Source organism: Pseudomonas sp. JL2 (assembly GCF_031570495.1).
Taxonomy (GTDB): Bacteria; Pseudomonadota; Gammaproteobacteria; order Pseudomonadales; family Pseudomonadaceae; genus Aquipseudomonas; species Aquipseudomonas rhizophila.
This window is the reverse complement of the sequence record NZ_JAKUDH010000011.1, coordinates 56,518-113,226: the sequence shown is the minus strand read 5'-3', so window position 1 is coordinate 113,226 and position 56,709 is coordinate 56,518. Positions and strand designations below refer to the sequence as shown.

55 protein-coding genes and 1 pseudogene (2 of these 56 cut by a window edge) are annotated in these 56,709 nt (G+C 60.2%); 35 read left to right on the top strand and 21 right to left on the bottom strand.

Annotated elements, in window-relative coordinates:
- The 4 genes from MKS85_RS15980 to colR all read right to left on the bottom strand — a co-directional run.
- Nucleotides 1–678, bottom strand: the 5' portion of a protein-coding gene (locus tag MKS85_RS15980; RefSeq protein WP_188251993.1) for a lipopolysaccharide kinase InaA family protein. The gene continues 27 nt to the left of window position 1, outside the view; 678 of the gene's 705 nt are visible here — the first part of the coding sequence; its start codon is at nt 676–678; the stop codon falls past the left edge of the window.
- Between the two features lie 4 nt (nt 679–682).
- Nucleotides 683–1,351, bottom strand: coding sequence for a class I SAM-dependent methyltransferase (locus MKS85_RS15975; protein WP_139049326.1), 669 nt, complete (start codon nt 1,349–1,351; stop codon nt 683–685).
- Nucleotides 1,352–1,492: 141 nt separating this feature from the next.
- Nucleotides 1,493–2,770, bottom strand: coding sequence for a HAMP domain-containing sensor histidine kinase (locus MKS85_RS15970; RefSeq protein ID WP_139049325.1), 1,278 nt, complete (start codon nt 2,768–2,770; stop codon nt 1,493–1,495).
- A complete protein-coding gene (gene colR / locus MKS85_RS15965) occupies nt 2,760–3,443 on the bottom strand; it encodes a two-component system response regulator ColR (RefSeq protein WP_047226998.1) in 684 nt (227 codons plus the stop codon). The genes MKS85_RS15970 and colR overlap by 11 nt, the downstream gene beginning before the upstream one ends.
- 238 nt (nt 3,444–3,681) lie before the next feature.
- Between colR and MKS85_RS15960 the strand changes: the two genes are divergently transcribed.
- Nucleotides 3,682–4,422: a phosphatase PAP2 family protein gene (locus MKS85_RS15960; protein ID WP_139049324.1), complete on the top strand. Its 741-nt coding sequence runs from the start codon at nt 3,682–3,684 to the stop codon at nt 4,420–4,422.
- A 201-nt stretch (nt 4,423–4,623) separates the two neighbouring features.
- On the opposite strand, the gene groL is transcribed toward MKS85_RS15960, so the two are convergent.
- The 4 genes from groL to MKS85_RS15940 form a co-directional block, all read right to left on the bottom strand.
- Nucleotides 4,624–6,267, bottom strand: coding sequence for a chaperonin GroEL (groL, locus tag MKS85_RS15955; protein ID WP_047227000.1), 1,644 nt, complete (start codon nt 6,265–6,267; stop codon nt 4,624–4,626).
- A 50-nt stretch (nt 6,268–6,317) separates the two neighbouring features.
- A complete protein-coding gene (locus MKS85_RS15950; RefSeq protein WP_047227001.1) occupies nt 6,318–6,611 on the bottom strand; it encodes a co-chaperone GroES in 294 nt (97 codons plus the stop codon).
- Between the two features lie 244 nt (nt 6,612–6,855).
- Nucleotides 6,856–7,332: an FxsA family protein gene (locus MKS85_RS15945; RefSeq protein WP_092393136.1), complete on the bottom strand. Its 477-nt coding sequence runs from the start codon at nt 7,330–7,332 to the stop codon at nt 6,856–6,858.
- Between the two features lie 66 nt (nt 7,333–7,398).
- Complete coding sequence (locus tag MKS85_RS15940; RefSeq protein ID WP_076383714.1) at nt 7,399–8,130, bottom strand: HugZ family protein; 732 nt, start codon at nt 8,128–8,130, stop codon at nt 7,399–7,401.
- A 163-nt stretch (nt 8,131–8,293) separates the two neighbouring features.
- Between MKS85_RS15940 and MKS85_RS15935 the strand changes: the two genes are divergently transcribed.
- Nucleotides 8,294–9,052: an SDR family oxidoreductase gene (locus MKS85_RS15935; RefSeq protein WP_047227004.1), complete on the top strand. Its 759-nt coding sequence runs from the start codon at nt 8,294–8,296 to the stop codon at nt 9,050–9,052.
- A 128-nt stretch (nt 9,053–9,180) separates the two neighbouring features.
- Here the strand turns inward: MKS85_RS15935 and apbC are convergent, their stop codons facing one another.
- Entirely contained in the window at nt 9,181–10,275 is a 1,095-nt protein-coding gene (gene apbC / locus MKS85_RS15930; protein WP_139049323.1) for an iron-sulfur cluster carrier protein ApbC, read from the bottom strand.
- A 329-nt stretch (nt 10,276–10,604) separates the two neighbouring features.
- Here apbC and metG point away from each other — a divergent pair, with 329 nt between their 5' ends.
- The 8 genes from metG (at nt 10,605) to MKS85_RS15890 (ending at nt 17,388) form a co-directional block, all read left to right on the top strand.
- Nucleotides 10,605–12,650 carry a methionine--tRNA ligase gene (gene metG / locus MKS85_RS15925; RefSeq protein WP_047227006.1) on the top strand — a complete coding sequence of 682 codons (2,046 nt, stop codon included), beginning with the start codon at nt 10,605–10,607 and terminating at the stop codon, nt 12,648–12,650.
- Between the two features lie 129 nt (nt 12,651–12,779).
- Nucleotides 12,780–13,352, top strand: a complete 573-nt coding sequence (locus MKS85_RS15920; RefSeq protein ID WP_188251994.1) for an electron transport complex protein RnfA — start codon at nt 12,780–12,782, stop codon at nt 13,350–13,352.
- Nucleotides 13,349–14,356: an electron transport complex subunit RsxB gene (gene rsxB / locus MKS85_RS15915; RefSeq protein WP_310663017.1), complete on the top strand. Its 1,008-nt coding sequence runs from the start codon at nt 13,349–13,351 to the stop codon at nt 14,354–14,356. Before MKS85_RS15920 ends, rsxB begins: the two co-directional genes overlap by 4 nt.
- Nucleotides 14,343–15,329, top strand: coding sequence for an RnfABCDGE type electron transport complex subunit D (locus MKS85_RS15910; RefSeq protein ID WP_188251996.1), 987 nt, complete (start codon nt 14,343–14,345; stop codon nt 15,327–15,329). The genes rsxB and MKS85_RS15910 overlap by 14 nt, the downstream gene beginning before the upstream one ends.
- Nucleotides 15,326–15,937: an RnfABCDGE type electron transport complex subunit G gene (locus MKS85_RS15905; RefSeq protein ID WP_188251997.1), complete on the top strand. Its 612-nt coding sequence runs from the start codon at nt 15,326–15,328 to the stop codon at nt 15,935–15,937. The genes MKS85_RS15910 and MKS85_RS15905 overlap by 4 nt, the downstream gene beginning before the upstream one ends.
- Nucleotides 15,930–16,463 (top strand): Rnf-Nqr domain containing protein, encoded by a 534-nt coding sequence (locus MKS85_RS15900; protein ID WP_188251998.1) that lies wholly within the window; start codon nt 15,930–15,932, stop codon nt 16,461–16,463. The genes MKS85_RS15905 and MKS85_RS15900 overlap by 8 nt, the downstream gene beginning before the upstream one ends.
- The gene (gene nth, locus MKS85_RS15895; protein WP_139049309.1) at nt 16,460–17,098 is read left to right on the top strand and encodes an endonuclease III; all 639 of its coding nucleotides are present in this window, start codon (nt 16,460–16,462) and stop codon (nt 17,096–17,098) included. Before MKS85_RS15900 ends, nth begins: the two co-directional genes overlap by 4 nt.
- 107 nt (nt 17,099–17,205) lie before the next feature.
- Nucleotides 17,206–17,388, top strand: coding sequence for a PA3496 family putative envelope integrity protein (locus tag MKS85_RS15890; RefSeq protein ID WP_047227013.1), 183 nt, complete (start codon nt 17,206–17,208; stop codon nt 17,386–17,388).
- A gap of 56 nt (nt 17,389–17,444) precedes the next feature.
- Here MKS85_RS15890 and MKS85_RS15885 read toward each other — a convergent pair whose 3' ends face one another.
- Nucleotides 17,445–18,071 carry a response regulator transcription factor gene (locus tag MKS85_RS15885; RefSeq protein ID WP_047227014.1) on the bottom strand — a complete coding sequence of 209 codons (627 nt, stop codon included), beginning with the start codon at nt 18,069–18,071 and terminating at the stop codon, nt 17,445–17,447.
- A gap of 468 nt (nt 18,072–18,539) precedes the next feature.
- Between MKS85_RS15885 and MKS85_RS15880 the strand changes: the two are divergent.
- A pseudogene (locus tag MKS85_RS15880) lies at nt 18,540–18,797 on the top strand (hypothetical protein); the annotation flags it as partial.
- 244 nt (nt 18,798–19,041) lie between these two features.
- Here the strand turns inward: MKS85_RS15880 and MKS85_RS15875 are convergent.
- Nucleotides 19,042–20,259, bottom strand: coding sequence for an argininosuccinate synthase (locus tag MKS85_RS15875; RefSeq protein ID WP_024779511.1), 1,218 nt, complete (start codon nt 20,257–20,259; stop codon nt 19,042–19,044).
- A gap of 127 nt (nt 20,260–20,386) precedes the next feature.
- Nucleotides 20,387–21,349 carry an OmpA family protein gene (locus MKS85_RS15870; RefSeq protein ID WP_047227015.1) on the bottom strand — a complete coding sequence of 321 codons (963 nt, stop codon included), beginning with the start codon at nt 21,347–21,349 and terminating at the stop codon, nt 20,387–20,389.
- A gap of 191 nt (nt 21,350–21,540) precedes the next feature.
- On the opposite strand from MKS85_RS15870, the gene pyrC reads away from it, so the two are divergent.
- Nucleotides 21,541–22,587, top strand: coding sequence for a dihydroorotase (gene pyrC / locus MKS85_RS15865; protein ID WP_047227016.1), 1,047 nt, complete (start codon nt 21,541–21,543; stop codon nt 22,585–22,587).
- Nucleotides 22,584–23,261, top strand: coding sequence for a ribonuclease T (gene rnt / locus MKS85_RS15860; RefSeq protein ID WP_310663016.1), 678 nt, complete (start codon nt 22,584–22,586; stop codon nt 23,259–23,261). The genes pyrC and rnt overlap by 4 nt, the downstream gene beginning before the upstream one ends.
- A gap of 207 nt (nt 23,262–23,468) precedes the next feature.
- On the opposite strand, the gene MKS85_RS15855 is transcribed toward rnt, so the two are convergent.
- Nucleotides 23,469–24,071, bottom strand: a complete 603-nt coding sequence (locus tag MKS85_RS15855; RefSeq protein ID WP_047227018.1) for a peroxiredoxin — start codon at nt 24,069–24,071, stop codon at nt 23,469–23,471.
- 303 nt (nt 24,072–24,374) lie between these two features.
- Between MKS85_RS15855 and MKS85_RS15850 the strand changes: the two genes are divergently transcribed.
- Both MKS85_RS15850 and bfr read left to right on the top strand, forming a co-directional pair.
- Entirely contained in the window at nt 24,375–24,593 is a 219-nt protein-coding gene (locus MKS85_RS15850; RefSeq protein WP_047227019.1) for a bacterioferritin-associated ferredoxin, read from the top strand.
- Between the two features lie 199 nt (nt 24,594–24,792).
- Complete coding sequence (gene bfr, locus MKS85_RS15845) at nt 24,793–25,266, top strand: bacterioferritin (RefSeq protein ID WP_047227020.1); 474 nt, start codon at nt 24,793–24,795, stop codon at nt 25,264–25,266.
- Nucleotides 25,267–25,463: 197 nt separating this feature from the next.
- Here the strand turns inward: bfr and grxD are convergent, their stop codons facing one another.
- From grxD to MKS85_RS15825, 4 genes are all read right to left on the bottom strand, one after another.
- Complete coding sequence (grxD, locus tag MKS85_RS15840; RefSeq protein ID WP_047227021.1) at nt 25,464–25,805, bottom strand: Grx4 family monothiol glutaredoxin; 342 nt, start codon at nt 25,803–25,805, stop codon at nt 25,464–25,466.
- 99 nt (nt 25,806–25,904) lie between these two features.
- Nucleotides 25,905–28,013, bottom strand: a complete 2,109-nt coding sequence (locus MKS85_RS15835) for a molybdopterin oxidoreductase family protein (RefSeq protein ID WP_188251999.1) — start codon at nt 28,011–28,013, stop codon at nt 25,905–25,907.
- 131 nt (nt 28,014–28,144) lie between these two features.
- On the bottom strand, nt 28,145–28,432 hold the full coding sequence (locus MKS85_RS15830; protein ID WP_047227023.1) for a hypothetical protein: 288 nt from the start codon (nt 28,430–28,432) through the stop codon (nt 28,145–28,147).
- A gap of 47 nt (nt 28,433–28,479) precedes the next feature.
- Complete coding sequence (locus MKS85_RS15825; protein WP_257220644.1) at nt 28,480–28,605, bottom strand: hypothetical protein; 126 nt, start codon at nt 28,603–28,605, stop codon at nt 28,480–28,482.
- Nucleotides 28,606–28,799: 194 nt separating this feature from the next.
- On the opposite strand from MKS85_RS15825, the gene argF reads away from it, so the two are divergent.
- Entirely contained in the window at nt 28,800–29,720 is a 921-nt protein-coding gene (argF, locus tag MKS85_RS15820) for an ornithine carbamoyltransferase (protein ID WP_188252000.1), read from the top strand.
- Complete coding sequence (locus MKS85_RS15815) at nt 29,717–30,826, top strand: ABC transporter ATP-binding protein (protein WP_047227025.1); 1,110 nt, start codon at nt 29,717–29,719, stop codon at nt 30,824–30,826. The genes argF and MKS85_RS15815 overlap by 4 nt, the downstream gene beginning before the upstream one ends.
- 105 nt (nt 30,827–30,931) lie before the next feature.
- Here MKS85_RS15815 and MKS85_RS15810 read toward each other — a convergent pair whose 3' ends face one another.
- Nucleotides 30,932–31,741 (bottom strand): PhzF family phenazine biosynthesis protein, encoded by an 810-nt coding sequence (locus MKS85_RS15810; protein WP_047227026.1) that lies wholly within the window; start codon nt 31,739–31,741, stop codon nt 30,932–30,934.
- Between the two features lie 171 nt (nt 31,742–31,912).
- Complete coding sequence (gene ybaK / locus MKS85_RS15805) at nt 31,913–32,383, bottom strand: Cys-tRNA(Pro) deacylase (protein ID WP_076383708.1); 471 nt, start codon at nt 32,381–32,383, stop codon at nt 31,913–31,915.
- Nucleotides 32,384–32,703: 320 nt separating this feature from the next.
- Here ybaK and MKS85_RS15800 point away from each other — a divergent pair, with 320 nt between their 5' ends.
- From MKS85_RS15800 to MKS85_RS15750, 11 genes are all read left to right on the top strand, one after another.
- Nucleotides 32,704–33,555 carry an MIP/aquaporin family protein gene (locus tag MKS85_RS15800; protein WP_139049303.1) on the top strand — a complete coding sequence of 284 codons (852 nt, stop codon included), beginning with the start codon at nt 32,704–32,706 and terminating at the stop codon, nt 33,553–33,555.
- A 76-nt stretch (nt 33,556–33,631) separates the two neighbouring features.
- Nucleotides 33,632–35,137 (top strand): glycerol kinase GlpK, encoded by a 1,506-nt coding sequence (gene glpK, locus MKS85_RS15795; RefSeq protein WP_139049301.1) that lies wholly within the window; start codon nt 33,632–33,634, stop codon nt 35,135–35,137.
- 96 nt (nt 35,138–35,233) lie between these two features.
- On the top strand, nt 35,234–35,989 hold the full coding sequence (locus MKS85_RS15790) for a DeoR/GlpR family transcriptional regulator (protein WP_047227030.1): 756 nt from the start codon (nt 35,234–35,236) through the stop codon (nt 35,987–35,989).
- A 329-nt stretch (nt 35,990–36,318) separates the two neighbouring features.
- Nucleotides 36,319–37,857 (top strand): glycerol-3-phosphate dehydrogenase, encoded by a 1,539-nt coding sequence (gene glpD, locus MKS85_RS15785; RefSeq protein WP_173406630.1) that lies wholly within the window; start codon nt 36,319–36,321, stop codon nt 37,855–37,857.
- A 448-nt stretch (nt 37,858–38,305) separates the two neighbouring features.
- Nucleotides 38,306–39,220, top strand: a complete 915-nt coding sequence (locus tag MKS85_RS15780) for a glutamate/aspartate ABC transporter substrate-binding protein (protein ID WP_047227033.1) — start codon at nt 38,306–38,308, stop codon at nt 39,218–39,220.
- A 193-nt stretch (nt 39,221–39,413) separates the two neighbouring features.
- Nucleotides 39,414–40,160: an amino acid ABC transporter permease gene (locus MKS85_RS15775; protein ID WP_047227034.1), complete on the top strand. Its 747-nt coding sequence runs from the start codon at nt 39,414–39,416 to the stop codon at nt 40,158–40,160.
- Nucleotides 40,160–40,831, top strand: coding sequence for an amino acid ABC transporter permease (locus MKS85_RS15770; RefSeq protein WP_047227035.1), 672 nt, complete (start codon nt 40,160–40,162; stop codon nt 40,829–40,831). The genes MKS85_RS15775 and MKS85_RS15770 overlap by 1 nt, the downstream gene beginning before the upstream one ends.
- Entirely contained in the window at nt 40,828–41,562 is a 735-nt protein-coding gene (locus MKS85_RS15765) for an amino acid ABC transporter ATP-binding protein (protein WP_047227036.1), read from the top strand. The genes MKS85_RS15770 and MKS85_RS15765 overlap by 4 nt, the downstream gene beginning before the upstream one ends.
- 160 nt (nt 41,563–41,722) lie before the next feature.
- Complete coding sequence (locus MKS85_RS15760) at nt 41,723–43,624, top strand: sensor histidine kinase (protein ID WP_188252001.1); 1,902 nt, start codon at nt 41,723–41,725, stop codon at nt 43,622–43,624.
- Nucleotides 43,621–44,949 carry a sigma-54 dependent transcriptional regulator gene (locus MKS85_RS15755; protein WP_047227038.1) on the top strand — a complete coding sequence of 443 codons (1,329 nt, stop codon included), beginning with the start codon at nt 43,621–43,623 and terminating at the stop codon, nt 44,947–44,949. Before MKS85_RS15760 ends, MKS85_RS15755 begins: the two co-directional genes overlap by 4 nt.
- Nucleotides 44,950–44,975: 26 nt before the next feature.
- Nucleotides 44,976–45,305, top strand: a complete 330-nt coding sequence (locus tag MKS85_RS15750) for a GlpM family protein (protein WP_173407518.1) — start codon at nt 44,976–44,978, stop codon at nt 45,303–45,305.
- Nucleotides 45,306–45,336: 31 nt separating this feature from the next.
- On the opposite strand, the gene MKS85_RS15745 is transcribed toward MKS85_RS15750, so the two are convergent.
- A complete protein-coding gene (locus MKS85_RS15745; RefSeq protein WP_047227040.1) occupies nt 45,337–45,951 on the bottom strand; it encodes an NAD(P)-dependent oxidoreductase in 615 nt (204 codons plus the stop codon).
- Between the two features lie 96 nt (nt 45,952–46,047).
- The gene (locus MKS85_RS15740; protein ID WP_047227041.1) at nt 46,048–46,926 is read right to left on the bottom strand and encodes an MBL fold metallo-hydrolase; all 879 of its coding nucleotides are present in this window, start codon (nt 46,924–46,926) and stop codon (nt 46,048–46,050) included.
- A 112-nt stretch (nt 46,927–47,038) separates the two neighbouring features.
- On the opposite strand from MKS85_RS15740, the gene MKS85_RS15735 reads away from it, so the two are divergent.
- The 7 genes from MKS85_RS15735 to MKS85_RS15705 all read left to right on the top strand — a co-directional run.
- The gene (locus MKS85_RS15735) at nt 47,039–47,944 is read left to right on the top strand and encodes a LysR family transcriptional regulator (RefSeq protein ID WP_188252002.1); all 906 of its coding nucleotides are present in this window, start codon (nt 47,039–47,041) and stop codon (nt 47,942–47,944) included.
- Between the two features lie 217 nt (nt 47,945–48,161).
- Nucleotides 48,162–49,670, top strand: a complete 1,509-nt coding sequence (locus tag MKS85_RS15730) for a sigma-54-dependent transcriptional regulator (RefSeq protein WP_047227043.1) — start codon at nt 48,162–48,164, stop codon at nt 49,668–49,670.
- A gap of 431 nt (nt 49,671–50,101) precedes the next feature.
- Complete coding sequence (gcvH, locus tag MKS85_RS15725) at nt 50,102–50,485, top strand: glycine cleavage system protein GcvH (protein WP_188252003.1); 384 nt, start codon at nt 50,102–50,104, stop codon at nt 50,483–50,485.
- Nucleotides 50,486–50,495: 10 nt separating this feature from the next.
- Nucleotides 50,496–53,345 (top strand): aminomethyl-transferring glycine dehydrogenase, encoded by a 2,850-nt coding sequence (gene gcvP, locus MKS85_RS15720; protein WP_076383703.1) that lies wholly within the window; start codon nt 50,496–50,498, stop codon nt 53,343–53,345.
- Between the two features lie 248 nt (nt 53,346–53,593).
- The gene (locus MKS85_RS15715) at nt 53,594–54,970 is read left to right on the top strand and encodes an L-serine ammonia-lyase (protein WP_047227046.1); all 1,377 of its coding nucleotides are present in this window, start codon (nt 53,594–53,596) and stop codon (nt 54,968–54,970) included.
- Between the two features lie 39 nt (nt 54,971–55,009).
- On the top strand, nt 55,010–56,134 hold the full coding sequence (gene gcvT, locus MKS85_RS15710) for a glycine cleavage system aminomethyltransferase GcvT (protein ID WP_188252004.1): 1,125 nt from the start codon (nt 55,010–55,012) through the stop codon (nt 56,132–56,134).
- 393 nt (nt 56,135–56,527) lie between these two features.
- On the top strand, nt 56,528–56,709 hold the 5' portion of the coding sequence (locus MKS85_RS15705) for a cold-shock protein (protein WP_139049289.1). It continues 31 nt past the right edge of the window; 182 of the gene's 213 nt are visible here — the first part of the coding sequence; the start codon lies at nt 56,528–56,530; its stop codon lies off the right edge, out of view.

Sequence of the window (56,709 nt, the reverse complement as noted above, 5' to 3'; positions counted from 1 at the left end):
CGCCGCTTTGTAAAAGTAGACGAGTTTTTCCCATTCTGAATCACTGAACGACGAATGGCGTCGCAGTTGTTTCATGTCATGGGACGCTGCGGTCCAGGAAGTCAGACGTTGACGGGACTTTTCCAAATCCAGCAAGGCCACTTCGGCTCGAGCGGACTCACCCTCTCCAGTCACGCGCACAAATACATGCTTGATATAGAGGCAGCCATGCTGCCAACGCCCCTTATGCATGCGAGCCAGGTTCTCTGCCAATGCCTGGAGAATTCGGTCATGCCCCGCTTCGCCATGACGCTCGCGCCCGCCTGCGGCATACCAGTGATCCAACTCCACGAAACCGTCCAGCGCATGAGTCACAAGCAGCGCACGCCACTTGTGAATCGGGTCCCGCTGTGCGCCACAGAAGATGACCTTTGGAACACTGACGTCGAGTCGGCTCAATGCCAGCAGGGCATCTTGCTCACGTAACACGGTTGGGCGGCCAAACGGATGCAACCAGCTACGGTAAATATGCCCTGTCTGACGCTTGGCATAGAGCAGATCGCCGCCGTTGTTGATCCGCTGCACTCCGCTTTCACCACCACGACGCACATTGGGTTGTTCCACCCATTCACCCTGCTGATTCCAGAAGTGTTCGAAGCCGCAGCGGGGGACCGCAGTTGTCTCTACTGCCACAACCATGCTGTTACCTCTTGCGTAATACATAAACTCGCCACATGGCATAGAGCGGCAGGAAGTCCAGTCGTTCCTGAATGCGGAAACCAGCCTGTCGAAATTCACCCTCGACTGTAGCGGCCGGTAACACAAATCGATTCTGGTAGCCTTTCTGCCCACGCGTGTGCTCCAGACGCTTACGTCTCCAGGCCTTGAAATTTCCATCGACCCACAATGAAACGATCACGCTATCACGAGTGACACGTTCGAATTCCCGCAGAATCGCCAGTCGATGCGCAGGTTCACCGATGTGGTGGAGCAGGCGCATGCAAAAAATGCTGTCGACGGCGTTATCAGGCAAGGCAATGTCGAACGCAGAAGCGTGCAAGGGTTGTACCCGTTTTACGACATCGGCGGGTTGAGCGTTCAACGCAGTCTTGAGCATGGCTGTGGAATTGTCCGCACCGATGATCACCCGGTTCGGTTTTTCGGCCAGCACAGGCCATAAACGCCCGGCACCACACGGCAAGTCCAGCACCAGGCCAGGGTCACCTGCCAACGCCAAAGCCATGCGTGCCAGTTGTTCATCACGGCGGTGGGAAAGACGCCGGCTCAGACCGGCCTGGTGTTTATGCAGGTATTGGTGGGCGTGCTTTTCGTCATATTTTTCGGAAAAGTCGAGCTTGATAGGGTTGGACATTGACGGGAGCCTCCATGAGGTAATGGCTCCCACGTTAGGGATGGACATGTGCACGCCAAGTCATCCCTTTGTGAAAACTTCATCATGCAGGCACTCGAGGGTTTTCAGGATATGTCCAACATGCAGGCCTTAGCGCCGTGCTCAGTTGCGAGGATGCAACTCAACCTCAAAATGACAGCCATTGGGCTCCATGGTGCTGAGGCTCACGGTCCAGCCCTGGTTCTCGCAAATCCGCTGGACCAATGAAAGCCCCAACCCAAGCCCTTCGCCGCGCTTTTCGTTACCTCGCACGAACGGTTCGAACATCGCCTCGCGTTTTTCTTCGGGAATGCCCACGCCACTGTCCTCGACCACGAAGCCGGTCGGGGACAGCGTGAGGCGAATGAAGCCCTGATCGGTGTAGTGCAAGGCGTTGCGCAGCAAGTTGCCCATGACGGCGGTCAGGAACGTGGCGTTATACGGGGTGTCGGCGGTTTGTCCCGGCTCGAAGATCAGGGTCAGGCCCTTGGCTTCGATCGGCGCACGCCACAGCCCAACGAGGTCCTCGGCCACCTGCCCTAGCGTCAACCGGGGCGACATGCCGCTGTCTTCGCGCTGGGTCCTGGCGAGCATCAGGAAGGTTTGCACCAGCTCGCGCATTTCTTCACTGGCCCGACTGATCCGCTCGACCTGTTTGCGACCGCGCTGATCCAGGGCCGGGTTCTCCAGCAACAGCTCACAGGAGCTGGCCAGGACCATCAACGGCGTGCGTAGCTCATGGCTTACGTCGCTGGTGAACAACCGTTCACGCGTCAGGGCCTGGCGCAGTCGCCCCAGCGTAGCGTCGAACGCCACGGCCAGCTCACCCACTTCATCGGCGGCATAGTCAGGGGCCAGCGGCGGGGCCAGCCCGAGGAGCTGGTCGCGATGGCGCACTTGCCGGGCCAGACGCACGACCGGCGCCATCACCCGGCGAGCCAGGACCCAACCCAGGAACACCGCCAGTGCCAGGCTGAGCACGAAGCCCACCAGCACCACGGCGAACAGCACCCGTTCGCGCTCTTCGAAATCGCTCTGGTCCTGCAGTAGCACGTAGTGTCGACCGTCAACAATCTCGACCATGGCGTGATACGACAATTGCGCGCGAAAGACCTCGTGGAAACCGCGATCCAGGTGACGCAGATCCTTGGGCAAATCGAAGTCACCCGGGCCGCCACTGAAATAGAACAACTGATCAGGTTCCGGACGATGACTCCAGTCCGAAACGCTGTCCATCAGCAGCAGGCGTTGCAGGTCACCCCCAAGCCCGGCGGAAATCAGCCTTTCTTCCACCAAGTGAACCGTCGCCACGATGCCCATGGCGAATGCCCCGGCGACCAACGCGCTCATCAGCGCAAAGGCGATGATGATCCGTTGGGCAAGGCTCTGCTTAAACTCCATCTCGGCCCTCGGCCAGGCGATAACCCACGCCATGCACGGTGTGCAACAGCGGTTTGTCGAACGGTTTGTCGATCACCTGACGTAATTGGTGAACATGGCTGCGCAGACTGTCGCTGTCCGGGCAATCATCGCCCCACAAGGCTTCTTCGAGGATTTCCCGGCGCAGCACGTGGGGGCTTTTCTGCATCAAGACCGCCAGCAGCTTCAGGCCTACAGGGTTGAGCTTCAGCAGTTTGCCTTCGCGGGTGACTTCCAGGGTATCGAGGTCGTAACTCAGGTCACCGACCTGCAAGGCGCGCCGCCCGCCGCCCTGGGCCCGACGCATGACCGCTTCGATCCGCGCCGCCAGCTCCGACAAGGCAAAAGGTTTGACCAGGTAATCATCGGCGCCGGACTTGAACCCTTGCAGGCGATCGTCCAGTTGATCCCGGGCGGTGAGCATGATCACCGGTGTATCACGTCGGGCGTCCTCGCGCAGGCGCTTGCACAAGGTGTAGCCGTCGATGCCCGGCAGCATGATGTCGAGCACGATCAGGTCATAGTGCTCGGTCGCGGCCAGGTGTAACCCCGACAAACCATCCTGGGCACAATCGACGGTATAGCCTTTGAGCCCCAGGTAATCGGCCAGATTGGCCAGGATGTCACGGTTGTCTTCAACCAACAGAATTCGCATGGGCATCTCCTCTGCGCACGTGGACGGTCATCGTGGCCCGCGCAGCTTAAGGCCAAGTGTGAATCACGGCTAGGGTTGTATCGGCGGTCGTAGCGAGCAAGCCCGCTCCCGCAAGGGTCGCGCGTGGATTGCCCGGACATTGACGAGTTTTTCACCCGGCATTCACGCCTCACCCACGGTGCCCGGACCAGACTGCGCGCAACGCGCTGCTCAAGAACACTCCACCAAAGGTACTGCCATGGTTTCCACCACCACCCGTCCCGCCTCCAGGCCGCTGAATTTCCGGGTCGCCCTGGGCCTGCCCGCTGCAATCGCGGTGATCCTGGTGCTGCTGGAACTGACCACGCTGGACATGGATCTGGCCAGGCTGTTCTATGACCCAGCCGACGGGTTCATCGGTCGGCACAGTTTTTTTCTGGAAGACATTCTGCATGACCGGGCCAAACAGGTGGTCATCGCGTTTTCTGTGCTGTCGATTCTCGGGTTCATCTGCACGTTCTTCCTCACCCGACTCAAACCGTTCAAACGCGAACTGGGTTGCCTGGTGCTCTCCCTGGCGCTGGCTACTTCATTCGTCACGCCGATGAAAGCCGTAACGGCAGTGCAATGCCCCTGGAGCCTGAAGGAGTTCGGAGGCAAGCAAACCTACAGCGAACTACTGAGCCCACGCCCGGCAACTGACAAACCCGGCCGATGCTGGCCCGGTGGTCACGCTGCCACCGGGTTTACGCTGTTCGCGTTGTTCTTCGTACTGCGCGACCGCCGCCCTCGCCTGGCCCGCCTGGCCTTCATATTCGCTGCCTCTCTGGGAACGCTGTTCTCCGTGAGCCGCATGATGCAAGGGGCGCATTTCTTTTCCCATAATGCGTGGACAGCGGTGTTCTGTTGGCTGATTTGCCTGGGGTGTTATTACTACGTGCTGTACCGGCCGGCCTCTACAGCGAAGCGAGCGGCGACAACCCAACCCGTCAATGCTTGAACACCAATCTGAATGTGGGAGCGAGCCTGCTCGCGATAGCGTCGGATCAGCAACATTGAGGGTGACTGTTACACCGCTATCGCGAGCAGGCTCGCTCCCACAGGGATTGGTGCAATTTCAATGAGCGGGGTAAACCCGAGGCATTAAAAAACCCCGCCTGCTTTCGCAGACGGGGTTTTTCAGTACAGGGGTAAGGCTGGCTTACATCATGCCGCCCATGCCACCCATGCCGCCCATGTCTGGCATACCGCCGCCAGCTGGAGCGTCTTCCTTGATTTCAGCGATCATCGCCTCGGTGGTGATCATCAGGCTGGCAATCGACGAAGCCGCTTGCAGAGCCGAACGAGTCACTTTGGCTGGGTCCAGGATACCCATTTCGATCATGTCGCCGTATTCGCCGGTCGCAGCGTTGTAACCGTAGTTACCCGAACCCTGCTTGACCTTGTCGACCACAACGCTTGGCTCGTCACCGGAGTTGGCAACGATCTGGCGCAGTGGAGCTTCAACAGCGCGACGCAGCAACTGGATGCCCACGTTCTGGTCATCGTTGTCGCCTTTGAGCTCGCTGATGGCCTGCAGGGCACGAACCAGTGCCACGCCGCCGCCAGGTACCACGCCTTCTTCGACGGCTGCGCGGGTTGCGTGCAGGGCGTCTTCAACGCGGGCTTTCTTCTCTTTCATTTCAACTTCGGAACCGGCGCCAACCTTGATCACTGCAACGCCGCCCGACAGCTTGGCCAGACGCTCTTGCAGTTTTTCACGGTCGTAGTCGGACGAAGTGTCGGCCACTTGTGCGCGGATCTGAGTAACGCGAGCCTGGATATCAGCCTCGACGCCAGCACCGTCGATCACGGTGGTGTTTTCCTTGGACAGGATCACGCGCTTGGCGTTACCCAGGTGCTCCAGGGTGGTGCTTTCCAGGCTCAGGCCGATCTCTTCGGAGATAACGGTACCGCCGGTCAGTACGGCGATGTCCTGCAGCATGGCCTTGCGACGGTCGCCGAAGCCAGGTGCCTTGACGGCAGCGACTTTAACGATACCGCGCATGTTGTTCACAACCAGAGTCGCCAGGGCTTCGCCTTCAACGTCTTCAGCCACGATCAGCAGTGGGCGGCCGGCTTTGGCAACGGCTTCCAGCACTGGCAGCATTTCGCGGATGTTGGAGATTTTCTTGTCGACCAGCAGGATCAGCGGGCTCTCAAGCTCGGCAACCATGGTGTCCGGCTTGTTGACGAAGTACGGCGACAGGTAGCCACGGTCGAACTGCATGCCTTCAACAACCGACAGTTCGTTTTCCAGGCCCGAGCCTTCTTCAACGGTGATCACGCCTTCTTTACCGACTTTTTCCATGGCTTCGGCAATGATGTCGCCGATGGAGTTGTCGGAGTTGGCCGAGATGGTGCCGACCTGAGCGATAGCCTTGGTATCAGCGCATGGCTTGGACAGGGCTTTAAGCTCTTTGACGATGGCGATGGTCGCCTTGTCGATGCCGCGCTTGAGGTCCATCGGGTTCATGCCGGCAGCGACAGCCTTGAGGCCTTCGTTGACGATCGATTGAGCCAGTACGGTCGCGGTGGTGGTGCCGTCACCAGCATCATCGTTGGCACGGGAGGCAACGTCTTTGACCAGTTGCGCGCCCATGTTTTCAAAGCGGTCTTTGAGCTCGATTTCCTTGGCTACGGAAACGCCGTCCTTGGTGATGGTCGGAGCGCCGAAGCTCTTCTCGATGATCACGTTACGGCCTTTAGGGCCCAGGGTCGCTTTTACTGCGTCAGCCAGGACGTTGACACCGGCGAGCATTTTCTTGCGGGCGGAATCGCCGAATTTAACTTCTTTAGCAGCCATGATCGATATTCCTTAAATACTTTGTAGTAACGGGAAAATGAGCGGGGGAATCAGTCTTCCAGGACAGCGAGGATTTCGTTCTCGCTCATCACCAGCAGGTCTTCGCCGTCGACTTTCACTGTGTTGCTGCCGGAGTAAGGGCCGAACACAACCTTGTCACCCACTTTCACGGCCAGCGCACGTACTTCACCGTTTTCCAGAGCCTTGCCTGGGCCTACAGCGAGAACTTCACCGTGGTTGGCTTTTTCAGCAGCCGAACCTGGCAGGACGATACCGCCAGCGGTTTTCTTCTCTTCTTCGCTGCGACGGATGACGACGCGGTCATGCAGAGGACGAAGCTTCATTGTCGATCTCTCCTAATTTTGGTTTTCATCGGCCGGTGTAGTCCCGGCGGGTTTAACAAAAGCCGGCGGAGCCGGATGCGGTTCGTCAAGCGAACCGCGGAAGTCTGTCCAGTGTCGCCACCGGAAACCTTGCGGTGACCCATACATAAGGGCGTACAAGCCGATTTCAAGGGTCGGGTAGAAAATTTTTTACTTCACGAAACCGAAAACGAACACGGCACCCGAAGGTGCCGTGTCGCTGGTTTTACTTGGGATCGCGGTGCTCGAACTCGCCTTCGATCACATCCGGTTCGCGGCCCACAGGTTCTCGTGGAGTCGGCCCGCCACGGGGCTGAAGGTCGTCGGCGAAGGCTCGCTGGCGAATCGCCTGTTCTTCGGCACGCTGGCGCATTTTATTGGCCAGCAACCGACGGGTGAACGGCAGCAGCATGACCAGGCCCAGCACATCGCTGATGAAGCCAGGCAGGATCAACAGACCGCCACCCAAGGCCAGCATCAGGCCTTCGAGCATGGTCTGGGCAGGCAGCTCGCCGCGGTTAAGGCTTTCACGGGCACGCAGAGCCGTGGCGAGGCCGGCGATGCGCAGCACGAACACGCCGAGCATCGAGCCGAGAATGACCAGCAGCAGTGCCGGGAAAAACCCGATCGCCCCGCTGACCTTGACGAATACGAACAGCTCCAACACCGGGAACAGCAGAAAGAGCAACAAAAAAGGGCGCATCAAAAGGTTCCTCAACGCAAGAATGCCTTGCTATCAAACCCTAAATGACGTCGCCCTTTCGTGAATTCAAGCGTCAGCCTCAGCATTTTTTGGCCATTGCTCGGCGTGAGCCAGATAAACCAAGGCTTCGCGCACTTGTGTCGGCGTATTGCAAGGCGCTGGAAACGCCAGCCAGTACAGGGCCTGACCGATCCGCAAGTGCATGCCTTCGCTGTCGATACCGGCCAGTTGCGCAGGTTCGGTGGCGGGCAGACCGGCCAGCTCGACGTAATGCGCGATGGCCTTGGCATGGTCGGCATTCATGTGGTCGATCATGCTGGCTTCGGCCTTGCCGGCGAAGGGGTTGGCCAAGGTGATCTGGTCGATCCAGTGAATGGCCCCAAAGCCACCGATGTAACGATGACGCACCGGGTTGAGCACCCAGAAATCGAAGTCATGGGCCTTGTGGTAGTTCTGCGACTCCGGGAAATAACGGTAGTAACGCTCAGCGGCGGCGTCGATGGCGAGGTTGTCTTCCAGCTTGCGCGCCTCGGCCAGATAAGTCAGGCGCCCTACGGCCTGCACATCCTCGGCCCCCCGCTCACCTACGAGCATTGAACACTTGGGGTCTTTTTGCAGGTTGTGGGTGTGTTGGGCGATACGGCTGATCAGGATCAGTGGACGGCCTTGGTCGTCCAGGCAATATGGCACCACGGAGCCGAACGGGAAACCGGGCATGGATTTGGAATGGGTGGAGAGCACTCCACGGTATTCCTTGAGCAGCAATTCTCGTGCATGCTTGGCAGCTTCAACGCTCAATTTATGACTCCTTTGATCAAATCCGTCTGGAAACGGTCAGGCGACTGGAGCAAAGTACCAGCGCGCCTTTAGGCAGTTCTCGTGTGCAACCGGGCTACGCCGTCGCAGATCGAGAGGCCAGTAAAAGGACATCCTCCAACCGCTCTGCAATCTGGACATGCCAATGCAACTCACCGACAAAGTAATCATTATCACCGGCGGTTGCCAGGGTCTGGGCCGCTCCATGGCCGAGTATTTCGCCGGCAAAGGCGCCAAGCTCGCCCTGGTGGACCTCAATCAGGAAAAACTCGACCAGGCGGTTGCAGCCTGCGTGGCCAAGGGTGTCGAGGCCCGGGCTTATCTGTGCAACGTCGCCAATGAGGAGCAAGTGAGCGACATGGTCGCCCGGGTCGCCGAGGACTTCGGCGCGATCCACGGCTTGATCAACAACGCCGGGATCCTGCGCGACGGCTTGCTGCTCAAGGTCAAGGACGGCGAAATGAGCAAAATGAGCCTGGCCCAGTGGCAGGCGGTGATCGACGTCAACCTCACGGGTGTCTTCCTGTGTACCCGCGAAGTGGCAGCGAAAATGGTCGAGCTGAAGAACAGCGGCGCGATCATCAACATTTCGTCGATCTCGCGCGCCGGCAACGTCGGCCAGACCAACTATTCGGCGGCCAAGGCCGGCGTGGCGGCCGCCACCGTGACCTGGGCCAAGGAACTGGCACGCTACGGCATCCGTGTCGCCGGCATCGCGCCGGGCTTCATCGAAACCGAAATGACCCTGGGCATGAAACCCGAAGCCCTGGAAAAAATGACCTCTGGCATCCCGCTCAAGCGCATGGGCAAACCCGAGGAGATCGCCCATTCGGCGGCGTACATCTTCGAGAACGACTATTACACCGGTCGGATCCTGGAGATGGATGGCGGGTTGCGGATCTAAAAACCTACACACAACCACTGTGGGAGCGAGCCTGCTCACGATGGCGCCGGGTCAGTCAACTTTGATGTGACTGATACACCGCCATCGCGAGCAGGCTCGCTACCACAATGGATTGTGTTACGGCTTATTCAATCGTCGCTCATGGTGATGTTCGGCATCGCCGGTGACGCAGCCTCTTGCAGCACGATCCGCGCGCCGACGTGGCGGGCCAGTTCCTGATAGACCATGGCGATCTGGCTATCCGGCTCGGCAATGACCGTGGGTTTGCCGCCGTCGGCCTGCTCGCGAATCAGCATCGACAGCGGCAGCGAGGCCAGCAGTTCGACGCCGTACTGGCTCGCCAGTTTTTCTCCGCCGCCTTCACCGAACAGATGCTCGGCATGTCCGCAGTTCGAGCAGATGTGCACGGCCATGTTTTCCACCACACCCAGTACCGGGATGTTCACTTTGCGGAACATCTCCACACCCTTGCGGGCGTCCAGCAGGGCCAGATCCTGCGGCGTGGTGACGATCACCGCACCGGCCACCGGGACTTTCTGCGCCAAGGTCAGTTGGATATCCCCGGTGCCTGGTGGCATGTCGATCACCAGGTAATCCAGATCGCCCCAGGCGGTCTGCGTCACCAGTTGCAGCAAGGCGCCGGAAACCATCGGCCCGCGCCAGACCATCGGCGTGTTGTCATCGGTCAGGAAGGCCATGGACATGACTTCCACGCCATGAGACTGGATCGGCACGAACCACTTCTGATCCTTGACCTGCGGCCGGGTGCCCTCGGCAACGCCGAACATGATGCCCTGACTCGGGCCGTATATGTCCGCGTCGAGAATCCCGACCTTCGCGCCTTCACGGGCCAGGGCCAGGGCCAGGTTGGCGGCGGTGGTGGACTTACCCACGCCGCCCTTGCCCGAGGCCACGGCGATCACGTTCTTGACGTTCGCCAGCCCCGGCACTTGCGCCTGGGCCTTGTGGGCAGCGATCACGCTGGTGACGTCGACTTTGGCGCTGGCTACACCGTCCAGGGACTCGATCGCCATTTGCAGCATCTGCGCCCAACCGTTCTTGAACAGATCGGCGGCGTAGCCGATTTCCAGCTGGACGCTGACGCGATCGCCCTGGATGTCGATGGTGCGCACGCATCCGGCGCTGACCGGGTCCTGGTTCAGGTAAGGGTCGGTGTACTGGCGAAGAACGGCTTCCACCGCTGCGCGATTGACGGCGCTCATGGGCAACTCCGATAGCAAGACTTGAAAAACAGGCCGCTATCCTACGCCCCACGCTGCCGCGTGGCGACTTGATTACTGTCGCGCGAACACCTTTGTGGCGAGGGGATTTATCCCCGTTGGGGCGCGCAGCGGCCCTAAAACCTGCTGCTACAGTGTGTCAGAGTGCTCTATTTTGGACTGCTGCGCAGTCCAGCGGGGATAAATCCCCTCGCCACAGGTTGTGTCCATACCGCCCCCAGCAATGCATCCGGAAACAGGCCAGTGGGGTGAAATATATTTCCCAGCGCTTTATAGTGGCCGACCTCCGTTTCATCAAGTAGCCGAGCCCCATGTCCGAGCCACGCAAGATCCTCGTCACCAGCGCCCTGCCCTATGCCAATGGTTCGATTCACCTCGGCCATATGCTGGAATACATCCAGACCGATATGTGGACGCGCTTCCAGAAGCATCGCGGCAACCAGTGCATCTATGTCTGCGCCGACGACGCCCACGGTTCGGCCATCATGCTGCGCGCGGAAAAAGAAGGAATCACCCCGGAGCAACTGATCGCCAACGTCCAGGCCGAACACAGCGCCGACTTTGCCGATTTCCTGGTGGACTTCGACAACTTCCACTCCACTCACGCCGAAGAAAACCGTGAGCTGTCGAGCCAGATCTACCTGAAGCTGCGTGACGCCGGGCACATCGCGACCCGTTCGATCACCCAGTATTTCGACCCGGAAAAGAAAATGTTCCTGGCCGACCGCTTCATCAAAGGCACTTGCCCGAAATGTGGCACCGAGGACCAGTACGGCGATAACTGCGAAAAATGCGGCGCCACCTACGCACCGACCGACCTGAAGGACCCGAAATCGGCGATTTCCGGGGCGACGCCAGTGCTCAAGGACTCCCAGCACTTCTTCTTCAAGCTGCCGGACTTCCAAGAGATGCTGCAAACCTGGACCCGCAGCGGCACGTTGCACGACGCGGTGGCCAATAAGCTCGCCGAATGGCTCGACTCCGGCCTGCAAGAGTGGGACATTTCCCGCGATGCGCCGTACTTCGGCTTCGAAATCCCCGGCGAGCCCGGCAAGTATTTCTACGTATGGCTGGACGCGCCCATCGGCTACATGGCGAGCTTCAAGAACCTTTGCGACCGTACGCCGGAGCTGGACTTCGACGCGTTCTGGGGCAAGGACTCCACGGCCGAGGTGTATCACTTCATCGGCAAGGACATCGTGAACTTCCACGCGCTGTTCTGGCCCGCCATGCTCGAAGGCGCCGGTTTCCGTAAACCGACCGGTATCAACGTCCACGGCTACCTGACCGTCAACGGCCAGAAAATGTCCAAGTCCCGCGGCACCTTCATCAAGGCCCGGACCTACCTGGACCATCTGTCGCCGGAATACCTGCGCTACTACTACGCGGCCAAGCTCGGCCGTGGCGTGGACGACCTGGACCTGAACCTTGAAGACTTCGTGCAGAAGGTCAACTCCGACCTGGTGGGCAAGGTAGTCAACATCGCCAGCCGTTGCGCCGGCTTCATCCACAAAGGCAACGCCGGTGTACTGGTAGCCGGTAACGCCGCGCCGGAGCTGACCGAGGCCTTTCTGGCGGCGGCCCCGAGCATCGCCGAAGCCTACGAGGCCCGTGACTTTGCCCGGGCGATGCGCGAGATCATGGCCCTGGCCGACCGCGCCAATGCCTGGATCGCCGACAAGGCGCCGTGGTCACTGAACAAACAGGAAGGCAAGCAGGACGAAGTCCAGGCGATCTGCGCCCTGGGTATCAATCTGTTCCGCCAACTGGTGATCTTCCTCAAGCCGGTGCTGCCGTTGCTGGCCGCCGATGCCGAAGCTTTCCTGAACGTCGCACCGCTGACCTGGGACGATCACCAGACGCTGCTGAGCAACCATCAACTGAACGAGTTCAAGCCGCTGATGACTCGCATCGACGCCACCAAGGTGCAAGCCATGACCGACGCCTCGAAAGAAGACCTGGCCGCCAGCCAGACCGACACCGGTGCCCCGGCCGGCAATGGCGAGCTGACCAAGGACCCGTTGTCGCCGGAGATCGATTTCGACGCCTTTGCCGCCATCGATCTGCGCGTAGCCCTGATCGTCAAGGCTGAAGCCGTGGAAGGCGCCGACAAGCTACTGCGCCTGACGCTGGACATCGGTGATGAGCAGCGCAACGTGTTCTCCGGCATCAAGAGCGCCTATCCAGACCCGGCCAAGCTCGAAGGCCGGCTGACGATGATGATCGCCAACCTCAAGCCACGCAAAATGCGTTTCGGCATCTCCGAAGGCATGGTGATGGCGGCAGGTCCCGGCGGTGAAGAAATCTACCTGCTGAGCCCCGATAGCGGCGCCAAGCCGGGTCAGCGGATCAAATAACGCGACCACGCGCGGTACCGATCCCACAGTCGCCGGCAGGCGACTGTGGGATTTTCATATCTGGCCCACCCTGACGGTGTGCCGGATAATGCCTACCCTCTAACGACAGGTTCTCGTTCCAGCACGCCCATGACCGAAATCGTTCTTACACTGTTCAGCGCCGCCCTGATCAACAACCTTGTGTTGCATTGGCCGCTGGGCGTCAATCCGCTGCTGGCGGCCAATGGAAGAAGGCAAGTCCACGCCCTGGGCCTGGCGACGACATGCCTGATGCTGATGGTCGGCACCTTGGGTTATCTGATCGATCGCTGGCTGCTGGTTCCGGCCAATCTGACCTCGCTGCGCCTGTTGGCATGGCTGTCCTTGAGTGTGTTGCTGATTGCACCGTTGCTGCACCGGCTGGGGCGCTGGCTGCCGACGCTGCCGTTCGATGGTTTGTGGCCACTGCTGCTGGGCAATGCCGGCATACTGGGCATCACGCTGATCAACAGCCGGAATGACCACGGCCTGGGCCTCACCGTCGCCGCGAGCCTGGGCGCCGGCCTGGGTTTCTGGCTGGTGTTGAGCCTGTTCGATGATTTGCGTCAGCGCACCTTCGATAACGATATCCCCAGGCCCTTTCGTGGTCTGCCGATCCAGTTGATCGGCGCAGGGCTCATGGCGGTGGCATTTCTTGGATTGCGCGGGCTGGTCAAAGCATGAGTCTGATTCAACGTATCGACGCCCTGCTGCCGCAGACCCAATGCGGCAAGTGCGGCCACCCCGGGTGCAAGCCCTACGCCGAAGGCATCGCCCAGGGCGAACCGATCAACAAATGTCCGCCCGGTGGCCGTGAAACCATCGCCGCCCTGGCCGAGCTGATGAAAGTGCCCGTGCTTGAGCTCGATACCAGCCGTGGTTCAGCCCCGGCGCAGATCGCCTTTATTCGCGAAGCCGAATGCATCGGCTGCACCAAGTGCATCCAGGCCTGCCCGGTAGACGCGATTGTCGGTGCGGCGAAGTTGATGCACACCGTCCTGGTCGACGAATGCACAGGCTGCGATCTATGCGTGGCGCCCTGCCCGGTCGACTGCATCGAAATGCACCCATTGCCCACGGCAACCGTGGTGCCGGTGGTCGGTGGCCTGGCCTTCAGCGTCGAAGAGCAGCAAGCGCGCACCGCCAAGCGCGACCATGCCCGGCGGCGCTTCGAACAGCGCAACGCACGTCTGCGCCGCGAAGAGGAGCAGCGCCACGCCGAGCGTCTGGCCCGTACACAGCGCGCCTCACAGCCCCAAACCCAGTCCGTCGACCCCGTGCAAGCGGCACTGGAGCGGGTACGGGCGCAAAAAGCCGCCAACGCCGATGCGGCCTTGAAAAAAGCCAAGGTCGACCTGGCCATGAGCCGGGCGCAGTTGAACAAATCCTTGAAAGCATTCGGCCACCCGCCGACCTTCGAACAACAGTCGCAATTGATCGTGCTACAGCGCCAGTTCGAAGCGGCGCAACAAGCCTTGACGCAATTGGAAGGGACGGTCCAGCCCACTGTTTCAACCCCCGCCCCCACTCAAAGTGCCGAGCTGAAACGGGCCAAGATCCAATTGGCCATGCGTCGCGCCGAACTCAGCAAGGCCAGGGCCGCAGGGGCGTCGGATGAACAAATAGAGCCCCTGGAGCAAGCGGTGAAAGACGCCGAACGCCAGGTGGATGCTCATGTCGCTCCCTGAGCCCATGGACGAACGGCTGCGGCAGGCGATGCTGCGGGTGCTACTGGCGACACTGCCCGGCATTCTGGCGTTGACGTGGTTTTATGGCTGGGGCGTGGTATTCAACCTGTTGCTGGCGGGCCTTAGCGCACTGGCCGTCGAAGCACTGGCGCTGCGCTTACGGCGTCGGCCGCTCAAACCGGCACTCAACGATGGCAGCGCGCTGGTGAGCGCCACGCTGTTGGCGCTGGCCTTGCCAGCGTATTGCCCCTGGTGGCTGACCGTCACAGCCACGGCTTGCGCCTTGCTGTTCGGCAAGCACCTGTGGGGCGGTGTCGGCAATAACCCGTTCAACCCGGCAATGCTCGGCTACGCCCTGGTGTTGATCGCGTTTCCCCAGCAACTCAATCAATGGCCGGCGCTCCACGGCATGAGCCTGTCCGACGGCCTGCAACAGGTGTTCGCGGTTCACCCTGGGCCTGATGGGTGGGCAGGAGCAACGGCCCTGGACAGCCTGCGAATCAACAAAAGCCTGACCATCGATGAGCTGTTCGCCGCCAACCCGGCGTTCGGACGCTGGGGTGGGCGCGGCGTGGAGTGGGTCAACCTGGCGTTTCTGGCCGGAGGACTGTTCCTGCTGCACCAACGAGTGTTCAGCTGGCACGCGCCGGTGGGCATGCTCGCCGGCCTGTTCATCATCAGCTTGTTGTGCTGGAACGGATCGGGCTCCGAGTCCAATGGCTCGCCGTTGTTTCATCTGCTCACGGGTGCGACCCTGCTCGGTGCGTTTTTTATCGTGACCGAACCGGTCTCGGGCGCCAAAGCGCCCCTCGCTCGCCTGCTGTTTGGCGCAGGCGTGGGACTGCTGACTTATTTGATACGGACTTGGGGTGGTTACCCGGACGGCGTGGCGTTTGCGGTGCTGCTGATGAACCTCGGCGTGCCCGCACTGGAGCGCTTCGCCGAGGCGCGACACAGGCCGCAGCCCCTATGAAAAACTACCGTGGCGTTGCCATCCTGGCTTTGCTGATCGGTCTCGGCATTGGGGCCACTTACCTGACTCAGCTCAGCACCGCAGGGCGCATCAAGGGTCAGCAACAAGACCTTGCGAACAGAACCTTGCTCGACGTGCTGCCGACCGACCGATACGACAATCAGCCATTGGCACAACCTGTCGTAATGGCCCCCGTGACCTTGGCCCATAGCACGCTGCTGGGCGGATACCTGGCGACTCGCGCCGGCCTGCCCAGCGCAGTGTTGTTACGCAGTCAGGTACTGGGCTATGAAGGCAGCATCCAATTGCTGGTCGCTATCGACCCGCAAGGGCGGTTGCTGGGCGTGAAAACCCTGCGCCAGTCGGAAACGCCCGGCCTGGGCGCGGCCATCGCTGACTGGCCAAACCCCTGGCTGCAATCCTTCAACGGTAAGTCGCTCCAGGCGCCCACCGACAGCGGCTGGGCGTTGAAAAAGGATCAGGGGCAGTTCGATCAACTGGCCGGCGCGACCGTCACATCCCGATCGGTCCTGCAGGCTGTTCACGATGCACTGCGTTACTTCGACGAGCATCAGGCTCAACTGACCGGAGTGATCATTGATGAATAAGCCATTGGTCCTGACCCGCGGCCTGCTGCTCGTGCCCTTGGTCGGCGCCAGCGATTCGCTGGCAAACGCGCTGGGCTTATGGCTGGCCTGGGTACTGATCAGTGCCGGCCATGGCTTGGCCATGGGGCTGGTACGGTCCCACCTGACAGCGCCTCAGCGACTGCTCGCTTCCATTGTGCTGGCCGCCACCCTGACGGCTTGCGCAGGCCTGGTGGCGCAGGCCTGGATGCTGGAAATGTATCAGCCGCTGAGCCTTTACATTGGCTGGATCGCTTTGAGCTGTGTGGCGCTGGAGCATGACGACATCTTCGTCGGCTCACGCCTGCCCGAACATCTCAGGCTGGCAGGCGTGTTCGGCCTGCTGATGATCGGCTTGGGCGCCCTGCGCGAGCTGGTTGGCAACGCAATATCACTGGCCTTGCTCGCCCCTGGCGGGTTTATTCTGCTCGGTCTGTTGCTGGCAGCGCACCAGGCCTGGACGGACGCCAGCCCCCCTTCAACGATCGAGGAAACGCCGCGCCCATGAACGCCGCAAAACGCCTGGAAATATTCCGTCGCTTGCACGAAGACAACCCGGAACCGAAGACCGAACTGGCCTACAGCTCGCCGTTCGAACTGTTGATCGCGGTGATTCTGTCGGCCCAATCCACCGACGTCGGCGTCAACAAGGCCACGGCCAAGCTGTTCCCGGTGGCCAACACGCCGCAGGCGATTCACGCGCTGGGTGTCGAAGGGCTGTCCGAGTACATCAAGACCATCGGCCTGTTCAACAGCAAGGCAAAAAACGTGATCGAGACATGCCGACTGCTGATCGAGCGCCACAACGGCGAAGTCCCACAGACTCGCGAAGCGCTGGAAGCGCTTCCAGGGGTCGGTCGCAAAACCGCCAATGTGGTGCTCAACACCGCATTTCGCCAACTGACCATGGCCGTCGACACTCACATTTTCCGCGTCAGCAACCGCACCGGGCTGGCGCCGGGCAAAAACGTGGTGGAGGTGGAGAAAAAGCTGATGAAATTCGTACCCAAGGCATTTCTACTCGATTCCCATCACTGGCTCATCCTTCACGGACGTTACGTCTGCCTGGCGCGCAAGCCCCGCTGTGGCAGCTGCCGGATCGAGGACTTATGCGAATACAAGCACAAGACCTCCGACGATTGAGGCGCTATTGCTTTTATTGATTTGTCGATTGAAAAAATCTTTTTTACCCGCCCGTGGTTTATCGATATAAGGAGCGCCAATGGCAGTTTAAGCCTGGAGTCGATCCCATGAGTGCTGACAAAGAACAACTGGATGTAGAAGACGATTTCATCGCCGTTGAGGCCGACGATGTGGAACCTGTGGTCGTCGAAACAGCGAAAACCAATCTGAGCAAACGTCGCACGATTGATAATCTGCTGGAAGAGCGCCGCTTGCAGAAACAACTGGCCGATTACGACTTTGACCTCTGACACGTAAAAGCCTCCCGAATGGAGGCTTTTTACTGAGTACGCGCGGCCGGAAAAACTCACACTAACCCGTTACGCTGCGCCAGTTCGATCAGATCAACCAGCGAGCGGGCATTGAGCTTCAACAACAAGCGTGTCTTGTATGTACTGACGGTCTTGTTGCTCAAGAACATCCCATCGGCAATTTCCTTGTTGGTCTTTCCGCGAGCCAGTTGCTGCAAGACCATCATCTCTCGCCCGGACAGTCGATCGACCATATCGGACTCGCTTGCGTTACCCAGACTCGAACGCACCGTATGCAGCGCCTGATTGGGGAAATAACTGTACCCCGACAGCACCGCCTTGATTGCACTGAGTAACTCGGTGAGGTCCTGCTGCTTGCACACATAACCGGCTGCCCCCGTCTGCATGCAGCGCATCGAAAAATGCCCAGGTGCCTGGGAAGTCAGCACCAGAACTTTCAAAGGTGAAGGGTTGGCGGTCAGGCGTGCGATGACCTCCAGTCCATCCAGTTTCGGAATGCCGATATCCAGAATAACGATATCAGGCATAAGTTCACGGGAAAGTTGCAACGCATCGACGCCATTATCGGTTTCGGCAATAACTTCATATCCATGACGCTCCATTAGCAAACGTACAGCAAGACGAATGACGGGATGATCATCCACGATCAGCACTTTATTCATGGGCAAATCCAACTTCGCTGTTCGAATTTTTAGAGCACGCACAATAGCCTAGTCAATTCTACCTTGGCATGCCGCCCCCCCTGACCGCTCGCACCGAGAGACGCAACCTACAAGCGATACAGAAAAATCCTACAAATCCCCTTGGAAATAATGCGCCATAAATTTGTTTACAGAGGCAAATGGATGCATCAGGGGATCCGCGCCCCTCTAAACAAGCGCCTTTTTCTGCATCCACCCTCGTCCCCCAATAGCAAAAAAACACTCGTCTCATAAAAAGTAACTGAATTATTTACCAACACAACCACATTGGTTTTATTTAAATAAAATTGAATTCACATAAGGAATAAGCGAAATTTATTCAATCCCATTTATGAGGAGACACCACAATCAATACCCTCACCGCAAACTTTAATGACTCACACCTTCCTAATGCAATCACCGAGCCTGAATATGTTATGAGCATCCACCATGAACAAACCGTCGAAAATCATCACCAACCCCATGACGCTAATCGCTATATTCGCAACTTTGTCCGAGACTTCGGCAGCCATCTCCCTGCCTTTCCTCGACGATCAGGACCGTGAGTACTATCTTTGGTTTCTGATCAGCTTTCCGTTCTATCTATTATTTCTTTTTTTCATCACCCTGAACTTTAACTATCGCTCGTTATATTCACCCTCGGATTTTCGCAAGAGCAAACACTTCATGAAAATCATGGATGATTCGAGCTGTCGGCGCGAACGGCTTTTCCGCCGGGCGACCAAGGGCAAAGGATGGCTGATCACTGTTCATCCACAAAAAAAACAGCAACGACTGTTCATTTTGGTTATCCCCCGGCCACCGGAAGGCCTGGCCGAGGCCGATCGATCCAAACGCGCAAAACAGCGCCACAACGAATGAGCAGCACAGGGGAAAGGGTCCCCCAAAAAAAACGGCCTGCACATGGCAGGCCGTTTTCATGGAGCCAGGATCAGAACAGCTTGCGACCCTTGTTCGCCGCGATGCGCATGCGCAGGGCGTTGAGCTTGATGAAGCCAGCAGCGTCGGCCTGGTTGTAAGCGCCGCCGTCCTCTTCGAAAGTCGCGATGTTGGCATCGAACAGGGAGTCGTCAGACTTGCGCCCAGTGACGATGACATTGCCCTTGTACAGTTTCAGGCGCACGACGCCATTCACGTTGACCTGGGAGGCGTCGATCATCTGTTGCAGCATCAGGCGCTCCGGACTCCACCAGTAACCGGTGTAGATCAGGCTGGCGTACTTGGGCATCAACTCGTCTTTGAGGTGAGCCACTTCGCGGTCCAGGGTGATCGACTCGATCGCGCGGTGAGCACGCAGCATGATGGTGCCGCCCGGGGTCTCGTAGCAACCGCGGGACTTCATGCCGACATAACGGTTCTCGACGATGTCCAGACGACCGATGCCGTGTTCGCCACCAATACGGTTCAGGGTCGCCAGCACGGTGGCCGGGCTCATTTCCACGCCGTCCAGCGCGACGATATCGCCGTTGCGATAGGTCAGCTCCAGGTATTGCGGGGTGTCAGGAGCCTTCTCCGGGGAGACGGTCCAGCGCCACATGTCTTCTTCGTGCTCGGTCCAGGTGTCTTCCAGCACGCCGCCTTCATAGGAGATGTGCAGCAGGTTGGCATCCATCGAGTACGGGGATTTCTTCTTGCCGTGGCGTTCGATCGGGATGGCGTGCTTCTCGGCGTAGTCCATCAGCTTTTCACGGGACAGCAAGTCCCACTCGCGCCACGGCGCGATGACTTTCACGCCGGGCTTGAGGGCATAGGCACCGAGTTCGAAACGCACCTGATCGTTGCCCTTGCCGGTGGCACCGTGGGAAATGGCGTCGGCACCGGTTTCGTTGGCGATTTCGATCAGGCGCTTGGCGATCAACGGACGGGCGATGGAGGTACCCAGCAGGTACTCGCCTTCGTAAACAGTGTTGGCGCGGAACATCGGGAACACGAAGTCACGGACGAACTCTTCGCGCAGGTCATCGATGTAGATCTCTTTGACGCCCATGGCCTGAGCCTTGGCGCGTGCAGGCTCGACTTCTTCGCCCTGCCCCAGGTCAGCGGTGAAGGTCACCACTTCACAGTTATAAGTGTCCTGCAGCCACTTGAGGATCACCGAAGTGTCCAGGCCGCCGGAATACGCCAGAACGACCTTGTTTACGTCCGCCATGCCATCACTCCACGGGTTGTACGGAAAGCCGGGAAGTTTAACGTCCAGCGCGGATAATTTACAGGGGCGCGACAGCTTATGACGACGAAGCGACAGATTATGTCGAGCGCGCGACGATCCTCACGGGTCAGGATGTCCGCGCGGCGGTGGCTGCAGTGGGCTGGGCCGGTGTCGCGGTCGGCGTCGGAGCCTTGGCAGGGGGCGCGGCGGGTGTAGCCTGCGGTGCCGGCGCTTCAGGCACCGCCACACGCTCCAGGCGCACGGCCACACGACGGTTCTTGGCGCGATTGGCGGCACTGGTGTTGGGCACCAGGGGGTAACGTTCGCCGTGGAACCGCACGGTGATCTGCGACTCTTGAAAGCCGTTGGCCTTGAAGAAGTCCTGGACCGCCAGGGCACGGCGACGAGACAGCTCACGATTGGTCAATCGATTGCCGCTATTGTCGGAGTGACCGTCGAGTTCGACATGGTTGACGGTCGGGTCGGCTTTGATGAAGTCGATCATCACCTGCAACTGAGCCTTGGCCCGGGCATCGAGCTCAACGCCTTCGCCGGGAAAGCCGATCTGGGATTGCTTCACCTGCTCGAAATTCTTCGGCAACAGTTTTGCCACGCAGCCCTGGTAATCACTGAAGGCCTTGTTGAAGCGCACGGGCAGCAGCCGGACTTCCGAAACCCGCCCGTCCCCCGTGTTACGCCGTACCACCGGGCTGCGCCCTTCCATCAGCCCGCTGATCAAGCGGCCCGCCTGGACCTGAGAGCTGTTGAACAGCACATCGCCGCTGCCGAGCCTGACCGAGCCCAGGTTGATGTCGCCCCGTCCCGGCTGCCAAGGCGCGGCGGCCGCCAGCAGGATGGCCGAACCGCCACCGAGCATCGGGTTGTGGGACTTGAGCCGGAAGATCGCCTGCTCGCCGGCCCGGCGCACGAATTCGCCGCTGCCGAAATCGGTGACCGGCTGACTCAGCCGGCACTCGAACTTGTCGCCTTCGACCGTCCACTCAATGCTCTCCAGACGGGTCTGGAAAGTGAGCGCCATGGCGGGAAGGCTGGCAAACACACTGAGCAAGGCTAAATAACGCTGGCGCACGGGCGGCTCCAATGGCTTTTATACAAAGATCGACACACGTTGAGAGTATGACGCCTGTCCGGGGCGCCTTACGGATTCGTGGCACACCTGTAGGAGCTATCGGTAACTTGCGCCAGAACTTGATAGCGGGTGCCTGAATCGGTCTTTTCCGGTAGCATTCCCCAGAGTTTGACCCGCCTGGAAGCCCCCCAATGTCCGACCGCCTGACCCTGCTGCGTCCCGACGACTGGCATATTCATCTTCGCGATGGTGCTGTGTTGACCCATACCGTCGCCGATGTCGCGCGCACCTTCGGGCGCGCAATCATCATGCCGAACCTGGTTCCGCCAGTGCGCAACGCCATCGAGGCCGACGGCTATCGCCAGCGAATCCTGGCCGCACGCCCGGCCGGCAGCCGTTTCGAACCGCTGATGGTGCTTTACCTCACCGACCGTACGCAGCCCGAAGAAATACGCGAGGCCAAGGCCAGCGGCTTCGTCCATGCCGCCAAGCTGTACCCCGCCGGCGCCACCACCAACTCGGACTCCGGCGTCACCAGCATCGACAAGATTTTCCCGGCGCTGGAGGCCATGGCCGAAGTCGGGATGCCGTTGCTGATCCACGGTGAAGTCACTCGTGGCGACGTCGACGTGTTCGACCGCGAAAAAATCTTCATCGATGAGCACATGCGTCGCGTCGTGGAACGCTTCCCGACGCTCAAGGTGGTGTTCGAACACATCACCACCGGTGATGCCGTGCAGTTCGTCAACGAAGCCCCGGCGAACGTTGGCGCGACCATTACCGCACATCACCTGCTGTACAACCGCAACCATATGCTGGTGGGCGGGATCCGGCCGCACTTCTATTGCCTGCCGATCCTCAAGCGCAACACCCATCAAGAAGCCTTGCTCGACGCTGCCACCAGCGGCAGCGCCAAGTTCTTCCTCGGCACGGACTCGGCGCCCCATGCCCGGCACGCCAAGGAAGCGGCCTGCGGTTGCGCTGGCTGCTACACCGCCTATGCCGCCATCGAGATGTATGCCGAGGCGTTCGAGCAGCGCAATGCGCTGGACAAACTCGAAGGCTTCGCCAGCCTCCACGGTCCGCGCTTCTATGGCCTGCCGGTGAACACTGATCGTATTACCCTGGTTCGCGACGAGTGGACCGCCCCCGCCAGCCTGCCTTTTGGCGAGCTGACTGTTATCCCGCTGCGCGCCGGTGAAAAACTGCGCTGGCGCCTGCTGGAGGAAAGTGTGTGAGTGAAGATCATTTCGACGACGAGCTGGACGGCAACGGTGGTTCGGGCGCTGCCCGTCACCCCATGGCAGCCCGCTTCCGGGGCTACCTGCCGGTCGTGGTCGACGTAGAAACCGGCGGTTTCAACTCCGCCACCGATGCGCTGCTGGAAATCGCTGCGACCACCATTGGCATGGACGAAAAAGGTTTTGTGTTCCCTGATCACACCTATTTCTTCCGCGTCGAACCGTTCGAAGGCGCCAACATCGAGGCGGCAGCCCTGGAGTTCACCGGGATCAAGCTTGATCACCCATTGCGCATGGCGGTGAGTGAAGAGACGGCCCTGACGGACACTTTCCGAGGCGTGCGCAAGGCTTTGAAGGCCAACGGCTGCAAACGGGCGATCCTGGTCGGCCACAACAGCAGCTTCGACCTGGGCTTTCTCAATGCGGCGGTGGCGCGCCTGGATATGAAGCGCAACCCGTTCCATCCGTTTTCCAGCTTCGACACCGCGACGCTTGCCGGCCTGGCGTACGGCCAGACCGTGTTGGCCAAGGCCTGCCAGGCGGCCGACATCGACTTTGATGGCCGTGAAGCCCACTCGGCCCGCTACGACACCGAGAAGACCGCCGAGCTGTTCTGTGGCATCGTCAATCGCTGGAAAGAAATGGGTGGCTGGCAGGATTTCGACGACTGACATAAACCAAACTGGCCTCTGTGGCCTCTGTGGCCTCTGTGGCGAGGGAGCTTGCTCCCGCTTGAGTGCGAAGCGCTCACAAAATGTTGGGGGCGGCTGCGCCACCCAGCGGGAGCAAGCTCCCTCGCCACAGGGTCTGTGCTCTGTCTAGAAACGACCATAAAAAAACCGGCCCATCGAGGGCCGGTTTTTTTGTGCCTGTTGCGCTTACAGCTTGTCGCTGTGCTCGCCCAGGTAGGCGGCAACGCCTTCAGGGGATGCGGTCATGCCTTTGTCGCCTTTCTTCCAGTTGGCCGGGCAAACTTCGCCGTGCTCTTCGTGGAACTGCAGCGCGTCGACCAGACGGATCAGCTCTTCCATGTTACGGCCCAGCGGCAGGTCGTTGATGATCTGCGAACGGACAACGCCCTTGTCGTCGATCAGGAACGCGCCACGGAAGGCCACGCCGCCTTCGGACTCAACGTCATAGGCCTTGGCGATTTCGTGCTTCATGTCGGCAGCCATGGTGTATTTCACCTGGCCGATACCACCAGCGTTGATAGCCGTGTTGCGCCAGGCGTTGTGGGTGAAGTGCGAGTCGATCGAAACGGCAACCACTTCAACGTTGCGGGCCTTGAAGTCGTCCATGCGGTGATCCAGCGCGATCAGCTCGGATGGGCAGACGAAGGTGAAGTCCAGCGGGTAGAAGAACACCAGGCCGTATTTGCCTTTGATGGCCGAGGACAGGGTGAAGCTGTCGACGATTTCGCCGTTGCCCAGAACGGCTGGAACGGTGAAGTCAGGGGCTTGTTTGCCTACGAGTACGCTCATTGGATATCTCCTGGTGAATAACGTGAAAACAAGGTCCGGGCCAGCCTGCCACCCTCAGGCGACAGCCCTGTGACACGAACCCGCTTGCAAGGGCCGATCATCATACACCGCGAATTTGGCCTGTCTTCAACGGTTTTTCGGCGAGTCCAAAAATCCTTTCCCTTGGCATGCCCCCTCATTGGCCCTGGATAAAAAACCGTTCGTCAGCTCTGGCCCAAGGGTTTCAGAAACCACTTTGACAATCATTCTCGTTAACATTAAGATCCGTCTCAATTGAGTCACAACCAGCGACGGTTCTTACTTATGTATGTTTGCCTCTGCACTGGCGTCACCGACGGACAAATCCGCGAAGCGATCTATGAAGGCTGCTGCAGCTACCGCGAAGTCCGCCAAGCCACCGGCGTAGCCAGCCAATGCGGCAAATGTGCGTGCCTGGCCAAGGAAGTGGTTCGCGAAACCCTTGCCAAAATGCAAACGGCCCAGGCCTCGATTCCCTATCCGGTAGAATTTACTGCCGCTTAAATCCAGCTTCTTGAAGAACCGGGCTCTATGCCCGGTTTTTTTATGCCTTTAAATCAAGCGCTTAGCCTCTAGACGCGGAACACAAACATTCTTATTCCGATTAATTTTCATTTATTATTCAATAACTTAGGTTTGACACTCGTCAGTGCGCGGCTCAAACTCAGCCCTATACACAGCTATTACAGGGCAGGCCCTCACCATGAAAGGCGACGTTACAGTCATCCAGCATCTCAACAAGATCCTCGCCAATGAGCTGGTCGCGATCAACCAATACTTCCTGCATGCGCGCATGTATGAGGATTGGGGCCTGAACAAGCTGGGCAAGCACGAGTACCACGAGTCCATCGACGAGATGAAACACGCGGACAAGCTGATCAAGCGCATCCTGTTCCTCGAAGGTCTACCGAACGTCCAGGACCTGGGTAAGCTGCACATCGGCGAACACACTCAGGAAATGCTCAAGTGCGATCTGACGATCGAGCGTGCCGGCCACGCCGACCTGAAAGTCGCCATCGCCCATTGCGAGAGCGTTGGCGACTTCGGCAGCCGCGAACTGCTTGAAGACATCCTCGAGTCCGAGGAAGAACACATCGACTGGCTGGAAACCCAACTGGGCCTGATCGACAAAGTGGGTCTTGAGAACTACCTGCAATCGCAGATGGGCGAAGAGTAACTTCCCCAAAAGCAAGCCAATAAAAAGCCCCGCCCTCTTTCCAGAGGCGGGGCTTTTTACTGCCTGGATTTCCAGGCCACAGCGCAAAACCTTTGTGGGAGCGAGCCTGCTCGCGATAGCGGTCTATCAGTCACCAACACGTTGACTGACACGCCCTCATCGCGAGCAGGCTCGCTCCCACATTGTTTGTCCGTGAATCAGGCTTCTGTCTTGTTCGCAGCCGCTTTTTCGGCAGCAGCCTTGATCGTGGCCTGCAAAGAGCCGTCGGCCGCCATCTCGGTCATGATATCGCTACCGCCGATCAGCTCACCGGCCACCCACAGTTGCGGGAAAGTTGGCCAGTTGGCGTACTTGGGCAGGTTGGCGCGGATTTCCGGGTTCTGCAGGATGTCCACGTAGGCAAACTTCTCGCCACACGCCATCACAGCCTGAGCAGCCTTGGCCGAGAAGCCGCACTGTGGCGCATTCGGCGAGCCTTTCATGTAAAGCAGGATGGTGTTGTTGGCAATCTGGTCTTTAATCGTTTCGATGATATCCACGGAGCACCTCGGCTTAAACTTTGCGACTTCAGTTGTCGACACGGTGGCGCATTGTAACGGAAAGCCGAGCACGCTGCTCGGTCTCCCCGAGAGACAAATTCACGCAGCCACCACCTTCACCGGAACCCCATTGAGCGCTGCATTGCCAGACAACTCATCCAGCTGACAGTCATCGGTCAGATCATTGGCGCTCGAACCGGGCTGGGCGCTGGCAATGGCCATCTGCACGCCCGGCCGGGCATGGCCCCAACCGTGGGGCAGGCTGACCACGCCTTTCATCATGTCCAGGCTACCCTGCACCTCGACTTCAAGCATACCCACCCGCGAACTGACTTTCACCCGCTGCCCGTCGCTCAACCCGCGACTGCTCAGATCCTCCGGGTGCATCAGCAATTGATGACGCGGCTTGCCCTTCACCAGGCGGTGGAAATTGTGCATCCAGGAGTTATTGCTGCGCACATGGCGTCGGCCAATCATCAGCAACTCATCCGCCTGTGGTGCCTGCAACCCGGCAAAGCGCGTGAGGTCGGCAAGAATGACCGCCGGTGCAGCCTGCACTCGCTGGTTTTCGGTTTTCAAGCGTGGCGCCAGGTTGGGCTTGAGGGCGCCCAGGTCGATGCCATGGGGATGGTCGAACAAGGTCGCCAGGGACAGCTTATGCGGCGAGGCGTCGCCATAGGCGCCGGCACGAAGGCCGAAATCGATCATTTGCGCCGGCGGCATGGTCGGTTTGAGTTCCTTGCCGGTTCGGGCAGCGAAAGCCTTGGCCAGACCGACGAAAATTTCCCAGTCGTGCAGCGCCCCTTCGGGCTTGGGCAGGATCGCCCGGTTGAAACGGGTCACGTTGCGCACCGCGAACAGGTTGAACGTGGTGTCGTAATGGTCGTTTTCCAGGGCCGAGGTGGATGGCAGGATCAGGTCGGCGTAGCGCGTGGTTTCGTTGATGTACAGATCGACGCTGACCATGAACTCCAACCCGTCCAGCGCCTGCTCCAGTTGCCGTCCGTTGGGAGTGGACAGCACCGGGTTGCCCGCCACGGTGACCAGAGCACGAATCTGGCCTTCGCCCTCGGTGAGCATTTCCTCGGCCAGAGCCGAAACCGGCAGCTCGCCCGCATATTCGGGACGCCCGGACACCCGGCTTTGCCAGCGATTGAAATGCCCTCCCGAGGTGGTCGCTACCAGGTCCACCGCAGGCTCGGTACACAGGGCCCCACCGACCCGGTCAAGATTGCCGGTCACCAGGTTGATCAGCTGAATCAGCCAGTGACACAGCGTGCCGAACGCCTGGGTCGAGACGCCCATCCGTCCATAACAGACCGCTGAAGGCGCGGCAGCGAAGTCCCGGGCCAACTGCCGAATCTGCGTAGCTGGCACAGCACAGAGCGGGCTCATCGCTTCAGCCGTGAAGGTCGCGACGGCCTGGCGCACGTCTTCCAGGCCATCCACCGGCAGGTGACTGTCACGGGTCAAGCCCTCGCTGAACAGGGTATTGAGCACACCAGACAGCAAAGCGGCATCGCCACCCGGGCGCACGAACACATGCTGGTCGGCAATAGCCGCCGTTTCGCTGCGACGCGGATCGACCACCACCACTTTACCGCCACGGGCCTGGATCGCCTTGAGGCGTTTTTCCACGTCCGGCACGGTCATGATGCTGCCATTGGAGGCCAGCGGGTTGCCGCCCAGGATCAACATGAAGTCGGTGTGATCGATGTCCGGTATCGGCAACAACAGGCCGTGACCGTACATCAGGTGACTGGTCAGGTGGTGAGGCAGTTGGTCCACCGAAGTCGCCGAAAACCGGCTGCGCGTCTTCAGCAGGCCCAAAAAATAGTTGCTGTGGGTCATCAGCCCATAGTTATGCACACTGGGATTGCCCTGGTAGACCGCTACCGCGTTCTGACCGTGGCGTTCCTGGATGCCCGCCAGACGTTCGGCCACCAGCGCGAAGGCATCGTCCCAGGCAATAGGCTGCCACTCGCTACCGACCCGGCGCATGGGCTGGCGCAGGCGATCCGGGTCGTTCTGAATATCCTGCAGCGCTACCGCCTTGGGGCAGATGTGGCCGCGACTGAAGCTGTCCAGTGGATCGCCCTTGATCGAGGTGATCGCCAGGCCCTGGCCTTCGGTCTCGGTGGTTTCAAGGGTCAAGCCACAGATGGCTTCGCACAGATGGCACGCACGGTGGTGGAGAGTCTTGGTCATGGCCAGCCTCTATTTTATTCGTAACGGGCGCTTTCGGCCGCGGGAACAAAACTATGGCGCGTGATCCACCCCTGCGCCAGCGACGTTCGTCCTGTGAATTGCCGTGCATCAGGCCCGCCGATGCAGTGAGCTCAAGGCTGCTCGGAAGGCGGCGCCAGCAACTGGATTTCCTCGATGGTTTCCACTTGCTCATGAGCAATGGGCACGCCCGTCAACTCTCCGATCAATCGCCAATGCTCGTCGAGCCCGCTGCTGATGGTGGCCATGCGATCGATCATGCGTCGACCTGCTGCCTTGGTCACCTCGTCATCGCTGCGCAGCAACTCGAATGACATGGACGTCACCGAGGCGGTCAGGTGAGTCAGGGAGCGCGCTGTCAGCCCCAGTAGTTCCATCAGTTGTTGCTCTTTCGAATCCATTTCGGGGCTCCTGCGTCTGAGGTTCATTTATAACCCAGGCCCTGGCATTAGGAAATATTCACGCCCAGGAACAGGCCGGCCAAATCATTCAATAACGCCCCGGTTTGATTGCCAAGCTGCGCAAGGCCGGTGTACAAATGGGTGGCTGCTGTCAGGAAACCGGCTTCATACATGTCTTCGCCAACCTGCTATGACCTCGCTGAAATCCCCTAAAACTGTAGCCCTATTGGTAAGACGCGACATTTCCTTATAAGATCGCGCCTTCCCCTATTTCGTCGCCCCGTGCGGCTTTTGCCGCAGGTCTCGCCCGTTTTTTCATGAAACAAGGCTTTGAGCATCTGCGATCAGTGACAAAAGGTAGTCAATCATGAGCGCAAGGCACTTTCTCTCCCTGATGGATTTCACGCCCGACGAGTTGCTCGGCGTGATCCGTCGAGGCGTGGAGCTCAAGGACCTGCGTAATCGCGGCGTACTGTTCGAGCCCCTGAAAAACCGTGTGCTGGGGATGATCTTCGAGAAGTCATCGACCCGCACCCGTATTTCTTTCGAAGCCGGCATGATCCAGCTCGGCGGCCAGGCAATCTTCCTGTCGCCCCGCGACACCCAGCTGGGCCGTGGCGAACCGATCGGCGACTGCGCCATCGTCATGTCGAGCATGCTTGATGCGGTGATGATCCGTACCTTCGCCCACAGCACGCTGACTGAGTTTGCGGCGCACTCGCGCGTACCGGTGATCAATGGTCTGTCCGATGACTTGCACCCCTGCCAGTTGCTGGCCGACATGCAGACGTTCCTCGAACACCGCGGCTCGATCCAGGGCAAGACCGTGGCCTGGGTCGGCGATGGCAACAACATGTGCAACAGCTATATAGAAGCCGCGATCCAGTTCGACTTCCAACTGCGCATCGCCTGCCCGGAAGGCTACGACCCCAGTGCCGAACTGGTGGCCAAGGCCGGGAGCCGGATGACCATCGTCCGTGATCCGAAACAGGCCGTGGCCGGCGCGCACCTGGTGAGCACTGATGTCTGGACCTCGATGGGCCAGGAAGAAGAAACCGCCAAGCGTCTGAAACTGTTCGCGCCACTTCAGGTCAACCGCGCCCTGCTCGACCTGGCGGACGCTGACGTGCTGTTCATGCACTGCCTGCCGGCCCATCGCGGCGAGGAGATCAGCGTCGACCTGCTGGACGATCCACGCTCCGTGGCATGGGATCAGGCAGAAAATCGCCTTCACGCACAAAAGGCCTTGCTCGAGTTTCTGGTCGAGCCGGCGTACCACCACGCATGAGCCATACCCTGCTACTGAACCTGCAGAACCTGACTTGCGGTTATCAAAACCAGCGCGTCGTCCAGAACCTCAACCTGCACCTCAATGCCGGGGATATCGGTTGCCTGCTCGGCTCGTCCGGGTGTGGCAAGACCACGACGCTGCGAGCCATCGCCGGTTTCGAACCGGTACAGGAAGGTGAGATCCAGCTGGCGGGGGAAACCATCTCCCGCGCCGGCTTCACCCTCGCCCCGGAAAAACGCCGCATCGGCATGGTATTTCAGGACTATGCGCTGTTCCCTCACCTGAGCGTGGCGGAGAACATTGCGTTTGGCATTCGCAAGCATCCGGACAAGGACCGCGTGGTCGAGGAACTGCTGGAGCTGGTCAACCTGAAGAGCTTGGGCAAGCGCTTTCCCCATGAACTGTCCGGGGGTCAGCAACAACGTGTGGCCCTGGCTCGCGCCCTGGCGCCGGAACCGCAATTGCTGCTGCTCGACGAACCGTTCTCCAATCTCGATGGTGAGCTCAGACGCAAGCTCAGCCATGAAGTGCGGGACATTCTCAAGGTCCGCGGCACCAGCGCTATTCTGGTAACCCACGATCAGGAAGAAGCCTTCGCGGTGAGCGACCATGTCGGGGTATTCAAGGAGGGTCGGCTGGAACAGTGGGATACGCCCTACAATCTGTACCATGAACCGCTGACGCCATTTGTCGCCAGCTTCATTGGCCAGGGTTACTTCATTCGCGGCCAGCTCGACAGCCCGGAATCGGTGCAAACCGAGCTGGGTATCCTGCGCGGCAATCGGGCATACACCTGGCCCATCGGTGGTGCGGTGGATGTGCTGCTGCGCCCGGACGATATCGTCTACGCACCGGACAGTCCGCTCACAGGCAGGATTGTCGGCAAGACGTTCCTGGGGGCTTCAACCCTGTATCGCCTGCAATTGCCGACCGGAGCGCAGCTGGAATCCATTTTCCCGAGCCATGCCGACCATCTGGTGGGGGACAACGTCGGCATCCGCGTAGCGGCTGAACACTTGGTGCTGTTCCAGGCGTCAGGGAGCACGGCGGCCCATATACCCCCCGTGGAAAGCGGCGTGCGGCGCTACAGTACTGCCAGCTAGAAGCAATTGTGGGAGCGAGCCTGCTCGCGATGGCGTAGGCATATTCAGCATCGATGCAAGCTGAACCAACGCTATCGCGAGCAGGCTCGTTCCCACATTTTGACCTCAGAGATTTGAGATGAGGTTACCGGCTCCCCCCAACATCAACGTCCCACTGGCCACCAACGTCGCATTCCCGCCAATCTTCACCCGCTCTCCCTCAAGTCGGCAGAACAGTTCGCCGCCCCTGGCCGAGCACTGATAAGCCGTCAGCCCCAGCTTGCCCAAGCGCCGAGACCAGTAAGGAATCAGGCTGCAATGGGTCGAGCCCGTGACCGGATCTTCATTGATGCCAATCGCCGGGGCGAAATAGCGCGAGACAAAATCATGCCGGCTTCCCGGCGCAGTCACGATTGCGCCCGGCCACGGCAGCTTCGCCAGGGCCGCCATGTCCGGCTTGCAATCGAGCACCGCCTGCTCCGACTCCAGCACGACAAACAGTTCGTTGGAGCTCAACACGTCCACCGCTTCCACGCCCAGGGCAGCCTGGACCACCAGGGATGCACCCAACTCGCTGGGGACGATGGCTGGAAAATCCAGCCATAGCCGATCACCTTCGCGAGTGACGCTCAACGCCCCGGATCGACAGATGAAGTCCAGTCGCTCGACGGTTTCGTGATAGACCTCGAACAGCACATGGGCGCTGGCCAAGGTGGCATGCCCGCACAACGGTACCTCGGTGGTGGGCGTGAACCAGCGGATATGCCAATGCTGGCCTTCACGCACCAGAAAGGCCGTTTCAGCCAGGTTATGTTCGGCGGCGATCCTTTGCATCAAGTCATCGGCCAGCCAGGCGTCGAGCCGATAGACCATCGCCGGATTGCCGCCAAACGGCCGATCACTGAACGCATCGACTTGATGAAACGCAAGCTGCATGGCACTTCTCCTTGTTATTGATGCATGAGCATGAGTGCCCAGCTACTGCTTTTCCAGTGACAGATCCGACGAATTTTCACCCTACAGCCCAGGACGAAGGCCCCGGCAGCCACCCAAGCCTAAGCCCGACACCATGATGACAAAGGTACTTGCTCACGCCCTGCGCCGGTTTCAAGCACGCCCGATATCCGCAAACGCCGCCCCGGTATGCTCGGCCAGTACCGCCGGCGCCAGCTCTACCTCCAGCCCGCGCCTTCCGGCACTGACAAAGATGCTGGCGAACGGCTGGGCAGAACTGTCGATAAAGGTGCGAAGACGTTTTTTCTGCCCCAATGGACTGATACCACCGAGCAGATAACCGGTCGAACGCTGGGCGGCCGCGGGGTCGGCCATCTCGACTTTCTTTACGCCGGCGGCATGGGCCAGGGCTTTCAAATCCAGGCTGCCGACCACGGGCACCACCGCCACCAACAACTCGTGTTTTTCGCTGGCCGCCAACAACGTCTTGAAGACCTGCGCCGGATCCAGTCCAAGCTTTTCTGCCGCTTCCAAACCATAGGAGGCTGCCTTGGGATCGTGTTCATAACTGTGAATGCGATGCTCGGCGCGCACCTTTTTAAGCAGATCCAATGCCGGGGTCATGATCGCTCCTGAGGAAATTCGAATAAGCGTGGCCGGATTCTAAGTCATCGTCGGCCAAAAGGTGCTGGAACTGGGCTGCCAACCCCAGTGACTTAGCGTGAGCGAAACAGTCATTCACACCACGAATAGTTTAAATGTGACCAATGGTTCACTTTCGACCTTTGACACCAGCGTTTCTTGTCTATATTTTTTCGAAACTGAAAACAGAAACGCAGGTCTCAACCAACACCCCGAGTTCAGGATGAGGATCCTGCCTCGGCGCTGAACGCGCGATCGGGCTTTACCGGACGCGCCAGACAACAACAAAAACCGAGGTTTGAATGACAATTGCTTTACAACAGCCACCCCTTTCCAGCCAATGCCTGGCCGAATTCCTGGGGACTGCCCTGCTGATTTTCTTCGGCACTGGCTGCGTTGCAGCGCTCAAGGTCGCGGGTGCGAGTTTCGGCCTGTGGGAAATCAGTATCATCTGGGGTGTCGGTGTCAGCATGGCGATCTACCTCAGTGCCGGCGTTTCCGGCGCACACCTGAACCCCGCCGTCAGCATCGCGCTGTGTATTTTCACCGACTTTGAAAAGCGTAAGTTACCCTTCTACATTATTTGCCAGGTGGCCGGCGCCTTTTGTGGCGCGCTGCTGGTCTACACGCTGTACAGCAATCTATTCTTCGATTTCGAACAGTCCCGGCAAATGATTCGTGGCTCAGAAGCCAGCCTTGAACTGGCCTCGGTGTTTTCCACTTATCCACACCCGGCGCTGTCCACTGGCCAGGCCTTTCTGGTGGAGGTGATCATCACCGCCATTCTGATGGGCGTGATCATGTCCCTGACCGATGACAATAATGGCCTGCCCCGCGGCCCGCTGGCGCCACTGCTGATCGGCCTGCTGATCGCGGTGATTGGCAGCTCGATGGGGCCACTGACGGGCTTCGCGATGAATCCGGCGCGAGACTTCGGCCCTAAACTGATGACTTTCTTCACCGGGTGGGGTGAAATTTCCCTCACGGGTGGACGCGACATCCCGTATTTCCTGGTTCCGATTTTTGCACCGATCGTGGGTGCATGCCTGGGCGCTGCGGCCTATCGCGGGTTGATTGCCCGCCATCTGCCCAGCGCCGCGGCTGTTACAAAGGATGCAAAACCGGCCATTGACGGCAAACCCAGAACATCCTGAAACCATCGGCGCACACTTCTGCCCGCTCAAGCGTGCGCCAGGCCTCACCCCTTATTCACGTCCCAAGGCAATCGACATGACCGACATTCAGAACAAGAACTACATCATTGCCCTCGACCAGGGTACGACCAGCTCGCGGGCGATCATTTTCGACCGCGACGCCAATGTGGTCTGCACCGCCCAGCGCGAATTCGCCCAGCATTACCCCCAGGCCGGCTGGGTCGAACACGACCCGATGGAAATCTTCGCCACCCAGAGCGCGGTGATGGTCGAAGCCCTGGCCCAGGCTGGCCTGCATCATGACCAGGTCGCCGCGATCGGCATCACCAACCAGCGCGAAACCACCGTGGTCTGGGACAAGACCACCGGCCGGCCGATCTATAACGCCATTGTCTGGCAGTGCCGACGTAGCACCGAGATCTGCCAGCAACTCAAGCGTGACGGCCACGAACCGTACATCAGCGAAACCACCGGCCTGGTCACCGACCCGTATTTCTCCGGCACCAAGCTCAAGTGGATCCTGGACAACGTCGAAGGCAGCCGCGAACGCGCACGTAACGGCGAACTGTTGTTTGGCACCGTGGACAGCTGGCTGATCTGGAAATTTACCGGCGGCAAAGTCCACGTCACCGACTACACCAACGCCTCGCGCACCATGCTCTTCAATATTCACTCGCTGGAGTGGGACGCGAAGATGCTCGAGATTCTCGACATCCCTCGCGAAATGTTGCCGCAAGTGAAGTCGTCCTCGGAAATCTATGGCCGCACCAAGAGCGGCATCGCCATCGGTGGCATCGCCGGCGACCAGCAGGCCGCCCTGTTCGGCCAGATGTGCGTGGAGCCAGGTCAGGCGAAAAACACCTATGGCACCGGCTGCTTCCTGTTGATGAACACCGGCGACAAAGCCGTCAAATCCAATCATGGCATGCTCACCACCATCGCCTGCGGTCCCCGCGGCGAAGTGGCCTATGCTCTGGAAGGCGCGGTATTCAACGGCGGCTCCACCGTGCAGTGGCTGCGCGATGAGTTGAAAATCATCAATGACGCCCTCGATACCGAATACTTCGCCAACAAGGTCAAGGACAGCAACGGCGTGTACTTGGTACCGGCCTTCACCGGCCTGGGCGCCCCCTACTGGGACCCCTATGCCCGTGGCGCGCTGTTCGGCCTGACCCGCGGCGTGCGGGTCGACCACATCATTCGTGCAGCGCTGGAGTCGATTGCCTACCAGACCCGCGACGTACTCGACGCCATGCAACAGGATTCGGGCGAACGCCTCAAGGCCCTGCGCGTGGACGGCGGCGCGGTAGCGAACAACTTCCTGATGCAGTTCCAGGCGGACATTCTCGGCACCCGGGTCGAACGCCCTAAAATGCGGGAAACCACGGCTTTGGGCGCCGCGTATCTGGCCGGCCTGGCGTGTGGTTTCTGGGGCAGCCTGGAAGAACTGCGCGGCAAGGCCGTGATCGAGCGCGAATTCGAACCGCAACTGGACGAGCAGGCCAAGGAAAAACTCTACGCCGGGTGGCAGAAAGCGGTCAGCCGCACCCGCGACTGGGAACCTCACGAAGACGCTGAATAAGCCGAAGCTGGGTACGACGAGGGTCGTGAAACTGGTCGGGAGGGGATTCCTGCGGCATCATGGGCAAATTTTGTATGGCAGCCCAAAGGAAGCCCCATGAATCTGCCTCCCCGTCAGCAGCAAATCCTCGAACTGGTCCGCGAACGCGGCTACGTCAGCATCGAGGAAATGGCGCAGCTATTCGTTGTCACCCCGCAGACCATCCGCCGCGACATCAATCAATTGGCGGAACTGAACCTGCTGCGTCGCTACCACGGCGGCGCGGCCTATGATTCGAGCGTTGAAAACACCGCCTACGCCATGCGCGCCGATCAGATGCGCGACGAGAAGCAACGCATCGCCGAAGCCATTGCCGCCCAGATCCCTGACCATGCCTCGCTGTTCATCAACATCGGCACCACCACCGAATCCATCGCCCGGGCGCTGCTCAATCACAACCACCTGAAGGTCATCACCAACAATCTGCACGTAGCTTCGATCCTCAGCGCCAAGGACGACTTCGAAGTCCTGATCGCGGGGGGAAATGTCAGACGCGACGGAGGCGTGGTAGGCCAGGCCAGCGTCGACTTCATCAACCAGTTCAAGGTCGACTTCGCCCTGGTGGGCATCAGCGGGATCGATGAAGACGGCAGCCTGCTGGATTTTGACTACCAGGAAGTGCGGGTCTCCCAGGCGATCATCGCCAACGCCCGGCAGGTGCTGCTGGCGGCGGACTCCAGCAAATTCGGGCGCAACGCCATGGTCAGGCTGGGACCGATCAGCCTGATCGATTGCCTGGTGACCGATCAGCAACCCGTGCCGGCCCTGGCGCAATTGCTGAGCCAGCACAAGATTCGGTTGGAAGTGGTCTGAGCTCCCCCCGAAACCCTGTGGCGAGGGGATTTATCCCCGCTTGGGCTGCGCAGCAGCCCCAATACAGTCAACTCAATTTGCCTCATATACCGAGTCGCCTGGCTTTAGGGCTGCTGTGAGCCCAGCGGGGATAAATCCCCTCGCCACAAAAGCATCTCCGACCATATCAGCGACCCGCTTCATGTTCGAAAATTTTCCTTTCAGCTTCCTTTGATCAGTATTTTCAATCGAAGTCTGCTGGCTGTTGCCGAGTTTATGGGCTAGTATTTTCGCAAATGAACATTAATGTTCGAATTCAAATATTTCGAAAAAAAGCCCGAGGCCAGCCGATGCCCACTTCTACCTTGCCTACGCCCCCTCTCGCTGAGGTTTACGACGTCGCCGTCATTGGCGGCGGGATCAACGGCGTGGGGATTGCCGCAGACGCAGCGGGTCGCGGCCTCTCGGTGTTCCTTTGCGAAAAGGACGACCTGGCCAGCCACACCTCCTCGGCCAGCAGCAAGCTGATCCATGGCGGCCTGCGCTACCTCGAACATTACGAATTCCGTCTGGTGCGCGAAGCGCTGGCCGAGCGCGAAGTGCTGTTGACCAAGGCTCCGCACATCGTCAAGCAGATGCGCTTCGTCTTGCCCCACCGCCCGCACTTGCGCCCCGCCTGGATGATTCGCGCCGGCCTGTTCCTCTACGATCACCTGGGCAAGCGCGAACAACTTGCCGGTTCCAAAAGCCTGAAATTCGGCGCCGACAGCGCGCTGAAAAGCGAGATCACCAAAGGCTTTGAATACTCCGACTGCTGGGTCGACGATGCGCGCCTGGTGGTGCTCAACGCCATGGCCGCCCGGGAAAAAGGCGCCCATGTCCACACTCGCACACGTTGCGTGAACGCCCGTCGCAGTAAAGGCTTGTGGCATTTGCATCTGGAACGCGCCGACGGCAGCCTGTTTTCGATCCGCGCCAAGGCGCTGGTCAACGCGGCCGGTCCTTGGGTTGCCAAGTTCATTCGCGACGACCTGAAGCTGGAGTCGCCTTACGGCATTCGTCTGATCCAGGGCAGCCACCTGATCGTGCCGAAACTCTACGAAGGCGAGCACGCGCACATTCTTCAGAACGAAGACCAGCGCATCGTCTTCACCATTCCGTATCTGAACCAGTTCACCTTGATCGGCACGACCGACCGCGAATACACCGGCGACCCGGCCAAAGTGGCGATCACCGAGGGCGAAACCGATTATTTGCTCAAAGTGGTCAACGCGCACTTCAAGAAGCAGATCAGCCGCGACGATATCCTGCACAGTTATTCCGGTGTTCGGCCGTTGTGCAACGATGAATCCGACAACCCGTCGGCCGTCACCCGGGACTACACCCTGGCGCTGTCGGGCAGTGCGGACGAAGCCCCGCTGCTGTCGGTGTTCGGCGGCAAGCTGACCACTTACCGCAAACTGGCCGAATCGGCCATGGCGCAGTTGGCCCCGTATTTTACCCAGATGCGCCCCAGCTGGACTGCCGTGGCTACCCTCCCCGGCGGCGAAAACATGACCACCCCGCAAGCGCTGTGCTCGGCGATTCGTGACAAATTCGACTGGGTGCCGACCGAGCTTGCCCGTCGCTGGGCCACCACCTATGGCAGCCGCACCTGGCGCATGCTTGAAGGCGTGCACAACCTCGGTGACATGGGCGAATACATCGGCGCGGGCCTCTACACCCGGGAAGTCGACTACCTGTGCAGCGATGAATGGGCCATCGATGCCCACGACATCCTGTGGCGCCGCAGCAAACTTGGCTTGTTCACCACCGCGGCCGAACAGCAGAAGCTGCAGCAATACCTGGACAAGGTGGAGCACAACCGTCGCAAGATCGAAGCGGCCTGATCGGTTAACCGCTTATACGAAAGCCCCTGAATCTGGCGATTCAGGGGCTTTTTGCTATCTGGCATACACCGCCGCCCTCTGTGGGAGCGAGCCTGCTCGCGATGAGGCCATCAGCTTCAACATAAGTCTCGCCTGGCAAGACCACTATCGCGAGCAAGCTCGCTCCCACAAGGACATGGAGATGCCGAAGTGCATTCGGTTTTCCGAACAAGACTCACCAGTCAATTCGGCCAACCGGATAAACAGCCTGTGGAAAAAATCAGAAAAAAGATTAATTACGTTTAAAAACAAATAGTTAATGTGAGCCAACTGGTCTGGCACGACTCATGCTCTACACTCCTTCGAGACGAATGCCTGCATGCCAACACAACAGGAGCTGCCAGGTACTTCGAAGCACTCAGGGCCGACGAACCGGCTGAATAAGAAAAACAATGTCGAGGAAATATCGATGCGCATCGTTCCCCATCTCCTGGGCGCAGCCATTGCTGCCGCTCTGATCAGCACCCCGGTTTTCGCTGCCGAACTGACCGGTACGCTGAAAAAGATCAAAGAGTCCGGCGTCATCACGCTCGGGCATCGCGACGCTTCCATTCCGTTTTCCTATATCGCGGACGCCTCCGGCAAACCGGTCGGCTATTCCCACGACATTCAGCTGAAAGTCGTCGAAGCCCTGAAAAAAGAACTGGACGTGCCGAACCTGCAGGTCAAGTACAACCTGGTGACCTCGCAAACCCGTATCCCACTGGTGCAAAACGGCACCGTCGACCTGGAATGCGGTTCCACCACCAACAACGTCGAACGTCAGCAGCAGGTTGATTTCTCCGTTGGCATCTTCGAGATCGGCACCAAGCTGCTGTCCAAGAAGGACTCCAAGTACAAGGACTTCGACGACCTCAAGGGCAAAAACGTCGTGACCACCGCCGGCACCACGTCCGAGCGCATCCTCAAGTCCATGAACGCCGACAAGCAAATGGGCATGAACGTGATCTCGGCCAAGGACCACGGCGAATCGTTCAACATGCTCGAAGGCGGCCGTGCCGTTGCCTTCATGATGGACGACGCCTTGCTGGCCGGTGAAATGGCCAAGGCCAAGAAACCAGGCGACTGGGCCGTGACCGGCACCCCGCAGTCCTTCGAAATCTACGGTTGCATGATGCGCAAGGGCGACGAGCCGTTCAAAAAAGCCGTCGATGACGCCATCAAGGCCACCTACGCTTCTGGCGAAATCAACAAGATCTACGAAAAATGGTTCATGCAGCCAATTCCGCCAAAAGGCCTGAACCTGAACTTCCCGATGAGCGAAGAGCTCAAGAAACTGATCGCCGAACCGACCGACAAAGCGGCCGACGAAAAGAAATCCTGATTCCTGACTAACCTTGTCCCCTGGAAGTGCTTTTGCGCTTTCAGGGGATGGTCACTCCCTGCTGGCATATCTGGAAACACTCGAACCGGTGGCTGTCGAGCCGATCGTGTGTGCCTGCCCTTCAAGGGTCAGGTGGGAATGGAGCTTCCCCAGGCGGGTATTTGCATATCGATCGATCTGAGGGGAGACCCTAATGAATTACAACTGGGACTGGGGCGTGTTCTTCAAGTCCACCGGCATCGGCAGCGAGATTTATCTCGACTGGTACGTGGCCGGCCTGGGCTGGACCATCGCCATCGCCGTCGCGGCCTGGATCATCGCCCTACTGCTGGGTTCGGTTCTGGGCGTGATGCGCACCGTGCCGAACCGGCTGGTGTCGGGTATCGCCACCGGCTACGTGGAGCTCTTTCGTAACGTACCGCTGCTGGTTCAGCTGTTCATCTGGTACTTCCTGGTGCCCGACTTGCTGCCTGCGGACCTGCAGGAGTGGTACAAGCAGGACCTGAACCCCACGACCTCGGCCTACCTGAGCGTCGTCGTGTGCCTGGGCCTGTTTACCGCCGCGCGGGTCTGCGAACAGGTTCGCACTGGTATTCAGGCGCTGCCGCGCGGCCAGGAATCCGCCGCCCGGGCCATGGGCTTCAAGCTGCCGCAAATCTACTGGAACGTGCTGCTGCCCCAGGCCTACCGGATCATCATTCCGCCGCTTACCTCGGAATTCTTGAACGTCTTCAAGAACTCCTCCGTGGCCTCGCTGATCGGCCTGATGGAATTGCTTGCACAGACCAAACAGACCGCCGAGTTCTCCGCCAACCTGTTCGAAGCCTTCACCCTGGCGACACTGATCTACTTCACCCTGAACATGAGCCTGATGCTGCTCATGCGCATGGTCGAGAAGAAAGTCGCGGTGCCCGGCCTGATTTCCGTGGGGGGTAAATAATGGAACTCGACTTCACTGGCATCATCCCGGCCATTCCCGGTTTGTGGAACGGCATGGTGATGACGCTCAAGCTGATGGCCCTGGGCGTCGTTGGCGGGATCATCCTGGGGACTATCCTGGCGCTGATGCGCCTGTCCCACAACAAGCTGATCTCCAGCATTGCCGGCGCCTACGTCAACTATTTCCGCTCGATCCCGCTGCTGCTGGTCATCACCTGGTTCTACCTGGCGGTGCCGTTCGTTCTGCGCTGGATCACCGGCGAAGACACCCCTATCGGTGCGTTTGGCTCCTGCGTCGTGGCGTTCATGATGTTCGAGGCGGCCTACTTCTGCGAAATCGTGCGGGCCGGCGTGCAGTCGATCCCCAAGGGTCAGATGGGCGCCGCCCAGGCGCTGGGCATGAATTATGGCCAGACCATGCGCCTGATCATCCTGCCCCAGGCGTTTCGCAAGATGACCCCGCTGTTGTTGCAACAAAGCATCATCCTGTTTCAGGACACCTCGCTGGTCTACACCGTCGGTCTGGTGGATTTCCTCAATGCTTCGCGGGCCAATGGCGACATCATCGGCCGCTCCCATGAGTTCCTGATCATCGCAGGTCTCGTGTACTTCACAATCAGCTTTGCCGCCTCGCTGCTGGTCAAGCGTCTGCAAAAAAGGTTCGCCGTATGATCTCTATCAAGAACATCAACAAGTGGTATGGGGACTTCCAGGTACTGACCAATTGCAGCACCGAGGTCAGCAAGGGTGAAGTTGTGGTGGTGTGCGGCCCGTCGGGTTCGGGCAAGTCCACGTTGATCAAATGCGTGAACGCCCTGGAGCCGTTCCAGAAAGGCGACATCGTGGTCGACGGTACGTCCATCGCCGACCCGAAGACCAACCTGCCGAAACTGCGCTCGCGCGTTGGCATGGTGTTCCAGCACTTCGAGCTGTTCCCGCACCTGACCATCACCGAAAACCTGACCATCGCCCAGATCAAGGTGCTGGGCCGCAGCAAGGAAGAAGCCACCCAGAAAGGCCTGCAACTGCTTGAGCGGGTCGGTCTGTCGGCCCATGCCCACAAGCACCCGGGCCAGCTCTCCGGCGGTCAACAGCAGCGCGTGGCGATTGCCCGTGCCCTGGCGATGGACCCGATCGTGATGCTGTTCGACGAACCGACCTCGGCCCTTGACCCGGAAATGGTCAACGAAGTGCTCGACGTGATGGTGCAACTGGCCCACGAAGGCATGACCATGATGTGCGTGACCCACGAAATGGGCTTCGCCCGCAAAGTGGCGAACCGGGTGATCTTCATGGACCAGGGCCAGATCATCGAAGACTGCGAGAAGGAAGAGTTCTTCGGCGACATCAGCGCCCGCTCCGAACGTGCGCAGCATTTCCTTGAGAAAATCCTGCAGCACTAAACAACACCGCTTCCCACTGTGGGAGCGAGCTTGCTCGCGATAGCGGACTGCCAGTCACCTTATTGTCGACTGATCAGCAGTCATCGCGAGCAAGCTCGCTCCCACAAGGGAGCAGTGTTGGTTTGTCGATTTGTGTTGTGGTTGACCCAAGGCTTCTGTGATGAAATGCGACCCCACTCTCTATCGCGCCGCGCCGCCATCACTCGCCGTGAAGCCTCGTCTGATTCGCCATCTGTTCCTGCCGCCGCTGATCATTGCCCTGATGATCGGCCTGGGTTACCTCGGCTTCTGGATCAGTGAGCACTACGGCATTCGCAGCCTGGGCGAGAACGGCGAGCGCCAGTTGGAGCTGCACGCCCGTGCGGTCGAGAGCGAGATCAGCAAATACACTTACCTGCCCAGCCTGCTGGAGCTTGAATCCAGCGTATCGCAACTGCTCGACGACCCCACGCCCGAGCACCGCAAGACCGTCAACGAATACCTCGAAGGCCTGAACCGCCGCAGCCGCAGTCGGGCCATTTATGTGATGGACACCACAGGCCGGGTCATGGCGACCAGCAACTGGCGCGACGTCGACAGTTACCTGGGTGAAGACCTGTCCTTTCGCGCCTATTTCCAGAACGCCGTACGCGGTCAGCCCGGGCGCTTCTATGGCATCGGCAGCACCAGCGGCGAGCCTGGCTATTACCTGGCCCATGGCCTGGAACAGCAGGGCAAGATCATCGGCGTGGCGGTGGTCAAAGTGCGCCTGGAAGCCATGGAAGAGCGCTGGCAGCGCGCGCGCCTGGAAGCCTTCGTCAGCGACGAGAATGGCATCATCATTTTGTCCAGCGATCCGGCGCGGCGGCTCAAGTCCGTGCGACCGCTGAGCGACGAAACCAAAGAGCGCCTGGCCCGCAGCCTGCAATATTACTGGTTCCCACTGAACGAGCTGGTTCCCCTGGCTCGGGAACGGCTGGCCGAAGGCATGGAAAAACTGACCTTCCCGGCCAATGCCGAACTGGTGTCCGACGAGCGGCCCATCAGCTATCTGTCACAGACCCGCCCCCTGAGCGACACACCCTGGAATTTCACCCTGCTGACGCCACTTGAAGACCTGCGTCGCCAGGCAATCAACCAGGGCATCCTGGTGGCCGTGGCCTTCGCCCTGGTGGCTTTCCTGCTGATCGCCTGGAACGAGCGGCGCAAGGTCATCGCCACTCGCCTCGCTGCCCGGGAGGCCTTGCAGGAAGCCAACAACCAGCTCGAACGTCGGATTACCGAACGCACCACCGACCTGCGGGCCAGCAATGAACGGCTCAAGGGCCAGATCCGCGAACGGCGGCAGGCCGAAGAGACGTTGCGCCGGGCCCAGGACGAACTGGTGCAGGCCGGCAAACTCGCCGCCATTGGCCAGATGTCCACCAGCATCGCCCATGAACTCAACCAGCCGCTGGCCGCGCTGCGTACCCTGTCCGGCAACACCGTACGCTTTCTTGAGCGGGGCCAGTTGGATATCGCCAGCGCCAACCTCAAGACCATCAACGACCTGATCGACCGCATGGGCCGGATCACCGCCAGCCTGCGCTCCTTCGCCCGGCGCGGGGACGATCAGGGCCGGGCCAGCCTCGGCAAGGCGGTCGAAGCCGCGCTGCAACTGCTGGGCAGCCGCCTCGAAAGCCTGAAGATCCAGGTGCATGCCGGTTACGATGACGTGCAGGTACAGATCGACCAGACGCGTCTTGAACAAATCCTGGTGAACCTGATCGGCAACGCCCTGGACGCCATGCAGAGCCAACCCGAGCCGCGGCTGTGGCTTGAAGGCACTGCCTCGGATGGCAAATATCGCCTGCGGGTGCGGGACAACGGCCATGGCATCGATCCCGAGGCGCGCAAGCATTTGTTCGAACCCTTCTTCACCACCAAACCCGGCGAACAGGGCCTGGGCCTGGGCCTGACCCTTTCGGCGAGCCTGGCCGCCGCCGCGGGCGGGCATCTGGAGGTCGAACACCCGGCCGAAGGTGGAACCACGTTTGCCCTCAGTTTACCGTTGGTAAGCCCTTTACCTGCCGAGCAGCCATGAATAACGACCTGAGCGTACTGATCGTCGAAGACGACCCCCATGTCCTGCTGGGTTGCCAGCAGGCCCTGTCCCTGGAAGACATTCCCTGCATCGGCGTGGGCAGCGCCGAAGAGGCCCTGGAGCGGGTCGGCGATGACTTTGCCGGCATCGTCATCAGCGACATTCGCCTGCCGGGCATCGATGGCCTGGAGCTGCTGACCCGCCTCAAGGCCCGGGACCGCAGCCTGCCGGTGGTGCTGATCACCGGCCACGGCGACATCTCCATGGCCGTCGGCGCCATGCAAAAAGGCGCCTATGACTTCATGGAGAAACCCTTCTCCCCCGAACGCCTGGTGGACGTCGCCCGCCGCGCTCTGGAGCAACGCAGCCTGGCCCGGGAGGTTTCATCGCTGCGCCGGCAACTGGCCGAACGCGACTCCCTGGAAGGCCGGATCATCGGCCGCTCACCGGCCATGCAGCACCTGCGAGAACTGATCGCCAACGTAGCCGACACCTCGGCCAACGTACTGATCGAAGGTGAAACCGGCACCGGCAAGGAACTGGTCGCGCGCTGCCTGCACGACTTCAGCCGACGTCACAGCAAACAATTCGTCGCGCTCAACTGCGGCGGCCTGCCGGAGAACCTGTTCGAAAGCGAGATTTTCGGCCACGAGGCCAACGCCTTTACCGGCGCCGGCAAACGACGGATCGGCAAGATCGAGCACGCCGACGGCGGCACGCTGTTTCTCGATGAAGTGGAAAGCATGCCCCTGCCCTTGCAGATCAAGTTGCTGCGGGTGTTGCAGGAACGCACCCTCGAGCGGCTGGGTTCGAACCAGAGTGTGGCCGTGGATTGCCGGGTCATCGCCGCCACCAAGTCCGACCTGGACGAACTGGGCCGGGCCGGGCAGTTTCGCAGCGACTTGTATTACCGCCTCAACGTGGTGACCCTGGAACTGCCGCCCCTGCGCGAGCGCCGCGAAGACATTCTGCAACTGTTCGAGCATTTTCTGCAGCAGTCGTCCCTGCGCTTCGACCGCACGGTGCCGGAGCTGGACAACCAGACGCTTTCCAACCTGATGAGCCACGACTGGCCGGGCAACGTGCGGGAACTGCGCAACGTCGCCGAGCGCTATGCACTCGGCCTGCCGGCCTTCAAGAAGTCGGGGGCCAGCGGCGCCAGCCAGGGCCTGGCCTTCGCCGAAGCGGTGGAAGCCTTCGAACGCAACCTGCTGGTGGACGCTCTGCAACGCAGCGGTGGCAATCTGACCCAGGCCAGTCTCGAACTGGGCATGGCCAAGACCACGCTGTTCGACAAAGTCAAAAAATATGGCCTGAGCCATTAACCTGGGGCAGTAAACCTGTGGACCTGATTTTCAAAGCAGCGCTCGGTGCCGCCGTGGTGGTCATCCTGGCGATGCTCGCCAAGACCAAGAACTATTACATCGCCGGGCTGGTGCCACTGTTTCCCACCTTCGCCCTGATCGCCCACTACATTGTTGGCAAGGGCCGCTCGGTGGACGATCTGAAAACCACCATCGTGTTTGGCATGTGGTCGATCATCCCCTACTTCGTCTACCTGGCGACGCTGTATGTGATGGTCGACCGGATGCGTCTGGAGGCTTCTCTGGCCGTGGCGGCGGTGGCTTGGCTGATGGCGGCGACGGTGCTGGTCAGCGTGTGGATGAGACTCCACAGCTGACCCCGCAGGAGCGCCTGTCCAAACCAGTGGTTCAATAACCGACGGTAAAGCGCTGCCGCGAAAACTGCGGCGTCTCCACTTCATCGATCATTGCAATGGCGTAATCGGCAAAGCTGATCCAACTGCGCCCGGCGGCGTCGAACAGCAGGTGATCCTTGCCGATACGGAACTGACCGGTGCGCTCGGTCTCGACGAACTCCGCCGAGGGCGAGAGGAAGGTCCAGTCCAGGTCCTGTTCCTTGAGCAGCACGTCCAGGAATAATGCTCCGGCGCTGGCTTCGGCGAGGTATTCCTCAGGGAAGCCTTCGCTGTCGATCACACGGCTATTGTCCGGCAGCAGCAACGAACCGGCCCCGCCCACCACCAGCAAGCGCTTGACCCCGGCAGCCTTGATTGGGGCGATGACCTTGTCGGCCGGCACGGTGGCGAAATGGGCGGCGCAGATCACCACATCATGACCGGCTACCGCTGCGATTAAGGCCTCGCTGTCCAATACATCCAACTGCTGGCTGACCACACCGGCCCTCTTACCGATCTTGGCCGTGTTACGGGCAATGGCCGTCACGCTGTGGCCACGACGCAGGGCTTCTTCCAACAACTGGCTGCCGGCCCGACCGGTGGCGCCGATGATTGCGATTTTGCTCATGATGTTCTCCATTGGTTAGCGATGTTGAAATACAGGCTCTTGTGGCGAGGGGATTTATCCCCTCGCCACAACGGTGCTCTGATCAAAGATCGGTATTCACCACTTCATCTCACCCTTGGCCACCTTGGCACTGAGCTCCAGGGAGCTGTCTTCCCCCAGATCGGGGTAGCGCTGCTTCATGGCGGCGATCAGGGCGGCGGAGTCCTTGGCTTTGGCGGTTTCTTCGTCGAAGGCCTTGATGTACTCGGCGGTAAATTTCACCGGAGCCAGGGACCGGGCACTATCACCCAGGTAATGGCCGGGAATCACAGTGTTCGGTTGCAGTTTTTCAATGCCCTCCAGCGTCGCCAGCCAATCCTTGTGGGACTGCGGCGTCTGCGTGTCGGCCATCCAGACGTGAATGTTCTCGGCCACCACGACGCCGCCGACCACCGCCTTGATCGACGGGATCCACACGAAGCTGCGGTCCGGTTGCGGGCCATCAAGACCGATGATCTGCAAGCGCTTGCCCTCCAGGGTCAGGCTGTCGCCCTTGAGTACCTGGGGTACGATCGCTTTGCTCGGCGCATCCGCCTTGAGGATCGGCCCCCAATATTTCAACTTGCCGTCCATGGTGTGCTTGATGTGTTCGACGGTCGGCGCAGAGGCCAGCACCTTGGCATCCGGGAACGCGGCGGTCAGGGTCTCCAGACCAAAATAGTAGTCGGGATCGCCGTGGCTGATGTAGATCGTGGTCAATTGCTTGCCGCTGGCGCGGATTTTCTGCACCACCTGTTCGGCCTGGGACTTGCCGAACTGGGCGTCCACCAACACCACTTCTTTTTCCCCACTGACCAATACCGAGGTCACCGGGAAAACGGCCGTCGCGCCAGGGTTGTAGACCTCCAGGGCAAGGTCGGCTGCCCAGGTGTTGGCCGCAAAAATCATCGAAGCGCTGGTCAGCAGCAGACGCTTGAATAAGGTGGATCCGGTCATGTTGTGCTCCGTTGTGCATAAGCCCGATTGGGAATGAGCGCAGCTTAGGGACCTGACTCGTTTCAAAAAATGCGATGCTTGGACATAGTTTGTTTCTGAAATCGGGCAAATCATGGATCGTCTACAAGCAATGCAAGTGTTCGTCGCCGTGGTGGAACTGGGCAGTCAGTCGGCAGCAGCCGAACATCTGGACCTGTCACGACCGGTGGTGTCACGGTATCTGGCGGAACTGGAAGACTGGGTTGGTGCCCGACTGATGCACCGCACCACTCGCAAATTGAGCCTGACGGCCGCGGGTTTGGAGATCCTGCCGCGCTGTCGGCAGATGCTGGATCTGTCCGGCGACATGCAGGCCGCCGTCAGTACGTCGGACGATGCGCCACGGGGTATGCTGCGCATCAGCGCCAGCACCTCGTTCGGCCAAGCCCAATTGGCGGCAGCCATGACCGAGTTCGTCGTGCGCTACCCAGGGGTCAGCGTCGACCTGCAAATGCTCGACCGCACCGTGAACCTGGTGGACGAGCGCATCGACCTGGCGATCCGCATGAGCAACGACCTGGACCCGAACCTGATTGCCCGGCGCCTCACAGTCTGTCGCTCGGTGATCTGCGCCTCGCCCGGCTACCTGCGTGAACACCCAACGCCCCAACGGGTCGAGGATTTGAGCCGGCACAACTGCCTGACCCACTCCTACGTCGGCAAGAGCCTGTGGCATTTCGAGCAGGACGGCGAGCAGGTCTCGGTGCCGGTGCAGGGCAACATCAGCGCCAACGAGGCCAGCACATTGCTGCAGGCCACGATAGCCGGTGCGGGCGTGGCGATGCTGCCCAGCTACCAGGCCGGCACGCACATCAAGAACGGCGAACTGATCCGCCTGTTGCCCCACGCCGAACCCCGCCGGATGAACATGTACGCGGTGTATGCCTCACGCAAACACATGCCGTCGGCGCTGCGCAGCCTGCTGGATTTTTTGGTACTCAAATTTCCCGAGAGGCCGGAGTGGGATGTTGGGTTGTAAACGATAGCCGCCTCACCGCCAACTTCCTGTGGGAGCGGGCTTGCTCGCGAAGGCGTAGTGCCAGCCAAGTAGATGTCGACTGATACACCGCTTTCGCGAGCAAGCTCGCTCCCACAGGGGGTCACCGTGGTTCTCAAGTACTGCACCAGGATTTCACCAATAGCCCGCCCCAAGGCATACTTGCCACCCTCCGTATTCCAGAACCCAGAACCGCCCCATGCGTATCCACGTCAGTTTCATCGACCGCGTCGGCATTACCCAGGAAGTCCTGGCGCTGCTCGGTGGGCGCAATCTCAATCTGGATGCGGTGGAGATGGTGCCGCCCAACGTCTACATCGATGCCCCGACCCTCAGCCCGCAGGTGCTGGACGAATTACGCGAGGCGCTGTTCAGCGTGCGGGGCGTGCAGGCGGTCACCGTGGTGGACATCCTGCCCGGCCAGCGTCGGCATTTGCAGCTCGACGCCCTGCTCGCGGCCATGACCGACCCGGTACTGGCCCTCGACAGCGCCGGCCACGTATTGCTGGCCAACCCGGCGTTGATCGCCCTGTACGGGCGTGAACCGGCCGGGGAAAGCGTTGCCGAGCTGTTCGGTGACGAAGCCCTGTTGGTCGCTCTGCTGGAGAATGGTTTCCGCCTGCCGCTTCGGGAAATCACCCTCAACGGCCAGACCTTACTGCTGGACGCCACGCCCATTACAAACGCCGGTGCGTTGCTGACCCTCTATCAGCCAAACCGCATCGGCGAACGCCTGTCGGCGCTGCACCACGACCACGCCGAAGGGTTTGACGCGTTGCTGGGCGAATCCCCGGCGATCCGCACCCTCAAGGCCCGGGCCCAGCGGGTAGCGGCGTTGGATGCACCGTTGCTGATCCAGGGCGAAACCGGCACGGGCAAAGAGCTGGTGGCCCGGGCCTGCCATGCCATCAGTGCCCGCCACGGCGCGCCGTTCCTGGCCCTGAACTGTGCGGCGCTGCCGGAGAATCTGGCCGAAAGTGAACTGTTCGGCTACGCCCCCGGCGCCTTCACCGGCGCGCAACGGGGTGGCAAGCCGGGGCTGATGGAACTGGCGAACCAGGGCACGGTATTTCTCGATGAAATCGGCGAGATGTCGCCCTACCTGCAAGCCAAGCTGCTGCGGTTCTTGAACGATGGCAGCTTCCGTCGGGTCGGCGGCGACCGGGAAATCAAGGTCAACGTGCGCATTCTTAGCGCGACCCACCGCAACCTGGAAAAAATGGTCAGCGAAGGTTCGTTCCGCGAAGACCTGTTCTATCGCCTGAACGTGCTCAACGTCGAAGTACCGCCGCTGCGTGAGCGTGGCCAGGACATCTTGCTGCTGGCGCGCTACTTCATGCAGCAGGCCTGTGCGCAAATCCAGCGCCCGGTCTGCCGCTTGGCCCCCGGCACCTACCCGGCGCTGCTGGGCAACCGCTGGCCGGGCAATGTGCGGCAATTGCAGAACGTGATCTTCCGCGCCGCGGCCATTTGTGAAAGCAGCCTGGTGGACATTGGCGACCTGGACATTGCCGGCACGTCCGTGGCGCGCCAGGGTGACGTGGAAGTCGAGAGCCTTGAGCAAGCGGTGGAAGCCTTCGAAAAACATCTGCTCGAAAGCCTCTACGTCAACTACCCCTCGACCCGCCAGCTCGCCAGCCGCCTGCAAACCTCCCATACAGCGATTGCCCATCGGTTGCGTAAATACGGGATTTCCGGCAAGCCGTAAGCACGCTGCTGCCCTCTGTGGGAGCGAGCCTGCTCGCGATAGCGATGTATCAGTCAATATCCGTGCTGGCTGACCCACCGCTATCGCGAGCAGGCTCGCTCCCACATTGGGACCTGCGGCGTCCCTGGAACCTGGCTCAAAAACGACCTCCACCTGTACTGAAAGCGCTACAGTGGAACGATATCGATACACTTGGCGCTAAGCTGCGCCGCGCAAGGCTTTGATCCCACAGCGATTTTTTCCAGGCGTATAGCTGTAGCGTTTTCGCTACAGCTCAATACAACCTGCGCTCGACATAACCAAGTAAGCCATTGATATATAAGTATTTATTAGCATTGGCCGCATTCTTGCTAAGGATATAACCATTCGGCCGGGCCAAGCCCCGCGCCTTTCTTCGCGTCCACCAGACGAATCTGGCCCCAGGAGTTTCCATGAGCGAGTTGCGTTTCACTGAAGATCACGAATGGCTGCGCACTGAAGCCGACGGCAGCGTTACCGTCGGTATTACCGCGTTTGCCCAGAACGCCTTGGGCGATGTGGTCTATGTTCAGTTACCGGAACTGCAAAGCTACGCCAAGGGTGACGAAGCCTCTACCGTGGAATCGGTGAAAGCCGCCAGCGGCGTGTACATGCCGCTGGACGGAGAAGTGCTGGAAGTGAACCCGGCCCTGGAAAGCAATCCGGAACTGGTCAACGAAGATCCGCTGGGCGCAGGCTGGTTTTTCCGATTCAAGCCCGCCGACGCCACCCAAGTTGACCAACTGCTGAATCAGGACGCCTATGACCGCCTGATCAAAGCCAACGCCGAAGCCTGAGGAGCGCAACATGACCGTTAATCTCGGCACCGCCAACGAATTCATCGCCCGCCACATCGGCCCGCGAGCCAGCGACGAGCAAGCCATGCTCGAGCGCCTGGGCTACGACTCCCTGGAAGCGTTGAGCGCCAGCGTCATTCCGGAAAGCATCAAGGGCACCAGCGTGCTGGACATGGGCGACGGCCAGAGCGAAGCCGATGCACTGGCCTCGATCAAGGCCATCGCCAGCAAGAACCAACTGTTCAAGACCTACATCGGCCAGGGCTACTACAACTGCCACACGCCAGCGCCGATCCTGCGCAACCTGCTGGAAAACCCGGCCTGGTACACCGCCTATACCCCCTACCAGCCGGAAATTTCCCAGGGCCGTCTCGAGGCACTGCTGAACTTCCAGACCTTGATCAGCGACCTGACCGGCCTGCCGATCGCCAACGCATCCTTGCTGGACGAAGCCACCGCCGCCGCCGAGGCCATGACCTTCTGCAAGCGCCTGAGCAAGAACAAGGGCAGCAATGCCTTCTTCGCTTCCCGCCATTGCCACCCGCAAACCCTCGATGTGCTGCGCACCCGTGCCGAGCCCTTGGGCATCGACGTGGTCGTGGGCGACGAACGCGAACTGACCGATGTCGGCAGTTTCTTCGGCGCGCTGTTGCAATACCCAGCCAGCAACGGTGACCTGTTCGATTACCGTGAACTGACCGAACGCTTCCATGCCGCCAACGCCCTGGTCGCTGTCGCCGCAGACCTGCTGGCCCTGACCCTGCTGACGGCACCGGGTGAGTTCGGCGCCGACGTGGCCATCGGCAGCGCCCAGCGCTTCGGCGTGCCATTGGGCTTTGGCGGCCCACACGCGGCGTATTTCTCTACCAAGGATGCCTTCAAGCGCGATATGCCGGGCCGCCTTGTGGGTGTTTCCGTGGACCGTTTCGGCAAGCCGGCCTTGCGCCTGGCGATGCAGACCCGCGAACAACACATCCGTCGCGAGAAAGCCACGAGCAACATTTGCACCGCCCAGGTCTTGCTGGCCAACATCGCCAGCATGTACGCCGTGTATCACGGCCCTAAAGGCCTGACTCAGATCGCCAACCGCATCCATCACCTCACCGCGATCCTCGCCAAGGGCTTGGGCGCCTTGGGTCTGGCTGTCGAGCAGGACAGCTTTTTCGACACCCTGACCCTGCACACCGGCGCGCAAACCGCTGCCCTGCACGACAAGGCGCGTGCCCAGCGCATCAACCTGCGCGTGGTGGACGCTGAACGCCTGGGCTTGTCCCTGGACGAAACCACCTGCCAGGCGGACGTCGAAACGCTGTGGAGCCTGTTGGCCGACGGCAAGGCCCTGCCGGACTTCGCCGCCCTGGCCGCCACCGTGCACAGCCGTATCCCGGCCGAGCTGGTGCGCCAGTCGGCGGTCCTCAGCCACCCGGTGTTCAACCGCTATCACTCCGAAACCGAGCTGATGCGCTACCTGCGCAAGCTCGCCGACAAGGACCTGGCCCTGGATCGCACCATGATCCCGCTGGGTTCCTGCACCATGAAACTCAACGCCGCCAGCGAAATGATCCCGGTGACCTGGGCCGAGTTCGGCGCCCTGCACCCGTTCGCCCCCGCCGAACAGAGCGCTGGCTACCAGCAACTGACCGACGAACTGGAAGCCATGCTCTGCGCTGCCACCGGTTACGACGCGGTGTCGTTGCAACCCAACGCCGGTTCCCAGGGTGAATACGCCGGTCTGCTGGCGATCCGCGCCTATCACCAGAGCCGTGGCGAAGACCGTCGCGATATCTGCCTGATCCCATCGTCGGCCCACGGCACCAACCCGGCCACCGCCAACATGGCCGGCATGCGTGTGGTCGTGACCGCCTGCGATGCTCGCGGCAACGTCGACATCGAAGACCTGCGGGCCAAGGCCACCGAGCACCGCGAACACCTCGCGGCGCTGATGATCACCTACCCGTCCACCCACGGTGTGTTCGAGGAAGGCATCCGCGAAATCTGCGGGATCATTCATGACAACGGCGGCCAGGTGTACATCGATGGCGCCAACATGAACGCCATGGTCGGCCTCTGCGCCCCGGGCAAGTTCGGTGGCGACGTGTCGCACCTGAACCTGCACAAGACCTTTTGCATTCCTCACGGCGGTGGCGGCCCAGGTGTCGGCCCGATCGGCGTCAAGTCCCACCTGGCACCGTTCCTGCCGGGCCACGCCAACATGGCGCGCAAGGAAGGCGCGGTGTGCGCGGCGCCATTTGGCAGCGCAAGCATCCTGCCGATCACCTGGATGTACATCCGCATGATGGGCGGTGCGGGCCTCAAGCGTGCCTCGCAGTTGGCAATCCTCAACGCCAACTACATTGCCCGCCGTCTGGAAGAGCATTACCCGGTGCTCTACTCCGGCAGCAACGGCCTGGTGGCCCACGAATGCATCCTCGACCTGCGCCCGCTCAAGGACAGCAGCGGCATCAGCGTCGATGACGTGGCCAAGCGCCTGATCGACTTCGGCTTCCACGCCCCGACCATGTCGTTCCCAGTGGCCGGTACGCTGATGATCGAGCCGACCGAAAGCGAATCCAAGGAAGAACTGGACCGCTTCTGCGACGCCATGATCTGCATCCGCGAAGAAATCCGCGCGGTGGAAAACGGCAGCCTGGACAAAGACGACAACCCACTGAAAAACGCCCCCCACACCGCCGCGGAAATCGTCGGCGAGTGGACCCACCCCTATAGCCGCGAACAAGCGGTGTACCCGGTGGCGTCGTTGATCGACGGCAAATACTGGCCGCCGGTAGGCCGGGTCGACAACGTGTTCGGCGACCGCAACCTGGTCTGCGCCTGCCCGTCGATCGAAAGCTACGCTTGACCTGAGCGGAGGGCGATCTACCAGCCCTCCGAATCCTCTGTGGGAGCGAGCCTGCTCGCGATAGCGGCGTAACAGCCAATAGAGTTGTTGCCTGACACTCCGCTATAGCGAGCCTGCTCGCGATAGCGGCGTAACAGCCAATAGAGATGTTGCCTGACACTCCGCTATCGCGAGCCTGCTCGCTCCCACAAGGATCTATGCCAGACCTTAAACCGTCGATCCTCATAAAAAGAAACCGGAGAAACACCATGTCGTTAAGCGTGTTCGACCTGTTCAAAATCGGCATCGGCCCCTCCAGTTCCCACACGGTCGGCCCGATGCGTGCCGCTGCCCGTTTCGTCGAAGGGCTGCGTCGTGATGACCTGCTCAACACCACCGCCAGCGTCAAGGTCGAGCTCTACGGCTCACTCGGCGCCACCGGCAAAGGCCACGGCAGTGACAAGGCCGTGCTGCTGGGTCTGGAAGGCGAACACCCGGATACCGTGGACACTGAAACGGTCGACGCCCGCTTGCGAGAGATTCGCAGCAACGGGCGCCTGAACCTGCTGGGTGAACACTGCATTGAATTCAACGAAAAACTGCACCTGGCGATGATTCGCAAGCCGCTGCCTTTTCATCCCAACGGCATGATCTTCCGCGCTTTTGACGCGGCGGGCCTGCAGGTGCGCAGCCGCGAGTATTACTCGGTAGGCGGTGGTTTTGTCGTCGACGAAAGCGCTGCCGGCGCCGACCGTATCGTCGAAGATGCCACCCCCCTGACCTTCCCGTTCAAAAGCGCCAAGGACTTGTTGAGCCATTGCACCACCTATGGCTTGTCCATCAGCCAGGTGATGCTGACCAACGAAAGTGCCTGGCGCCCCGAAGCCGAAACCCGCGCCGGCCTGCTGAAGATCTGGCAGGTGATGCAGGATTGCGTGGCGGCCGGCTGCCGCAACGAAGGCATTCTGCCGGGCGGGCTGAAGGTCAAGCGCCGGGCGGCGGCGCTGCACCGTCAGTTGTGCAAGAACCCGGAAGCTGCCCTGCGCGACCCGCTGTCGGTGCTGGACTGGGTCAACCTGTATGCCCTGGCCGTCAACGAAGAAAACGCCTACGGTGGCCGCGTCGTCACCGCGCCGACCAACGGCGCGGCGGGAATCATCCCGGCCGTACTGCATTACTACATGCGCTTCATCCCTGGGGCCAATGAAGATGGCGTCGTGCGGTTCCTGCTGACCGCCGCCGCCATCGGCATCCTGTACAAGGAAAACGCCTCCATCTCCGGCGCCGAAGTCGGTTGCCAGGGTGAAGTCGGCGTGGCCTGTTCCATGGCCGCCGGCGCCCTGTGCGAAGTGCTCGGCGGCAGCGTGCAGCAAGTGGAAAACGCCGCCGAGATCGGCATGGAACACAACCTCGGCCTGACCTGCGACCCCATCGGCGGCCTGGTGCAAGTGCCGTGCATCGAGCGCAACGCCATGGGCTCGGTGAAAGCCATCAATGCGGTGCGCATGGCCATGCGCGGCGACGGGCATCACTTCGTTTCCCTCGACAAAGTCATCCGCACCATGCGCCAGACCGGCGCCGACATGAAAAGCAAATACAAGGAGACCGCCCGCGGCGGTCTGGCTGTCAACATCATCGAATGCTGATGCGCTTGCCTCACTTCTACATTTTTTCCAGGAGCTGATATGTCCACCGAACCATTGCTGAAGACCCCGTTGCACGCCCTGCACCTCGAACTCGGCGCCCGCATGGTGCCGTTCGCCGGCTATGACATGCCGGTGCAATACCCATTGGGCGTGATGAAAGAACATCAGCACACCCGCGATCAGGCCGGGCTGTTCGACGTGTCCCACATGGGCCAGATCCGCCTGAGCGGCGCAAACGCCGCCAAAGCCTTGGAAACCCTGGTGCCGGTGGACATCATCGACCTGCCGGTGGGCATGCAGCGCTATGCCATGTTCACCAACGAAAACGGCGGCATCCTCGACGATCTGATGGTCGCCAACCTGGGCAACGACGAGCTGTTCCTGGTGGTCAACGCGGCCTGCAAGGAGCAGGACCTGGCCCACCTGCGCGCCCATATCGGCGACCAGTGCAGCATCGAGCCACTGTTCGAAGCTCGCGCCCTGCTCGCCCTGCAAGGCCCGGCCGCCGTCACCGTGCTTGCACGACTGGCGCCAGACGTGGCGAAGATGACCTTCATGCAGTTCCAGCGCGTCACGCTGCTGGGTATGGACTGCTTTGTCAGCCGTTCGGGTTACACCGGTGAAGACGGTTTCGAGATCTCGGTGCCCGCCGCCGAGGCCGAAAAGCTGGCCCGCGCCCTACTGGCAGAGCCGGAAGTGGCCGCCATCGGTCTGGGCGCTCGCGACTCCCTGCGCCTGGAAGCCGGCCTGTGCCTTTATGGCCACGACATGAACACCGAAACGACCCCGATCGAAGCCAGCCTGCTGTGGGCGATCTCTAAAGCCCGCCGCGCCGATGGCGTCAGGGCCGGTGGTTTCCCGGGCGCTGAAACCGTGTTCGCCCAGCAACAGGGCGGCGTGAAGCGCAAACGCGTCGGCCTGCTGCCCCAGGAACGCACACCCGTGCGCGAAGGTGCAGAGATCGTCGACGAAGCGGGCGAGATTATCGGTACGGTGTGCAGCGGCGGTTTCGGCCCGACCTTGGGCGCTCCGTTGGCGATGGGTTACCTGAACAGCGCCTATGTCGCACTGGATACGCCAGTCTGGGCCATCGTGCGTGGGAAAAAAGTGCCTTTGCTTGTAAGCAAAATGCCATTTGTTCCACAACGCTACTACCGCGGTTGATTGACTGTTTCTATACGTAACGCGGTTGCGTTATACGTGCACTAATGTGTAACGCAACCGCCATAAAAAGGTGCGTCTACTCGATATTGAAATTGCACCTATTACGTTGAAAACAATTGAACTAGCCTATCGAATAAGCCCCAGCCCGCAGCCCCTGTAAATACGAGAATGCCGAGCAAATACGGGGCCTTCAGAGGGGGTTGTTTTTTTGTTCATAGTTGGCGTAGAGTTTGATCACTGTGTTTGCATGGGTCGCTTGGAACCGTGACCTGGGCAGTAGCTTATGAAGTTCGCTACATCCCGCTCGACGTCTCTTACTTTCCTGCAACCCAGCCCCAGTACTCTTTCATGTGGAAGAGGCTGTCATTAATTTAGCGTCAAGGAAATAAGAAAATGTCTGATCGTCAGAGCGGTACCGTCAAGTGGTTCAACGACGAAAAAGGTTTTGGTTTTATCACTCCTGAAAACGGTCCGGATCTGTTCGTGCACTTCCGCGCCATCCAGGGCACCGGTTTCAAAAGCCTGAAGGAAGGCCAGAAAGTCACTTTCGTCGCAGTGCAGGGCCAAAAAGGCAT

Bases quoted from the DNA above. Each gene is read 5' to 3' on its own strand.
- apbC (WP_139049323.1), bottom strand. From the start codon at position 10,275: ATGAGCGCCGTCAATCGCGCAGCGGTGGAAGCCGTTCTTCGCCAGTAC.
- MKS85_RS15900 (WP_188251998.1), top strand. From the start codon at position 15,930: ATGAATAAGCCATTGGTCCTGACCCGCGGCCTGCTGCTCGTGCCCTTG.
- MKS85_RS15885 (WP_047227014.1), bottom strand. From the start codon at position 18,071: ATGAATAAAGTGCTGATCGTGGATGATCATCCCGTCATTCGTCTTGCT.
- MKS85_RS15770 (WP_047227035.1), top strand. From the start codon at position 40,160: ATGGAACTCGACTTCACTGGCATCATCCCGGCCATTCCCGGTTTGTGG.
- rsxB (WP_310663017.1), top strand. From the start codon at position 13,349: ATGAGTCTGATTCAACGTATCGACGCCCTGCTGCCGCAGACCCAATGC.
- groL (WP_047227000.1), bottom strand. From the start codon at position 6,267: ATGGCTGCTAAAGAAGTTAAATTCGGCGATTCCGCCCGCAAGAAAATG.
- MKS85_RS15780 (WP_047227033.1), top strand. From the start codon at position 38,306: ATGCGCATCGTTCCCCATCTCCTGGGCGCAGCCATTGCTGCCGCTCTG.
- MKS85_RS15800 (WP_139049303.1), top strand. From the start codon at position 32,704: ATGACAATTGCTTTACAACAGCCACCCCTTTCCAGCCAATGCCTGGCC.
- MKS85_RS15835 (WP_188251999.1), bottom strand. From the start codon at position 28,013: ATGACCAAGACTCTCCACCACCGTGCGTGCCATCTGTGCGAAGCCATC.
- argF (WP_188252000.1), top strand. From the start codon at position 28,800: ATGAGCGCAAGGCACTTTCTCTCCCTGATGGATTTCACGCCCGACGAG.
- nth (WP_139049309.1), top strand. From the start codon at position 16,460: ATGAACGCCGCAAAACGCCTGGAAATATTCCGTCGCTTGCACGAAGAC.
- MKS85_RS15790 (WP_047227030.1), top strand. From the start codon at position 35,234: ATGAATCTGCCTCCCCGTCAGCAGCAAATCCTCGAACTGGTCCGCGAA.
- MKS85_RS15735 (WP_188252002.1), top strand. From the start codon at position 47,039: ATGGATCGTCTACAAGCAATGCAAGTGTTCGTCGCCGTGGTGGAACTG.
- bfr (WP_047227020.1), top strand. From the start codon at position 24,793: ATGAAAGGCGACGTTACAGTCATCCAGCATCTCAACAAGATCCTCGCC.
- MKS85_RS15825 (WP_257220644.1), bottom strand. From the start codon at position 28,605: ATGTATGAAGCCGGTTTCCTGACAGCAGCCACCCATTTGTACACCGGC.
- MKS85_RS15910 (WP_188251996.1), top strand. From the start codon at position 14,343: ATGTCGCTCCCTGAGCCCATGGACGAACGGCTGCGGCAGGCGATGCTG.
- gcvH (WP_188252003.1), top strand. From the start codon at position 50,102: ATGAGCGAGTTGCGTTTCACTGAAGATCACGAATGGCTGCGCACTGAA.
- MKS85_RS15815 (WP_047227025.1), top strand. From the start codon at position 29,717: ATGAGCCATACCCTGCTACTGAACCTGCAGAACCTGACTTGCGGTTAT.
- MKS85_RS15935 (WP_047227004.1), top strand. From the start codon at position 8,294: ATGCAACTCACCGACAAAGTAATCATTATCACCGGCGGTTGCCAGGGT.
- MKS85_RS15950 (WP_047227001.1), bottom strand. From the start codon at position 6,611: ATGAAGCTTCGTCCTCTGCATGACCGCGTCGTCATCCGTCGCAGCGAA.
- MKS85_RS15830 (WP_047227023.1), bottom strand. From the start codon at position 28,432: ATGGATTCGAAAGAGCAACAACTGATGGAACTACTGGGGCTGACAGCG.
- MKS85_RS15850 (WP_047227019.1), top strand. From the start codon at position 24,375: ATGTATGTTTGCCTCTGCACTGGCGTCACCGACGGACAAATCCGCGAA.
- MKS85_RS15975 (WP_139049326.1), bottom strand. From the start codon at position 1,351: ATGTCCAACCCTATCAAGCTCGACTTTTCCGAAAAATATGACGAAAAG.
- gcvT (WP_188252004.1), top strand. From the start codon at position 55,010: ATGTCCACCGAACCATTGCTGAAGACCCCGTTGCACGCCCTGCACCTC.
- glpD (WP_173406630.1), top strand. From the start codon at position 36,319: ATGCCCACTTCTACCTTGCCTACGCCCCCTCTCGCTGAGGTTTACGAC.
- MKS85_RS15855 (WP_047227018.1), bottom strand. From the start codon at position 24,071: ATGAGCGTACTCGTAGGCAAACAAGCCCCTGACTTCACCGTTCCAGCC.
- metG (WP_047227006.1), top strand. From the start codon at position 10,605: ATGTCCGAGCCACGCAAGATCCTCGTCACCAGCGCCCTGCCCTATGCC.
- MKS85_RS15920 (WP_188251994.1), top strand. From the start codon at position 12,780: ATGACCGAAATCGTTCTTACACTGTTCAGCGCCGCCCTGATCAACAAC.
- MKS85_RS15875 (WP_024779511.1), bottom strand. From the start codon at position 20,259: ATGGCGGACGTAAACAAGGTCGTTCTGGCGTATTCCGGCGGCCTGGAC.
- MKS85_RS15745 (WP_047227040.1), bottom strand. From the start codon at position 45,951: ATGAGCAAAATCGCAATCATCGGCGCCACCGGTCGGGCCGGCAGCCAG.
- glpK (WP_139049301.1), top strand. From the start codon at position 33,632: ATGACCGACATTCAGAACAAGAACTACATCATTGCCCTCGACCAGGGT.
- MKS85_RS15760 (WP_188252001.1), top strand. From the start codon at position 41,723: ATGAAATGCGACCCCACTCTCTATCGCGCCGCGCCGCCATCACTCGCC.
- MKS85_RS15730 (WP_047227043.1), top strand. From the start codon at position 48,162: ATGCGTATCCACGTCAGTTTCATCGACCGCGTCGGCATTACCCAGGAA.
- MKS85_RS15960 (WP_139049324.1), top strand. From the start codon at position 3,682: ATGGTTTCCACCACCACCCGTCCCGCCTCCAGGCCGCTGAATTTCCGG.
- MKS85_RS15715 (WP_047227046.1), top strand. From the start codon at position 53,594: ATGTCGTTAAGCGTGTTCGACCTGTTCAAAATCGGCATCGGCCCCTCC.
- gcvP (WP_076383703.1), top strand. From the start codon at position 50,496: ATGACCGTTAATCTCGGCACCGCCAACGAATTCATCGCCCGCCACATC.
- pyrC (WP_047227016.1), top strand. From the start codon at position 21,541: ATGTCCGACCGCCTGACCCTGCTGCGTCCCGACGACTGGCATATTCAT.
- MKS85_RS15945 (WP_092393136.1), bottom strand. From the start codon at position 7,332: ATGCGCCCTTTTTTGTTGCTCTTTCTGCTGTTCCCGGTGTTGGAGCTG.
- colR (WP_047226998.1), bottom strand. From the start codon at position 3,443: ATGCGAATTCTGTTGGTTGAAGACAACCGTGACATCCTGGCCAATCTG.
- MKS85_RS15755 (WP_047227038.1), top strand. From the start codon at position 43,621: ATGAATAACGACCTGAGCGTACTGATCGTCGAAGACGACCCCCATGTC.
- MKS85_RS15890 (WP_047227013.1), top strand. From the start codon at position 17,206: ATGAGTGCTGACAAAGAACAACTGGATGTAGAAGACGATTTCATCGCC.
- MKS85_RS15775 (WP_047227034.1), top strand. From the start codon at position 39,414: ATGAATTACAACTGGGACTGGGGCGTGTTCTTCAAGTCCACCGGCATC.
- MKS85_RS15905 (WP_188251997.1), top strand. From the start codon at position 15,326: ATGAAAAACTACCGTGGCGTTGCCATCCTGGCTTTGCTGATCGGTCTC.
- ybaK (WP_076383708.1), bottom strand. From the start codon at position 32,383: ATGACCCCGGCATTGGATCTGCTTAAAAAGGTGCGCGCCGAGCATCGC.
- MKS85_RS15740 (WP_047227041.1), bottom strand. From the start codon at position 46,926: ATGACCGGATCCACCTTATTCAAGCGTCTGCTGCTGACCAGCGCTTCG.
- MKS85_RS15810 (WP_047227026.1), bottom strand. From the start codon at position 31,741: ATGCAGCTTGCGTTTCATCAAGTCGATGCGTTCAGTGATCGGCCGTTT.
- MKS85_RS15970 (WP_139049325.1), bottom strand. From the start codon at position 2,770: ATGGAGTTTAAGCAGAGCCTTGCCCAACGGATCATCATCGCCTTTGCG.
- MKS85_RS15765 (WP_047227036.1), top strand. From the start codon at position 40,828: ATGATCTCTATCAAGAACATCAACAAGTGGTATGGGGACTTCCAGGTA.